Raw genomic sequence first — 56,347 nt, forward strand, 5'->3', positions numbered from 1 at the left:
GCAGGAGCCCAGCCGCAAGCGGCAGCACCGCGTGCCGCAGCACGCGCCCGATGTTCTTCTTCATACGCTCTCTCCCATTTGCAGGCAGCTTAGGAAGGTCGCAGGAGGTAGCAAGTCTCGAAACGGGATATGTCCACGACCGCAGGCACTCCGGCCGGATCGCTCGAAACCAGCGTTCATTCGGCACAGCCCGCGAGCCCAAGATCTTCCGCGCAGCAGCCTAGGCGGCTCGATCGGCGCTCAACTGCTGGAGAAGCGCCAGGGCTGCTTCCTCTTCCAACGGACGGGAAAGAAGGTGACCTTGCAGTTCCGCGCATCCAAGCGAGCGGAGGAACGCGCGTTGCGCTTCGGTTTCGACGCCTTCTGCAGTTACAGCCACCCCCAGCGAACGGCCCAGCCTCGCAACGGCTTTGATGATCGCCTTCGACTCCTGCAGGTTTGCGAGATCCTGCACAAAGGAGCGGTCGATCTTGACCTTGTCGATGTTCAGCTTCTGAAGATATGACAGGCTCGAATACCCCGTGCCGAAGTCTTTCAGCACGATCTTGATGCCGGTCGCTCGAAGCTGCTTGAGTTTCTCAACCGCTCGCAGGTCGAGAATCGTGTGCTCGGTCACTTCGAGCTGCAGCCTTTCCGCCTCGAACCCGGTTCGTTCCAGAATTGCCAGGACCCGCTCAACCACCCGGTCGCTGCCGAGCTGAGAGGGCGAGAGATGGATGGCAAGCGCGACCTGTGGCCAGTCGAACAACGTCTGGCAGGCACGGTCGAGCACCCATTCGCCAAGCGGCAAGATCAGACCCGACTCTTCAGCAACGTCGAAGAAATCAGCTGGCTGCAGCACTCCAAGGCGCGGGTGCTTCCATCGCACCAGTGCCTCGAACGCGACAAGGTGCTCACCCCGCGTCGCGAACAAAGGCTGATATTCCATTTCCAGCTCTTGCCCCGACGCGAGCGCTTGCCGCAGTTCGCTCTCAAGTAGCCGTCTCTTTTGCATATCGGCATTCAGCGCCTCACTGAAGATCCGGAAGCAGGCGCGCCCTTCCCGCTTTGCCTGGTAAAGCGCCATGTCGGCGCGTTGGTGCAGCTCAACCCGGCTGACCCGGTCGCTCGTCCATTCGACCATGCCGATGGATGCACTGACATGCGCCTGCCCATCTTCAAGTTCGAACGGAAGTGCTGCCTCAGCGAGGATGCGCTGGCACACATCGGCCGCTCGAAAGCTGTCGCTGGTGCCCTGAAGAAGAATGGCGAATTCGTCGCCCCCCAGCCGGGCCGCCGTGTCGGATGCGCGGACTATCGCGCCTAGTCGGGCTGCAAACTGGCGAACCAGTTCATCTCCGGCCTGATGGCCGTATGTATCGTTGACCTCCTTGAAACGGTCCAGATCCACATAGATCAGAGCAGATCCCGTCGTGTCCCGGGGCATCCGCAGCAAAACCTGGTCGATACGTTCATTGAGCAGTGCGCGATTTGGCAGTCCGGTCAGCACGTCATGGAAGGCAAGATAGCGGCTGTGCGCTTCTGCCTCTCTGTAGGCGGTTACATCGGTGATGGCTGCGACAATGAAGTCCTGCCCATCAAGCGTGATTCTCTGCTTGCGAGTGATGACGGTGCGTACATTGCGGGAAGCATCGGTTATCTGCTCCTCGACCTCGTCGATTTCACCGGAGTTAAAAACCCGGTCATCAGCCTCATGGAATACTTTAACCTGATCCTCAGGGAAGAGAGCGTGATCGCCAAGCTTTAGAAGTACATCCCTGGAGTACCCGAAGAAGGAGCAGGCACCTTTATTGATCAGAACGATGGAGTGATTCCGGTCTTTCACAAACACCGGGTTCGGAATCACGTCAATCAGATCCTGGATATCACCCAGGCTTCTAATCCCGATATCTCGTCCAACCATCAAACAGCACCCCAGAATCTGCCCTGGGCCGTATGCATGAACGGCGCGCTGGTGGCTTTCCGGGATTCTACGGATCGGTCGCTACCGTCGGGCAGCAGGCTGACGCCCCCCCCCCCAAATCGGATGGCGCACACCTTGCCCCGCAGTGTCTCACCGCTCCCAGCGGAATGGCTGCTTTCCGAACGCGCGCATGCAAGTGCAGACGTTCCGGATCGCCCGGCGTCACCTCACGGCAGCCGCACCGTGCGCTCCCTTCCCGAACGGGCCGATAAGCCGCCGGTACTCCCTTTCAGGTTCGCCGTAGCTCTCCCCAGCGATCTCTTCGAGGCGGGCCCGATCGGCGATGTGAATGAGGCCGCGCGAGGCCCGGATCGCCCCTGTACCCTCAAGCGTGTGCAGGGTAACGGTCACGCCTGAACGGCGGACCGCAAGCATGATGGACATGAACTGGTGGGTCAGCTCCATCTGGTCCCCATCGATGCGGTCGTGACACATGAGGAGCCAGCGCGCGAGCCGCTCAGGAAGGGCATAGTGCGCGTTGGATGCCGCGGTCGACCCGGCCTGAACGTTCATGGCCTGGACGTAGCGCAGCAGAACGGTGCGCAAGGTCACGCTGGAGTCGAAGGCGCGGAGCAACTGCTCGGAAGACAGCGTCCAGGCGATGCCCTTCCCGATCTGCAGGAATGACCTTTGCGGCGTTTCGCCGGCATGCAGGATCACGGGAATGCCAGTCATCCCGTCGCGCCCGAAAATTCCGGTCTCGATCTGATCCCCGTCCCCGTCAGAGACGATGGAGCCCACGCCGTTCTCGATAAAGTGAACCTGTTCGATCGGCCGATGCCGATCGAAAAAGATATCGCCCACCGCAAGCTCGGTTCGCACGAAATGCGGCTCGAGAAGGGCATAGTCGTCGCTGGAGAGCGAACGCAGGAGCAAATTGGACGTAGTCGCTTGAGAAGGAGACATGCAGCCGCTTCCAAGTTGGGGCGGGAGCATGGATTATCTCTCAGCCGCCTGAGCCCTGAAAATGGCAGGCGATTTCGGTCATATAGGTTGCCAGCCACAGAACGAAACCCCTGCTGCAAGGAACCTTTCAGGAACATCTCCGCCGCGCCGTGGACTGCCTCGAAGATGCGGCCCCGAAGTGCGAACCGGCGCGCGAGCAGAAGGTAAAGCGGAGTAAACGGCAGCGGACTACCTGAATGTACGCTGCCGCACATAGTCTTCTCCGCGTGATGAACCTGGCTTAGCTCATCCGCAGGTCGGCGCGCATCTCTCTGCAACAGCCTGCCCCCCCCCCCCGACTTACACGGCGCTCCCGATGGTGATCCTTGACTGCAGCTACCCCCCTTTCGCTCTTCGTTGACAAGCTGGAGCGGCACTCGCCTCTTTCCGCGGACGCTCGCGCCGCAATACTTGCTCTGCCGCACACGGTCAGCGAACTGCAAAAAGGCGAATACCTCTATCTGGAAGGCGAAGCCGCGCCGGACTGCTGCATCGTTCTTTCCGGCTATGTCGCGACGGCGAAGATCGCCGGGAACGGCAAGCGCCAGATCGTCGCGATTCACATGAGGGGGGACGGCGTCGGCCTCCAGAACGGCTTCGTCGCGCGCACGGATCACGATGCGCAGACGCTCTCTCCGGTGAAGGCGGCCTTCGTAGCAGGGGCTGCCATAGACGAACTTGTTGCAGGGCATCCCGATGCCGCCCGCGCCATCTGGCTGGAGACGCTGCTGGAGGCATCGATCCAGCGGGAGTGGACGGTGAACCTCGGCGCCCGTGACGCCCGCAGCCGTGTCGCGCACCTGCTGTGCGAACTTGCGGTGAAGCAGGAAAGGGCCGCCACGGGGATAAAGAGAGGCTATCAGATCGCCCTGACGCAGGAGCAGCTGGCCGAAGCGACCGGACTGACAGCCGTCCACATCAACCGGGTGCTTCGGGATCTCAGGAAGGACGGCGTGATCGGCGACGTTCGCAAGGGCGTGCCTTTGACCTGCGACTGGGACCGCATGACCGAAGTCGCCGATTTCAGGAGCGAATATCTGGAGATCGCAAGGGCGGGATCATGCGTCCCAGCCGCTACTTGAGCACGCCGCCGGGCGGCGCGCTGGTCCCCGGGAGTCCAGCAACCATCCGGAGCGGGCGCGGCAAGGACGTACGCGGAGGAGCGGGATGCACGCTCTCATAATCGAGCCCCAGCCCCTGATAGCGATGATGCTGGAGGAAGAGCTTCGCGATCTCGGGTTGACCTCGTTCGACACGGCAGCGACCTAGGACGGCGCCATAACCGCCTCAAGGCGGCAGTGGCCGGACCTCATCACCGCAAGCGTCCGCCTGATGCGCGGCACCGGCGTGGAGGCCGTGAAATGCATCTGCGCGGAGCGACCGGTTCCGACCGTCTACATCGTCAGCAACCCGGAGGAGGTTGAGACACCCGATTGCGGCAGTGCCATTATCCGCAAGCCGGTCGCGAGGGGCGAGCTGAGAAAGGCGGTTGCGACGCTCGGCCTCACGATACCCACAGGGTCGCGCCCCGCGCCGGTCGGGTGAGCGGCGCCTGCGCAGGCAGCTGAGGGGCGGACACGGAGGCATCGCTGACGTGTCGGCCAGCTCAGGGCCTGCACCTCTACGCGTTCAACCGTCGGTACGCTCCTCCCGAAACCGGCACGACCCTGTTGGGTCGCCACGATTTCATTCAGCCTTGGTGACCGCAGTCCTGAGCTTATTCCACGGTGACAGACTTCGCCAGATTACGCGGTTGATCGACATCCGTGCCCTTCACGCAAGCCGTATGATAGGCGAGCAGTTGCACCGGCACGGCGTAGACCAGGGGAGCGATCAGCGGGTGGACTCGCGGCATCTCGATCGTCGCCAGACATCCCTCGCCCGCTTCTTCCAGCCCCTCTCGGTCGGAAATCAGCACGATCTTGCCGCCTCGGGCCCGCACTTCCTGCATGTTGGAAACGGTTTTTTCGAACAGCGGGCCTGATGGTGCGAGTACGACGACCGGCACGGCTTCGTCGATCAGCGCGATCGGTCCATGCTTCATCTCGCCAGCGGCATAGCCTTCGGCATGGATGTAGCTGATTTCCTTCAGCTTCAGTGCGCCTTCCAGCGCCAGCGGATAATCCGCCCCGCGCCCGAGGTAGAGCACATCGCGCGCCGGGGCGATCAAGTGCGCCATCGCGGCGATTTCCGCATCGTGGTTGAGCGCCGCGTTCAGGCAAGCCGGCGCTTCAAGCAAGTGGCTGACGATCTCGGCTTCCTGCTCCCGATCCAGCCGTCCGCGCTTCACCGCGAAGTGTGCGGCCAGAGCGGCGAGCACCGCAAGCTGGCACGTGAACGCCTTGGTAGAGGCGACCCCGATCTCCGGCCCGGCGTGGGTCGGCAGCAGCAGATCGGCTTCCCGCGCCATCGTGCTGGTGGGCACGTTGACGACGACGGCAATGGTCTGCCCTTCCTCCTTGCAGTGACGGAGTGCGGCCAAGGTGTCGGCCGTTTCGCCGCTCTGGGAAATGAACAGCGCCAGCCCACCGGGTTCAAGCACCGGCTCGCGGTAGCGGAACTCGCTGGCGACATCGATGTCGACCGGGAGGCGGGCGAATTGCTCAAACCAGTACTTCGCCACCAGTCCGGCGTAGTAGCTGGTGCCGCACGCGACGATCGTCACCCGGCTGATTGCCGAGATATCGAAGTCCATCTGCGGCAAGGCGACCTGCTGCTCCAGCGGGCGGACGTAGGAATTGAGCGTCTGCGCCACCACGGTCGGCTGTTCGAAGATCTCCTTCTGCATGAAGTGGCGATAGTTGCCCTTCTCGATCGCCGCAGCCGAAGCGCCGGAGGTGGAGATTTCCCGCTCTACTCGGTTGTTGTCCTTGTCGTAGATGGTGGCGCTGTCGCGCGTGACGACGACCCAGTCGCCTTCGTCGAGATAGGCGATCTTCTGCGTCAGCGGGGCGAGCGCCAGTGCGTCGGAGCCAAGATAGATCTCTCCGTCGCCGAAGCCCACTACCAGTGGAGACCCGCGCCGCGAACCGATCAGCATGTCGGGATGGTCACGAAAGGCAATCGCCAGCGCAAAGGCGCCGCGCAGCTGCGGGAGGACCGCCTTCACCGCATCTTCAGGTGATTTTCCGGCTTCGACTTGTTCGGAGATCAAGTGAGCCACGACCTCGCTGTCCGTCTCGCTTTCGAACGTGCGGCCGCGCTTGGTCAGCCCATCGCGCAAGGAACGAAAGTTCTCGATGATGCCGTTGTGGACCAGCGCCACTTCATCGGTGGCATGCGGGTGCGCGTTGCATTCGGTCGGGGCGCCGTGGGTGGCCCAGCGGGTATGGGCGATGCCGACTTCGCCGGGGGTCGGACTGGTAGCCAGTTCCCGCGTCAGGTTGGACAGCTTGCCCTCTGCCCGGCAGCGGACCAGGTCTCCATCGTGGAGCGTACAGATCCCGGCGCTGTCATAGCCGCGGTACTCCATCCGCTTGAGCCCATCGAGCAGCCGCTCCGCAACTTCTTCCCTGCCGACGATGCCGATGATGCCGCACATGAACGTTCTTCCTCAAATCTGATGCAGGGAACTTCACGCAGCCGCAGCCACAGGAATTCCCGAATGGTAACAGGTATATGAGCCGCCGCTCGCCCTGCGCAAGGCGGCGGAGCAAATGGGGACCGTCCGCAGCGCCGCCGCCTTAGTCCTTGGCCGCCTTCTTCCGCTTCATCGCGTCGTGAAAACGGTCGGCCCAGCCAGGCTTCACCAGCTGTTCCGCCCGGACCATTCGCAGTTCTCCATCGGCGACGTCGCGGCTGACGGCGCTGCCTGCCGCAACGATCGAATCCGCGCCGATCTTGACCGGAGCGATCAGCGCGCTGTTCGATCCGATGAACGCCCGCGGGCCGATTTCCGTGCGGTGCTTGAAATAGCCATCGTAGTTGCAGGTGATCGTCCCGGCCCCGATGTTGGCGCCCGCCCCGACGCTCGCATCACCGATATAGCTGAGGTGACTGGCCTTGGCGCCCTTTCCGATGGTCGCCTTCTTGACCTCGACGAAGTTGCCGACCTTGGCGCCTTCCTCCAGCACCGCACCCGGCCGCAGCCGAGCATAGGGGCCGACTTCGACGCTTTCGCCGACGGTCGCCCCTTCAAGGTGGGAGAACGCACGGATCGTAGCGTTATCCGCCACCGTGACGCCCGGCCCGAACACGACGTTGGGCTCTATCGTCACGTCGCGGCCGATCTGCGTGTCCCAGGAAAAGAACACCGTGTCCGGAGCGACCAGGCTGGCGCCATCCACCATCGCCTGCTTGCGGCGGGCCTGCTGCCAGCGCGTTTCGGCATCGGCCAGTTCCATGCGGGAGTTGATCCCGGCGACCTCGTTCCCGTTGTCAGTGGTGACGACCGCCGACAGCGCTCCTTCGGCGTGGGCGACGTTGACGATGTCGACCAGGTAGTATTCGCCTTGCGCGTTATCGGTGCCCACCTTGCCCAGCAGGTCAAACAGCCGTTCCGCCTTTACCGCCATCAGCCCGGAATTGCACAGCCGGCAGGCACGTTCTTCTTCCGAGGCATCCTTGTATTCCACCATCCGCCGGATGCGTCCGTCATCCGCGATGATCCGTCCGTACTGCAGGGCGTCTTCCGGCTCGAAGCCGAGCACGACGACTGCTGGTGCGTCTTCGGCGTGCAGGCGGTCAATCATTGCGCGCATGGTTGAGGCCGTGACGAAGGGCACGTCGCCATAAAGGATCAGCACGTCGCCCGCGAAGCCGGCAAGCGCGCCTTCCGCTTGCTGGACCGCGTGGCCGGTGCCGAGCTGCGGTTCCTGCAGGACCAGCTCAGCGCGCTTTCCCAGCTGCGCCTCCAGCTGGTCGCGCCCGTCGCCGACGATCATGATCGTGCGTTCGGGCGCCAGTTCTCCGGCGCTCTGGAGCAGGTGCTCGACCATCGGGCGCCCCGCAATCGGGTGCAGGACCTTGTGGCGTGCGCTGCGCATGCGGGTGCCCTTGCCGGCAGCAAGAATCACGGCGGCGATCGGTCGGGCTGTGTCGTTCATGTCGGAGGCTTTGCCACCAATCGGTTGCGGTTTCCATACGGCTCGGGCATCGGGCATGGCCATGGATCGGTTTCCCTTCACCGCAATCGGCTTCGATCTCGACGGCACGCTGGTCGACAGCAACCGCGACCTCGCCCCGGCAATCAATCACGCGCTGGCGTTGGCAGGCCGAGCCACGATCTCGCAGGATGCCACGCGCCGGCTGATCGGCGGCGGGACCCGCAAGATGCTGCTGCGCGCAACGGAATTGACCGGCGGCCCGCTCGATGAAGAGACGTTCGAGCAGCTCTACGACACCATGCTGTTCTATTACGAAGCGCACATCGCCGATCACACGGTGCCCTACCCCGGCTGCCTTGAAGCTCTCGACGCGCTGGCCGCGCACGGCTGCCGCCTGGCAGTCGCAACCAACAAGATCGAGCATCTGGCCCGCAAGCTGCTGACCGGCCTCGATATGCTCGACCGCTTCGACGTCGTGCTTGGCGGCGATACGCTTGGCCCGGACAGGGCGAAGCCGAAAGGCGACATGATCGCCGAAGCGCAAGCGCGCTGCGGCGGCGGCACGTTCGCCTTTGTGGGCGATTCGACTTACGACGTGCTGGCGGCGAAGGCCGCGGGCATACCGGTGATCGCGCTCAGCTTCGGATACAACGACGTCCCGGCGCAGGATCTTGGCGCGGACGCAGTGGTCGACCGTTTCGACGATCTTCTGCCGGCGCTTCGTCGCCTCGGCTGACCCAGGAGAACCCTTGATGACGATTTCCTTCCGTGACCGCGTCGCCATCGTAACCGGGGCCGGAGCCGGGCTGGGCCGCGCCTATGCGCTGGAACTGGCGCGGCGCGGGGCGCGGGTGGTGGTGAACGATCTCGGCACCTCGCGCGACGGGACCGGTGCATCGGATACCGCTGCCGCCGTCGTTGAGGAAATCGCGCGCGCCGGCGGCCAAGCGATGGCGAGCGGCGCCTCCGTCACCGAGTTAGACCAGATGGAGGCGATGGTCGCCGCCGCGCGGGAGCGGTGGGGCGCGGTGCACGTGCTGGTCAATAACGCCGGGGTGCTGCGGGACAAGAGCTTTGCCAAGATGGACATGGCGGATTTCGAATTTGTCCTGCGCACCCACCTTGTCGGCTCCGCCAACGCCGCCCGCGCGGTCTGGCCGTTGATGCGGGAACAGGGATACGGGCGGGTGCTGGTGACGACCAGTTCCAGCGGTCTGTTCGGCAACTTCGGGCAGGCAAACTACGCGGCCGCCAAGCTCGGCCTCGTGGGATTGGCCAAGACGCTGCATCTCGAAGGCGCGAAGTACGACATCCGCGTCAACGCACTGGCCCCGCTCGCCGCCACGCGGATGACCGAAGACATCTTGCCGGACGAAGCCTTTGACCGGTTCACGCCGGAAAAGGTCGTGCCCGCCGCCTTGTTCCTGGTCAGCGAGGATGCGCCCAGCGGCGCAATCGTCGGCGCGGGTGCAGGCGCCTTCCATTCGGCCTGGATCACCATGAATCGGCCCGTGACTTTGGCTGACGAGGAAATGACGGTGGAGGGATTTGCCAGCCAGTGGCCGGCGATCGCGCGGCGGCAGGACACCGTCGTGCCGGAGACCGGCTTCGAACAAAGCGACATCATCCTTGGCGCCCTGCCGGGCGGCAAGGGCTAGCTGTCCACCACTTTCACCAGGCGCCGTTCGACCGGGGCGAGTACCCCGGCCAGTTCATGCCCCCGCTTCAGCACCTGCCCCTGTTCCCCGAACAAGGTCCACATGCCCTGTCGGTTGCGCAGCGCGGGGCGTTTCTCGACCCGCATCTGCGGCACTTCGGCCGTGCGGCGAAACGCGGCAAAGCTGGCGCAATCCCGCGTGAAATCCATCGCGTAGTCGCGCCATTCTCCGGCCGCGACCATTCGTCCGTAAAGATCGAGGATTCGCAGCAACTCGATGCGCTCGAACCCGACCTGCTGCGGTGCGGCCCGGGGGAATGCGACGACGTTGGGACCCGTCACTGATCCGTGCCGCACTTCTTGGGTGCGGCCACAAGTTCGGCTCGCAAGGCGTGGAGCTCGGCTCGCAAGGCTTCGACTTCGCGCTGGAGCGCTTCGACCTTTTCGCCGCTGCCGGGTTCGCACGGCTCGTCGCACGGGGTGCCGTAGGGGATGAACTCGCGCAGCCAGGTTTCCGCAGGAACCAGGGTGGATCGCGCCTTCAGGCCGATCATCGTCGCGCCTTCCGGTACGTCGTCCGTCACCACAGCGTTGGCACCGACCCGCGCCCGTTCCCCAACGACGATCGGTCCGATGATCTGCGCGCCCGATCCGATGATGACGTTGTCACGCAACGTCGGGTGCCGCTTTCCGGGCCGGCCGTTCGTCGGATTGCTGCCGCCCAGTGTGACGCATTGATAAATGGTCACGTTGTCGCCGATCTCGGCCGTTTCCCCGATCACCGTAAAGCCGTGATCGAGGAAGAAGTTCTTCCCGATCCGCGCACCCGGATGGATGTCGATCGCGGTCAACCAGCGCGACACGTGGTTCACCACCCGGGCAAGAAAATAGAGATGGCCGTTGAACAGCCAGTGCGCGATCCGGTGGAGGAACAGGGCCCAGACACCGGGGTACAGCAGGATTTCCCAGCGGGATCGCGGCGCGGGATCACGCGCACGAACTGAATCCAGATAGCTGATCAGCTGGTTCCACATGCCCTGTCAGTCTTTCACCAAAGCCGGATCAAAGCAAGGTTGGTGCCCGGGGGCCCTCGACGGCTTCAAGCGCAGCTCTCCAGATCGCAAGCGTGGGAGGCGCTTTTCGTTCCAGGCTGAGCCGGTCGACCGCATCGACCAGCTTTTCCAGTTGCGCGAAGGACCGTTCCGCGCGCGGCACGAGATAGGTCGCGGCTTCCTCTCCCAACGTCAACCCGCGCTGTTCCGCCATCGCCAGGACCAGGTCCTGCGCCATCGCATCGTCAGGCAAGCCGATCTCGAGGTGCAGCGCCGCCCCCAGCCGAGACCGGAGATCCGGCAGTGCAATCGCAGACGGCCCCTCGCTCGCGACGATCAGCAGCGGCGTCCCGCTTTCCTGCGCCCGATTCCAGCGATGGAACAAGTCGGCTTCCGCGACCTCGGCGCAAGGCAGGGCATCGTCCGCCGCCTCCCCCTTTCCGCTTAGCGCAAACCAGCGAGCGAGCAGCGATTTGCCGGAGCGCGCAGGACCAGTGAGGACCGCGGTGCGAAAAGGCCAGCGATCCGGCTGCGCCAAGGCTTCGGCGATGTGGGCGTTCGCGCTGCCGACCACGATCCGCGCCGGGTCCGCCTCCGGCCCGCGCGTGATCGGCAAGGCGATCTGAGACGACATCAGCGAGTGGCGTAGAGGCCGTTTCCGGTCTGGCCCACGCTCCACCCGCGAGAGCGCAGCGCCGCGATCAGGCCGGACAAGTCGCCACCAAAGGTCACCCGCATCGTCGACGTGCCGCCGACCGCAACATTGGTCGTGGCCACGCCTTGGACGCCCGGGGCCCCGCGGATCGAGGCCAGCGCCGCCTCAACCGACGCGGAATCTGGCGTGGCGAACTGAATGGTGAAGCCGGTGGCCTGCGGTTCGGGCGTGGACGGTGTCGGCTGGGGCGCCGGAGTTGACGCAGGAGCCGGTCGCGGAGCAGCGCGCACGGGCGCTTCCTCCGCCCTGCGGCCTTGTTCGATCAAGGCCTGGATTTCCGGATCAAGCTTCACCTGCTCGATAGTCGCCAGCGTCGGATCCGGTTCGAGACGGCCATCCTGGAACGCCCGCGCATAGATCGCATCGAGCCGCCGCACTGCCTGCTCCAGCATCGGGCCAACCTGCCGCTGGTTGGGAGCCTGAAGGGTGAACGACCCGAGGTACCGATGATCCGGGCCATAGCGGGCGGTAAATTCACCCGTGACGGGGCCGCCCGGCCATTCCCAGCGCAAGTGGGCGACCGGCATGATCACGTCAGCCGCGCCGAACTGGTCGAGGATTTCATTCCACCACAAGCGGCTGCGCCGGTCGGTCTGTCCCGCCGTCAGCAACAGCGATTCGCCACCAGCCCCGGTTGGGCGGACATAATCGATCGCGCTGCGCCCGGCCTGGAATTCCGCCCAGGCGCGCTGCCACGGGTTGCGTTCCTCGAACATGGTCTGCGTCCCGCCGGCGTACAGTTCCGGCAAGGTCAGCAATGGGGGAGAGCGGCGAATCTCGCCTTCCCCGCCCAGCAGTCCGCCGGCCCGGGTATGGTCAAAGATCACGCCCAGATCGGCAATGTAGCGGCGCGGACCGATCTGCTCCTGTTCAACCACGACGGCCGCCGCCATCGATTCGATTCGCTCATCAGGCAGGTCAGGTCCACCGGCCTTCTTCCACGCCAGGATCTGGGCTTCACGCCAGCCCTTTTCGCGCGCGTCCTGGGGGCTGTCCCCTTCGACGTTCACGTGAATACCGGTCACCTGGATGTCGGTGCTGCTGGCGATCGGCGGAATACCGCGGTCACCCGCCACCTGTGCCCAGACCACGCCCGCGATCAGCAGGAATGCCAGGACGATAAGGAGGGCGAGGCCCGAAAGCGGACTAGCCGGGCGGCGGAGAGGGATCATGGAGCTGTTCATCAGAGAAATCGCCGGCCTTTTGCCCAATGGCGAGTGGAAATCCAAGCACGAAAGACTAAAGGGCGTTCTTATGGCTTCTGAAAACCGCACTTCCGGCCCCTACACCTACGCTCAGGCGGGGGTCTCGATCGATGCCGGCAACGCGCTGGTCAAGGCAATCGGCCCTCTCGTCAAGGCGACTCGCCGTGCTGGCGCGGACGGCGAGATCGGCGGGTTCGGCGGGTTCTTCGACCCGAAGGCCGCCGGGTACGCCGATCCCCTGCTGGTCGCTGCCAACGACGGAGTCGGAACCAAGCTCAAGCTCGCCATAGAACATGACGGACACGACACCGTCGGCATCGATCTGGTGGCGATGTGCGTCAACGACCTGATCGTGCAAGGGGCGGAGCCGCTGTTTTTCCTCGATTACTTCGCCACCGGAAAGCTGGAAAATCGCGTGGCGGAGCGCGTGATCGCCGGGATCGCTCGAGGCTGCCAGATCGCCAACTGCGCGCTGATCGGCGGCGAAACGGCTGAAATGCCCGGGATGTACGCTGCGGGTGATTACGATCTGGCCGGCTTCTGCGTCGGCGCGGTGGAGCGCGGGCAGCAGTTGACCGGAGAGCGGGTTGCGCCCGGCCACGTGCTGCTGGGCATCGCCAGTTCCGGCGTGCACTCCAACGGCTATTCGCTGGTCCGCCGGCTGGCTTCGGACAAGAACTGGCAGCTGGAGGAAGCCGCACCGTTCGATTCCGGGCGCCGGCTGATCGATGCGCTGATGGAGCCGACCCGGATCTACGTCCGTTCGCTGCTGCCGACGATTCGGGCGGGGAAGATCGACGCGCTGGCTCATATCACCGGCGGCGGCCTGCTGGAAAACGTGCCCCGGGTTCTGCCTGCGGGCGCGCACGCCGTGATCGATGCCGACACCTGGAGCCAGCCCGGCCTCATGGCCTTCCTGCAGGAACAGGGAGACATCGCCCCGCAGGAAATGGCGCGGACATTCAACTGCGGGATCGGCATGGTCCTGGCCGTGATCCCCGATCTTGCCGAAGAGGTCTCCGCCGAACTGGCGCAAGCGGGCGAGACCGTATTCCGCATCGGTGAAATCGTTGCCGGGGAACGGGGCTGCACCGTGCGCGGAGCGGCGGGCAACTGGTCATCCCCCACGGCATGGGAAGCCGTTCACGGCGCCTGATCTTCGGTTTCCTTGCGCGGCACTCCCTCGATATCCTCGCCCAGGGTATCCCGCAGGTAAAGCTCCCGCACCCCGACGAACGCGACGACCAGCAGGGCGGCGGAAAAGAACAGGCCGTAGATGCCGAATACTGCCCCGACTCCCAGGATCACGAACAGCGTCAACGCCGGGGGAATGCTGATCACCTGACCGGTGACGTTCGGGGTGACAAGGTTCGTCTGCACCAGCCGGACGACCAGGTAGACCAGCAGCGTCTCCCACAGCAGGTTGCCGCCTTGCGTCGCCGCGATCGCCAAGGCGGGCAGCATCGCGATCGCGGGTCCGACATACGGCACGAATTCGGAAATCCCGGCCAACAAACCCAGCGCGGCCCAGCTGTCGAGTCCGACGAACCACAACCCCGCGGCGACCAGCAGGCCCATGCTGGCCATCTGGATCAACTGGGCCTGCAACCACAGCCGCAGGGCGAGCGAGATTTCGTTCAGAGCGCGCCGCATCGCTGCGCGGGCCTTGGGCGGCGTCAACAGGACGATCCCGGCAAGATAGGGTTCGGGATGGACCGCCAGGAAGATCGCCCCGATCAGGACGATCAGGAAGTTGAGCAGGATCTGCCCGGCGCCCGTTATCAGGTCGCCCAGCACGTCGGCGAACGTGGATCCCCCGGCCGCCGCTTCAAGGGCGCTGACCAGCGCGGCCCCGACTGGAGAACCCGCCAGCTGCGCTTGCAGCGACTGGATCACCTGGGGCAAGTCCGACAGCAGGCTGAACACCTGGTCTCCGAACTGAACCGTGATCAGCCAGGCAATCGCCCCGAACGCGGCCAGAACCAGCACGATGGAAAAGGCGAGGGCAATCGGTTCGTTGCGCAAGCCCGCGCGCCGCAGCAAGCCCGCCACGGTACGAAAGATCACCGCGCCGAGCACCGATCCGAAGGCCAGCAGCAGCAGATCGGTTGCGCGCCAGATTACCAGCAGCAGCGCCGCAACGGCGATCGTCCAGCCGAGCCGCCGAAGGTAGGGCTTGTCCTCGGGCGGAGGCTGAAGGACTGGCTGCATGCATTCCCATCCGAGTTGCGGGCATGAATAGAGCCCGTTAGACGCGGGGGACTCCCGCGCGAGACAGATGACGGCTCACCAGCCCGCGCGTTCCCGGCAAAGACGAGAAGGAAGACTTGGTAATGGCCAAAAAGGCGCGGCTCGCGGTCATGCTGTCCGGCCAGGGGACGACGATGGCGGCGCTGCTTTATGCCTCGCGCTTGCCAGGCTGCCCTTATGAGATCGTGCTGGCGGCCAGCAACCTGCCCGATGCGCGCGGGCTACGGATTGCCGAGGCCGAAGGGGTTCCGACGTTCGCTCGCAGCCACAGGGGCATGGCCCGGGAGGATCACGATGCGGTGATGGACGCCGCCTTGCGCGAAGCAGGCGCGGACCATGTCGCCTTGTGCGGATACATGCGCATCCTCTCCCCCGGCTTCGTGGCGAAGTGGGAGGGCCGGATGTTCAACACGCACCCTTCCCTGCTGCCCAAGTACAAGGGGCTGGACACCCACCAGCGGGCAATCGACGCAGGCGAAAGCCACGCCGGGTGCAGCGTGCATCTCGTCACCGCCGGGCTGGACGAAGGGCCGATCCTGGCCCAGTTCCCCGTTCCGATCATCGCGGGCGAAAGCGCCCAGATGCTGGGCGACCGGGTGCGGCTGGCCGAATATCAGCTCTACCCCCGCGCGGTGGCCGATTACATCACGCACCGGTCCAGCGCCGGCTGATCGTCCGGCCCATCAGAGGCAGACAAATGAATAGGGCCGCCCCGAAGGACGGCCCTTTGCCTACTACCGGGAAAGAGCGATCAGCCGACGATCTCTTCCGGCTTGAAGAAGTAGTCGATTTCGATCTTCGCGTTTTCTTCGCTGTCCGAACCGTGGACCGAGTTCGCCTCGATGCTTTCGGCATAGCTCTTGCGGATCGTGCCTTCGGCAGCATCGGCCGGGTTGGTGGCGCCCATCACGTCGCGATTGCGCTTCACCGCGTCCTCGCCTTCCAGGACCTGGACGACGACTGGGCCGCTGATCATGAACTCGACCAGTTCACCGAAGAAGGGGCGTTCCTTGTGGACGGCGTAGAAGCCTTCCGCTTGTTCGCGAGTCATTTGGATGCGCTTCGACGCGACGACACGCAGGCCGGCGTCTTCCAGCATCTTGGTGACGGCGCCGGTCAGGTTGCGACGCGTGGCGTCGGGCTTGATGATCGAGAAGGTGCGGGTAACCGCCATGGGGACGTTCCTTGCGAGATTGGCAACGGGCGCGCGCTAGCCGCACAGCCGGAAGCGCGCAAGGCTGAAGCCCCGGCAACGCGGCCAACGCGCCGGTTTCAGGCCTTGTGCACCCACTTGCCGTCCTGGAATTCATAGAATTCGCGGCGGATATCCTGCCGGTCGCTGAAACGGCGCCAGGTCTCCCTGGCTGCCTCGCGCCCCGCGTCCTCAAAGAACAGCAGCACCCGGTCGAACCCTTCGGCCTCGTCCCGCCATTCCCCATCGGCCAGCGCGATCAGCCGCGCACCGTTTTCCGCCTCGCACTTGTCGGACAGCAGCAGCGGCTGGCGCGCGGAGTGCGGCTGTCCCGCCCTGCCGTGCGCCAGGAAGTCCTCCGGGCACTGTTCCCACAGCGCCTTGTCCAGCGAATCGAGCCGTTCTTCCTGCCGGGCGACGACCAGCAGCCGTTCCCCTGCCCGCTTCGCCGCACGGGCGATCAGCGGAACGACCTGTTCGACAGGTTTTTCGCCCGACAGATAGAAGCCGACTCGTTCCAGCGCCTACGCCTCCAGGTTGTCGCGCACGAAGCGGTCGACCAGCCGCACGCCGAAACCGGTCGCGCCCTTGTCCCACGTCGCGCCCGGCTTGTCCGCCCAGACCATGCCCGCGATGTCGAGATGGGCCCACGGCGTGCCGTTCTCGACAAAGCGCTGGATATACTGCGCGGCCGTGATCGACCCGGCCCAGCGCGGACCGACGTTCTTCATGTCGGCGATCGGGCTGTCGATCAGCTTGTCGTAAGCCGGGCTGAGCGGGAAGCGCCACAGCTTGTCCCCGCTCGCCTTGCCGGCCGCGGTCAGCTTGTCGGCCAGACCGTCGTTGTTCGAGAACAGACCGCCGTGTTCATGGCCGAGCGCGATGATCATCGCGCCGGTCAGGGTGGCGAGATCGACGATCGCTGCGGGCGTGAATTCCTGCTGCACCCAGGTGATCGCATCGCACAGCACCAGCCGCCCTTCGGCATCGGTGTTGATCACTTCCACCGTCTGGCCCGACATCGTGGTGACGACGTCGCCGGGACGCTGGGCGTTGCCGTCCGGCATGTTCTCCACCAGTCCGCACACGCCGATGACGTTGGCCTTCGCCTTGCGGGTAGCCAGGGTGAGCATTGCGCCGGCAACGGCACCAGCCCCGCCCATGTCCCACTTCATGTCTTCCATCCCGCCAGCTGGCTTGATGGATATGCCGCCAGTGTCGAACGTCACGCCCTTGCCGACGAATACGGTCGGCTTGTTATCCTGGGCCCCGCCCATCCACTTGATCGCAAGCAGCCGCGCCTCGCGCACCGAACCCTGGCTGACGCCCAGCAGCGCGCCCATGCCCAGTTCCCGCATTTCATCCTCACCCAGCACGACCAGCTGCGCGCCGGTGCCTTCGAACTGCTGCTGGCAGCGTTCGACGAAGCTTTCCGGATAGATGATGTTGGCCGGTTCGGCGACGAGCGTGCGGGTGAACTCCACCCCGGCGGCGACCGCTTGTTCGGTTGCCCAGACTTGTTCGCTGCCTTCAGGCGCGCCGATCACGGTGATCTGCTTCAGGCTGATCTTCTGTTCGTCCGTCAGCCGGGTGCGATAGGCGTCATGCCGCCAGCCGCGCAGCCGAAGCCCTAGAAGCAGCGAGGCGACGTCTTCCGGCTGCAGGTTAGCACCCGTCAGGTCGAGTGCGAGCGCGTCCTCACCCGAGGTCAGGTACTTTGCGGTCAGCGCCGCACCCGCTTTCTCAAGGGAGGCGGAGCGGTCCTCTCCCGGCTTGCCGACGCCGACCAGCGCCAGCCGCACGACCGTTCCGTCCCGCTCAACGAAAGTTTCGAACACCTGCCCGGCCTTGCCGGTAAAGCGAGCGGCGCTGGCGCCCTGCGCGGCGGCCGGTTCAAGGCCGCCGGGCAGCTGGTCCTGCTCGGCAATCCGGGCAACAAGCCGGAAGGATGCGGTATCGGGGGCGGAACGAAAGCTGATCTGCATGGTGTCTCCGGTGAAAAGGACAGGCGCCGCGACGGGCGCCCTTTCGCGCGGGAATTGCTGCCGTTGCAGTTAGGCGCGGGCAGTGCGATAGGCAAGCCATGCTCCCCACCCGGCAGTCCCCGCTGCAAGCTTCGAATCCCTGCTTGCGCCGCATCCGTCTGGGCGCAGCCCTGGCCGCGCTGGCGATCGGCTGCTGGCCCGTCGCAAGCTATGCCCAGCAGGGCGCACCACCGGGCGTGGAGCCGGCCGATCCTCCCGTTCGCCTGCCCGCGCCGCGCGATCCGGTATTCACCGGGGACGAGCAGCCGGGCTTTCCCAATGCCATCGTGGCGCCGCCCGGAACCGAAGCGATCACCGACGCCGACGGGACGCGGGACATCGCCTTCGAGGCGAACCAGCTCGACTTCGATAGCGACAGCGACGTGGTGACTGCATCCGGCGATGTCGTGCTGCGATCGGGGGATCAGTCGGTTCGCGCCGATGCCGTGACCTGGGATCGCCAGACCGGCCAGATCGTCGCCACCGGCACCGTGCGTTTCGTGGACGAGGACGGCAACCAGTTGTTCACGGACCGGCTGGAACTGACCGACGAGCTAAGGGCCGGCACGATGAGCAACCTGCTGCTCGCCATGCGTGCAGGCGGGCGGCTCGCGGCGGAGGAAGGCCGGCGCAACGATGCCGGGCAAGTCGTGCTGGAAACCGCAGTCTATTCGGCGTGCGCGGTCGAAACCGCCGCAGGGTGCCCGAAGGACCCGAGCTGGCGGATCACCGCCGACCGGGTGATCTACGATCCGGTTGCGGAACGCGTGCGCTTCAGGGGCGCGTTCCTTGAAGTGTTCGGCCAGCGCATCCTGCCGCTGCCCGGGTTTGCGGCGGCATTGGGCGGACAAGCCAATTCGGGCCTGCTGATCCCCAGCATCGGGCTTACCGCTTCGAACGGGCTGGAAATAAACGGCAGCTATTACTGGCGGCTCGACCCCGACCGCGACCTGACCGTGTCCGGTTTCGTTTATACCGAGGCGCAGCCGATGGTGTCGGCTCAGTACCGGGAGCTTACCGAGCTCGGCGCCTATCAGATCACCGGGTACCTCACCCGCGGGAGCCGGATTCCCGTCAACAGCGAACTCAGCCTGCCGGAAGAAGGATGGCGCGGCTATTTGTTCGCCAACGGGAAGTTCATCCTCGACCCCAACTGGACCGTGACCGCGTCCGCCCGTCTGGCGAGCGACCGGACCTTCCTCCGCCGTTACGACATCAGCCGCGATGACCGGATTCGCTCCACCTTCAACATCGAGCGGATCGACGAGGATTCCTACCTCTCGGTCGCCGGGTGGGCGACCCAGGTGCTGCTGACGGACGATGAGCAGGGGATGGTGCCGATCGCCCTCCCGGTGATCGATTACCGCCGCCGGATTGAGGACCCGCTGCTCGGCGGGCGCGCGGAACTGCAGCTGAACACACTGGCGCTGACTCGGGTGGACGGCATGGACACCCAGCGCGCCTTCGCCCGGATGCAGTGGGATCGGCGGCGGATCACTCGCTGGGGGCAAGAACTCACCTTTACCGCTCTGCTGCGCGGCGATGTCTATCATTCGGATGAAAACGCGACGCTCGCCACGCCGCAGTACCGCGGACTGCCGGGCTGGCAGGCGCGCGGCATCGCGATCGGGGCAGTAGACGTGGAATGGCCGCTGGTCGGCAGCCTGCTGGGCGGAACGCAGGTGCTGACGCCCCGCATCCAGCTGGTGGCCAGTCCGCCGATCCGCAACCTGGCGATCCCCAACGAGGATTCACGAGCCATCGAGCTGGAGGACAGTAACCTGTTCGCGCTCAACCGCTTCCCCGGCTACGACCGGGTAGAGGGCGGGACGCGCGCCACCTACGGCGTCGACTGGCTGTTCCAGCGGCCCGGATGGCAAGTCAAAAGCACTGTCGGCCAATCCTATCGCCTGACCGACAAGCCAAGCCTGTTCTTTGACGGAACCGGGCTTAGCGAGCAATTTTCCGACTGGGTCGGACGGACGCAGGTCCGCTATCGCGATTTCGTGCGGTTCACCCACCGTTTCCGGCTCGACAAGGACACGTTCGCGGTTCGCCGCAACGAGGTCGACGCGGCGGTCGGCACGGACCGCACCTACGTGGAAGTAGGCTACCTGAGGCTAAACCGCGATATCGATACCAGCTTCGAGGACCTGCAGGACCGGGAGGAACTGCGTGCCGCCGGACGCGTGGCCTTCGCCCAGTACTGGTCAGTTTTTGGTTCTGCGGTCATCAACCTTACCGACCGGGAGGAAGACCCGACCTTCACGTCCTCCGGGTTCGAACCGCTGAGGACGCGGCTGGGAATCGGCTATGCCGACGATTGCCTGGAATTCGGGGCGACCTGGCGGCGCGACTACATCAGCGTCGCCGACGCGCAGCAGGGCAACAGCTTCCAGCTTTATTTCGCGCTGCGCAACCTGGGGTTCCGCTAGACAGGCAGCGCCTCTTCCCGCCGCCACCGAGCCCCTGCCGACGCGAACATTGGCAGAAAGACGCAAAGGCGCTATCGGCCGCGCAGCCATGCGCTCAGCTTCGGTTCAGCCGTTTCTGGCGAAGCCGCAGCGAATGAATGGGCGCCGACGCGCCGTGTACGGGACCAATTGCGTGATCACCAGCTCCAAACGAATGAAGGTTTTCGGTCGTTCCGTCCTGCTGGCGGGCAGCCTTGCCGGCCTGCTGGCCGGGGGAGTCCATGCACAGGACACCCAGCAAACATCCCTCGATGACCCCTTCAACATCCCGAACGACGTGCAGATTCTGGGGCAGAATCCCAATCTTCGGCGCGCCACGGCCCGCGTGAACGGCGATGTCATCACCGGGACCGACGTGGAACAGCGTGTCGCGCTGGTGCTTGCGGCCAATCAGGCGGCGCCTTCGGAAGAGGAACTGCAGCGGCTCCGGCTGCAAGTCCTGCGCAACCTGATCGACGAGACGCTGCAGATCCAGGAAGCCGGGGCGCAGGACCTGGCCGTCAGCGATGAAGAAGTGGAGCAGACTTACCGGAACGTCGCTTCGCAGCGGTTCAAGCAAGATACCTCGGAGATGAACGCCTATCTCCGCTCCATCGGTTCTTCCCCTGCCTCGCTCCAGCGGCAGATCCGGGGCGAGCTCTCCTGGAACCGGCTGCTGCAGCGGAACATCCAGCCGTTCGTCAATGTCTCGGCAAGCGAGGTGAACGAACTGCAGGACCGGCTGAAGGCGTCCCGCGGAACCGATGAATACCGTCTGGGCGAAATCTACCTTTCCGCCACCCCTGCCACGCGCGATACCGTGTTCCAGAACGCACAGCAGATCGTGGAGCAACTGAAGCAGGGCGGCAGCTTCGTTGCCTATGCGCGGCAATATTCCCAAGCCTCCACGGCTGCGGTCGGTGGCGATCTCGGCTGGATCCGGCTGGAACAGCTGCAGAATCCGCAGCTGGAAAACTCCGCGCGGACACTGGAACCCGGCCAGCTCGTCGGTCCGGTGGAGATCCCTGGCGGGTTCTCGATCCTCTACCTGATCGACAAGCGGCAGGTCGGCGTGGCCGATCCGCGCGACGCGATACTTAGCCTGAAGCAGATCTCGATCGAATTGCCCAAGGGAATGGCCGAAGACCAGGCGCGCCAGCGGATTGCAAGCTTCTCCGATGCCGTCGGGAAGATCCGCGGGTGCGGCGATGCCGATCAGGCCGCAGCGGCGATGGGCGCAAGCGTCGTCTCCAGCGACCAGCTGCCGGTCCGCAACCTGCCCGAAGCGCTGCAGCAGACCCTGCTGCAGCTCAATGTCGGGCAGAGCACTCCGCCGTTCGGCTCGATCGAAGAAGGCGTCCGCGTCCTGCTGCTGTGCGGACGCGACGATCCCCAGTCGGGTAGCGCCACGCCAAACTTCGACGCGCTGATGGCCCAGCTGGAGGACGACCGGATCAACAGGCGGGCCCAGCGCTACCTGCGCGACCTGCGCCGCGATGCGGTGATCGAATATAACTGAGGACCTGCCCCTCGCGCTCTCGCTTGGCGATCCGGCAGGCGTCGGGCCGGAGCTGATCTGCGAGGCATGGGTGCGCCGGGTCCGGTCCGGTCTGCCGCCGTTCTTCGTGGCAGGAGGGGTTTCCCTGCTGCGCGCAGCGGCTGAGCAGCGCGGGCTGGACGTTCCGGTTCACCCGGTATCCGATGCGGCGGAAGCGGCGGCGCTGTTCGACAAGGCCCTCCCGGTTCTGGGGGAGCTTGATGGCCCCTACCGCCCCGGGAAACCGGATGCCGGCGGCGCAAAGCTCGCCCTTGCCTCCCTTCGGCAAGCGACAGCTCTGGTAACCGGAAAGGCCGCAGGCGCACTCGTCACCGGTCCCATTGCGAAGTCCCGTCTGGCGGAGGTCGGGTTCGATTTTCCCGGACAGACCGAATTCGTCGCCCACGCCTGCGGAGTTCCGGCCACGGATGCCGTGATGCTGCTGGCAGGGCCGCAGCTGCGGACCGTTCCGCTCACCGTTCATGTCGCGCTGGCGGAAGTTCCGACTTTGTTGAGCGTTGAGCTGATCTGTCGACGGACGCGAATTGTCGCGCGAGGCATTCAGCGCGATTTCGGGATCGCACATCCCCGGATCGCCATTGCGGCGCTCAATCCCCACGCCGGGGAACACGGCCGCATGGGCGATGAAGAGCAGCGGATCATCGGCCCCGCGATCGAGACTCTGCGCGCGGAGGGCATCGAGGTGAGCGGACCTTGGCCAGCCGATACGCTGTTCGCCCCTCGCGCCCGGGAAACCTACGATGTGGCGATTGCGATGTACCACGATCAGGCGCTCGTGCCGCTGAAGGCGCTCGATTTCGATGAAGGCGTCAACATGACGCTTGGTCTGCCGATCGTTCGCACGTCGCCCGATCACGGCACCGCTTTCGGCATTGCCGGAACCGGCACGGCCCATCCCGGCGCGACGGTCGCCGCGATCCGGCTGGCCGGGCAAGCCGCGGCACGGCGCGCGCGATGACCCTCCCTCCGCTGCGTGAGGTAATTGCCGCGCATGGTCTCAAGGCGACAAAGGCTCTGGGGCAGAACTTCCTGCTGGACGAGCAATTGCTTGACCGGATCGCCGCGATCCCCGGCAGCTTGGCTGACACGGCGGTGCTGGAAGTCGGACCGGGTCCCGGAGGGCTGACACGGGCGCTACTGCGCGCGGGAGCGCGAGTGATGGCGATCGAGATGGACCGGCGCTGCCTGCCCGCGCTGGCCGAACTGGAACAGGCTTTCCCCGGCAAGCTGCGCGTGGTTGAAGGCGATGCCCTGACGATCGATCACGATGAATTGATGGGAGAACCTTACGCGGTTGTCGCCAACTTGCCCTACAACGTCGGGACAGTGCTGCTGACGCGCTGGCTCGGCGGGCAGGAATGGCCCCCGCGCTGGCGCTCGCTCACCCTGATGTTCCAGCAGGAAGTGGCCGAGCGGATCGTCGCCAAGCCGGCAAGCGATGCCTACGGCCGTCTCGCGGTGCTGGCGCAATGGCGCTCAACCGCCAAGCTGGCGATGAAGGTGCACCGCAGCGCCTTCACTCCTCCGCCCAAGGTCATGAGCGCGATTGTCCACATCGAGCCGACCGCCATGCCGGAAGGGGTTTCGGCCAGGGTGCTGGAACGGCTGACGCAAGCCGCGTTCGGCCAGCGGCGCAAGATGCTGCGCCAGAGCCTGAAGGGAACGCCCGGCGCGGCCGAGGCAATGGACGAAGTAGGAATCGATCCCACCCGGCGCGCGGAAACCGTCACGATCGAGGAATTCGTCGCACTCGCGCGGGTGTTGTCGGGCACGACTTGATGCGCCTGTCACCGCGCGTGGTGTGAAGCGGTTCTGTTGTCCGGTTCGCGCATCAACTCAGGGGGCCAGGCACGTTCGTGATCGGAAAGGTCGCGCCTGTCACTGCAGGCAGGGTGGGGCCGCTCTGGTGCCAGGCTCGCGCGCTTGTTCTGGGGGCGAAGACCGCTGTGGGTGGAGGAAGATCGCGCCTGCCCTCGCAGGTCCGGTGGGGCGATTCTGTTGCCAGGCTCGCGCGCCCTTGTTTTGGGGGCGAAGACCGCTGTGGGTGGAGGAAGATCGCGCCTGCCCTCGCAGGTCCGGTGGGGCGATTCTGTTGCCAGGCTCGCCCCGGGCCCCTGGTATCCCTTCTGTTGCCCGGTGGGTCCAACCGCGCTTTAGCTTTGTAATGTCAGGCCGTTAGGCCCTCAATTACGCTGCAATAGCGAGTGCTTCGTTATCGTTGGCACTTGTGTGTTTTGAGCCTTGAACGGGTTACTCAGCCCGGGCGAAAGCGATGCCTTTCAACACACGTCGATCCTGGTTCGGCCCCGTCATTTCCCCCCATGATATCCCGCAAAGGACACCGAGGAGAGAAGTGGTGGAGCCGCCGGGTACTGCCCCCGGGTCCGCTGTGCCTATTGCACACCACACTTTATCGCCATAGCCGGTCGAAACCGGCAGGGACTGATATAGGCGGTTCTTGCTGAATGTGAAGTGACCAAGGCGCCCTATTTCGCCCCGCCCGTGTCCTTCCTCAATTCCAGCAGGATCTGCTTCAGCACGTCGAGCTGCGGATCGGTCGGGACGCTGCTGTTGGCAGAAGTGTCCTCCAGCGACTTTTTCTTCTCGTCGATCTCGTCCATCACCCGGTTGACGGACTTGACCAGCAGGAACAGCGCGAAGGCGACGATCAGGAAGTTGACCACCTGCGTCAGGAAATCGCCATAGCCCAGCATCGGCACGCCCGCCTGCTTCAGCTGCGCGTAGTTTTCCGGGTCTCCCGTGTAGGATACCGGGACCGGTCCCAAACGGATGAAATAGTTCGAGAAGTCCACCACACCAACGATGGCGGCGATCAGCGGCATGATGATGCTTTCGGTCAGCGCCGTGACGATCCGTCCGAAAGCGGCACCGATGACCACGCCGACCGCGAGATCCAGCACGTTGCCGCGGGCGACGAATTTCTTGAATTCTCCGATGAAGCCCATCCGTTCCTCTCCTGCCCCGGCACCGGCTCGGCGCCCCCTGCCATCCCCCTCCCCGGCCGACAAGACTCGGGCCGGGCGGGCCGGGACGTTTGCAAGCCTTCGCACCCATGCTAACTGGATGCGAACTGTGCCTTGGGAGGTTTTCGACAATGCCGACTGTTTCCGTCACTCGCCTGGGACGCCTGGCGGTGCTCGTGATCGCCGCGCTCGGCCTCGCTTCCTGCGGGATCAACGAAGTGCCGACCAAGGAAGAGGAAGCAAAAGCGCGCTGGGCCGACGTGCAGAGCGCCTATCAGCGGCGGGCCGACCTTGTCCCCAACCTCGTCGCGACCGCGAGGGCGGCGGCCGGATCGGAAAACCAGATCCTGTCCAACGTCACCAACGCGCGGGCGCGGGCCACCTCGATCAACGTCACGACCGACGACTTGTCCGACCCGGCGGAGTTCCAGCAATTTCAGCAGGCGCAGAACCAGCTGACCCAGGCGCTGGGCCAGCTGCGCACCGTGGTGGAAAGCTATCCCGACCTCCAGAGCCAAGCCCGCTTTGCCGACCTGATGACCCAGCTGGAAGGGACCGAGAACCGGATCGATGTCGCGCGCACCCGCTACAACGAGGCGGTGCAGGACTACAACACGACCATCCGCACCTTCCCTTCGGCCATTGGTGCGAAGGTGATCCACGGTGCGGAGCCGCTGCAGCCCTTCACCGCCGAACCGGAAACGCAGGCCGCTCCGCAAGTCGACTTCGGCGATATCGGCGCGCCCGCTCCGGCGGCGAACGACAACGTCGGCGCAGGCCAGCCCGCGGCGGCGGCTCGCTGACCCGCCGGTGAAACGGCTTTTCCTCTGGCTGGCCGTCATCCTGGCCCTGGCGGCGGCTCCGGGTACCGCCGCCGAGTATCCGGCACGCCCCAGCGGCCCCATCCTGGACGCCGCAAACCTGTTGCCGCCCGCCGAGGAAGCCGCGATCGGCCAGCAACTGGCCCAGTACAACGCGCAGACCGGCCGCGCGGTGGTGGTTGCCACCGTAAACGACCTGCAGGGGCTGCCGATAGCGACCTATACGCAGCAACTGGCGGAAACATGGGACATCGGCGGGGCCGAGACGGAAGAAGGCGTCCTGTTCCTGATCGCTCCGCAGGAACGCGATCTCTGGATCACCACCGCACGCGGCGTTCAGGGCAACCTGACCGACGCAATGGTCGGACGGATCATCCGGAACGACATCGTCCCGCGGTTCAGGCAGGGTGACTACGCCGGCGGGATCGCTGTCGGCGTCAATCAGATTATCGAAGTCCTCAACATGGACCCGGCCAGCGCAGAGGCGGTTGCCGAAGCAGCGGCCGCGGCCGAACGGCAGCAGGGGCAAGCGACAGGTTCGACCAGCATCGCGAGCGTCTTCTTCTGGATCTTCCTGATCGTGATGTTCATGCTCATCTTCGGGCGCGGTGGCGGCGGAAGGCGCGGCCGGCGCTATCGCCGCGGCGGGATCAGCCCGCTGGTCATGTTGTGGGGTGCAAGTGCACTGTCGAGCCATGTCGGACGGCGCGGCGGGTTCGGGGGCGGATTTGGCGGCGGCGGTTTCGGCGGTGGCGGCTTCGGTGGAGGTGGGGGCTTCGGCGGCTTTGGCGGCGGAGGCGGCGGCTTCAACGGCGGCGGCGCAGGCGGCAGCTGGTAATGGCAGGTCTCTACCTCGATCCCGCCCAGCACCGGTTGGTGAGCGATGCGGTCGCCCGGGCAGAGCAGCTCAGTTCCGGCGAAATCGTGACCGTCGTGGCGGATCGTTCCGACGGGTACAGCGACATCGCGCTGGCCTGGTCGGCCCTCATCGCGCTGACGGCGCTGGTGGTGCTGGCGTGGTTTCCCGGATTTTACCTCGATCTGGTCGACTCGATGCTGGGCGACTGGAACCACGTCTGGACGCCGTCGGCGATCTTCGGCCTGGCGGCGAGCGTCGCGATCCTGAAATTCGTCGCCGTCTGGGCCATCCAGTTGTGGCAGCCGCTGAAATTCGCCGTCATTCCCGGTCCGATCAAGACTGCCCGCGTGCGAGACCGCGCCATCAGCTTGTTCCGCATCGGAGCCGAGCGGAAGACTACCGGGCGCACCGGGATCGTGATCTATCTTTCCATGCGGGAACACCGGGCCGAAATCGTTGCGGATGAGGCGATCGCATCCAGGGTCGATCCGGAAGTCTGGGGCGATGCAATGGCCGCGATGGTTGAGCACCTGCGCCAGGGCCGCATCGCGGAAGGCATGATCGCGGCGGTCGAACACGTCGGCGCCGTCCTGGCCGAGCATTTCCCGCGCGCCGAGGGCGACCGGAACGAGCTACCCGACCGGCTGGTCGAATTGTAACCCCAAGACACAGGAGAAGGCGTGACCGACCGCCCCCCAACGAGCGATTCCGAACGCGACCTTCCCCCCGACGCCGAGGCGCCCGAAAAGATCGAGTGGGGCGGCGAGTTCGTCCTCGCGAAAAGCCGGGGCCGCTGGGAATACGCGGGACGGGCCCGCAACATCCGCGCCGCGGCCATCCTGGCGATCGACGCGGGCGAGGTGATCCTTGTCGATCAGTACCGCGTGCCGATGGGCCGGTTCAGCCTTGAATTGCCCGCCGGCCTGATCGGAGACGAGGATGGTGCCGAGGGCGAAGGCGCACTTGCGACCGCCGCGCGAGAGCTGGAAGAGGAAACCGGATACCGGGCCGCGAACCTGGAAGACCTGGGAGAATTCTTCTCCTCCCCCGGAATGCTGACCGAAAGCTTCACGCTGGTGAAGGCGACGGGGCTGACACAGGTGGGGGATGGCGGCGGGACGGATACCGAGGACATCATTGTCCTTCGCGTGCCGATCGATCGCATTGCCGAAACCGTCAGGGAATACCGCGCCCGGGGCCACGGCATCGACGTGAAGCTGCTGGCCTTGCTCGGCAGCGGATTCCTGGAGGATTCCGCCCAGTGAAGGTGTTCATCGTCGGCGCGGGCGCCATGGGATGTCTTTACGCGGGGGCGTTCCACCGCGCCGGTTGCGCGGTGACGCTGGTCGACGTGAACCGCGAACATCTCGAAGCGATCAGCGCGAACGGACTGGAACTGGAAACCCGCGCCGGGACAGAGCATCTGCCGCTGGCTGCCGTGCATCCGGCTGAGGTCAGCGGCACGGCCGACCTGATCCTCCTGTTCACCAAGACCTTCCAGACCGATGCCGCACTGGCGGGGGTGAAGACGATCATTGGCCCGGAAACCCGGGTGCTGACCCTGCAGAACGGGCTCGGCAACGATGAGCGGGTGGCGCGCCATGTGGCGCGGGAGAACGTGCTGACGGGCGTCAGCACCCTGCCCTCCGACCTCGTAGGGCCCGGGCGCGTGCGATCCCACGGCGAAGGCGGGACGAAGCTGTACCCGGCGTTCTCCACCGACGAAGGTTTCGCCCGCACAGTGGCGGAGCGGCTCACCGCCGGCGGCCTGCCGTCGGGACTCGATCCCGCGATCGGAAGCGCGATCTGGTCCAAGGCGATCTTCAACGCGGCAATGAACCCGCTTTGCGCCCTCACGCGCCGCACTCCCGGATTCCTGGGCGCTAACCCGGAAAGCCGCGCGATGATCCGGCAAGCGGTGGCCGAAGGCGCCGCCACGGCAGAGGCGAGCGGCGTGGCGGTGGATGCGCAGGCGATCCTTGACCTGACGGAAGTCTCCATGAGCGATCACGCGAACCATGAACCCTCGATGCTGCAGGATCTCAACGCCGGGCGGCGAACCGAGGTGGACGCGATCAATGGCGCGATCGTGGAAGCGGCGGAGCAAGCGGGCGTGGCCACGCCGCTGCTCCAGACGCTGTGGCAGCTGGTCAGGCTGGAAGAAGCCAAGCTGGCTTAAGGCGCTTTTCTTTTCCCCGCCGGAGCCATAGCAATCCAGATCAAAGGAGAGAGCCGATGGCCCGGAACAACACAATCACCCTTTACGACCTGCAGCTTTCCACCGGCGCGACCATCAGCCCGTTCGTCTGGGCGACCAAGTACGCGCTGAAGCACAAGGGGTTCGACATCGACGTTGTCCCCGGCGGGTTCACCGGCGTCCTTGAGCGGACCGGCGGCCAGACGGAGCGGCTGCCCGCGATTGTCGACGACGGCGAATGGGTGCTCGATAGCTGGACGATCGTCGAATATCTCGACCAGAAGTACCCCGACCGCCCCGCCCTGATCCCGCACCCGAGCGTCGCTGCTCAGCTGCGGGTGCTCGATGCCTGGTTCTGGCGCGTCGCGACTTCCCCGTGGATGCGGTGCTACTGCGCCGATTACCGTGACTTGTCCCTGCCGCAAGACCACGAATACGTCACCCGCACGCGCGAAGCGATCATCGGGATGAAGCTGGAGGATCGGCAGGCCGGGCGTGAGGATCGCCTTCCGGGGATCTCCGCCGAACTGGAACCGTTGCGCCTGGCCTTGCGTGAATTCCCGTGGCTCGGCGGCGAAACGCCGAACTATGCCGATTACCGCATCCTTGGCTCCGTGCTGTTTACCGCCTCCGTCTGCCGCATCCCCGCGCTGGCAGAGGACGATCCCCTGCGCGACTGGATCGAGCGGTGCCGTGACTTGTATGACGGGCTCGGCCGTCATCCGGGACTGAACCAGCTTTACGGGCTCCAGCCGCGGGAGGACCAGCCCGAACCGTTCCAGAAGGTTCAGGGCGCGGGCGGCATCCACAAGCGCAACAGCGGTCCGCAGTCGACCCGCAGCGAGTCCGAAACCATCGGCAAGGGACTGACCAAGTCGTGACCGGCCGCCCGCGCGTCCTTCTCACCCGGCGCTGGCCGGAGGAAGTCGAGCGAACCATGGCGGAGCGGTTCGACCTTGTGGTGGATCAGGCGGATGTCCCGCTCGATCAGCGGACTCTCGCGTCGGCAATGGCGGAATTCGACGTGCTCTGCCCGACGGTGTCCGACCGGATCGACAGCGAGGTGATTGCAGGCGGAAACCGGGTCAAGCTGATCGCCAACTACGGCGTCGGCTTCGATCACATCGATCTGGCGGCCGCGAAAGCAAAAGGGATCGCGGTCACCAACACGCCCGGCGTGCTGACCGATGCGACCGCCGACCTCGCGCTGACCCTGATGCTGATGGCGGCCCGGCGGGCCGGCGAAGGGGAGCGGGAAGTGCGCGCCGGGCAGTGGACCGGCTGGCGGCCGACCCACCTGCTCGGCTCCTCCCTTGGCGGCAAGGTTCTGGGCCTGATCGGCTTCGGGCGAATTGCGCAAGCGACGGCGCGGCGGGCGCGCGGCTTCGGAATGCGGATCGCCTATTTCGGGCGGCGCGAAGCGGACCCGGCAATCGCTCGGGAACTGGAGGCGGAGTTCCATCCCGATCTCGCAAGTCTTCTGTCGGTGGCCGACTTCGTGTCCCTGCACGTGCCGGGCGGACCGGAAACCGAAAACCTGATCGATGCGGCCGCGCTGGCGGCGATGAAGCCAGGAGCCTACCTGATCAACACCGCGCGCGGATCGGTGGTCGATCACGCGGCGCTGGCGTATGCCTTGCGCGAAGGCCGCCTCGCCGGAGCGGGGCTGGACGTCTATCCGCACGAGCCGAAGGTTCCGGACGAGCTGGCGGGACTGGAGAACGTCGTCCTCCTGCCCCATCTCGGCAGCGCAACGCAGGAAACACGCACCGCGATGGGCCTGCGCGCCATTGCCAACATCGAAGCCTGGATCGAGGGTCAGCCGCTGCCCGACCGGGTGGCATGAAGGACCCGATCGCTGCGCTGATCGAAGCCGAAGCGCTGCCGGAAAGCTACCGCACGGTGGTGGAGCAGTGCTGGCGTCCGCTGGCGGCGTCGATTGCCCGACGCGCGGCGGACAAGCGCCCGCTGCTGATCGGCGTCAACGGCGCGCAGGGAAGCGGGAAATCGACCGCCTGCCGGTTTCTGGAAGCACTGCTGGCGGAACAGGACCTGCGCGCGGTGACTCTCTCGCTCGACGATCTGTACTGCACCCGGGCGGAGCGGGAGCGGCTGGCCCGCGGTGTCCATCCGCTGTTCGTCACGAGGGGGGTACCCGGAACGCACGATGTGGCGCTGGGGATGGAGGTGCTGGACCGGCTCCTGTCCGGGCGCGGCGCGGCACTGCCCCGCTTCGACAAGGCGCGGGATGACCGCTCCCCTTCTCCTGAGCAAGTGAAGGGTGCTGTCGATGTCGTGCTGTTCGAAGGCTGGTGCGTCGGGGCGGCGCCGCAGCCGGAAGACGCCCTCGCCCGGCCGATCAACCGTCTGGAGGCTGAGGAAGACCCGGCCGGCAATTGGCGGCGCCACGTCAATCACAGGCTTTCCACCGACTACGCCCGTCTGTTCGCACGGACCGACCTGCTGGTGATGCTGAAGGTGACCGGCTTCGAGGTGGTTCGTGCAAACCGACTGCGGCAGGAAGAAAAACTCGCCCGGCCCCGCCCCGAAGGCCCGGCGCTGATGGACGCAGCGGCGATCGAGCGCTTCATCGCCCACTACGAACGGCTGACGCGCTGGACGCTGGCGGAAATGCCGGGCCGGGCCGACGTCCTGTTCGAAGTCGACGCCGGCCAGCGCCCGCACGCCAGCCGCGGGTTGACGGGCGCGAACTATTCCACCGGGTAGGCCATCGTCGAAAGCAAGGCGATTTCCGCCGCGCGGCTGTCCAGCCGGGTGTGCTGGACCACGATGGGCACGTCGCTTTCGATCACGCTGGCATAGGGAATGCCCAGCGGCATTTGTTCGGGATCGCTCAGGTTGTTGAACCGCACGTGCTTCGTCCGGCGCGCGCCGACTGTCTCGCGGTAAGGGCCGGCGGGTTCCCTGTCGGTGAAGAAGATCGTGATCGTGACGCTCGCGTCCTGATCGCCCGTGTTGAGGATGCAGGCCGCTTCGTGGCTCAGCAGTTCCTCGTTCGCGTTGACCATGCTTTCTGCAGGAATGTATCCTTCAGGAATTACCCAGCGCGTGCGTCCGATCGCTTCCATCGATGCCTCCAGTAATTTGCCGTTGCAGTCCGCCAACGCCCGGGGGCGAGGCTCCGTTTCCGGAGACGCCGAATTTCGGCACCCGGCACCGGCTTCGCGGAACCGGCTTCTTCCGGAAAGCTTTGTAGACGGTATGCGCAACACCACTCTGTCCGATCCGCCCGTCGTCGTCGTTACCGGAGCATCCGCGGGGGTCGGCAGAGCCGTCGTCCGGCGGTTTGCGCAGGACAAGGCGAAGATTGCCCTGATCGCCCGGGGTATCGAGGGACTGGAAGGCACTAAACGCGAAGTGGAGGAAGCCGGGGGCGAGGCGCTGATCTGTCAATGCGACGTCGCCGATGCCGACGCGGTGGAACAAGCGGCGCACAGGATAGAGGAGCGGTTCGGTCCGATCGACATCTGGATCAACGCCGCGTTCGCCGGGATTCTGTCGCGCTTCCTCGACATGTCGATGGAGGATTATGAGCGGGTAACGAAGGTCACTTACCTTGGTCAGGTCCACGGCACCTATGCGGCGCTGAAACGCATGGTCCCGCGCGACCGGGGATCGATCGTGCTGGTGGGAAGCGCGCTCGCCTATCGCGGCATCCCGCTCCAGTCCGCCTACTGCGGGGCGAAGCACGCGATCCAGGGATTCCAGGACTCGATCCGCACGGAGTTGATCCACGCGAAATCGAACGTTCAGGTCAGCATGGTTCAGCTGCCGGGGGTCAACACCCCGCAATTCGACTGGATCAAGACCAACCTGCCGAACAAGCCAAAGCCCGCCAGCCCTCCCTACCAACCGGAGATTCCGGCCGAGGCGATCCACTATGCCGCTCATCACAAGCGCAAGGAGATGCTGCTCGGCTGGCCGACCATCCAGGCCGTGTGGGGTGATCGCATCGCCTCTCCGCTGGTGGACCGGTATCTCGCCGCCACGGGCGTTTCGGGGCAGCAGGCCAAGGAGCCGGTCTCGCCCGACCGCCGCAACAACCTGTACGAACCTGTGCCCGGCGATTTCGGGGCTCATGGGCGGTTCGACTCCACCGCCCGCACCCGCAGTTCCCAGTTGTGGCTGACGACCCACCCGGTTGAGGTAATCGCCGGAACAGCCCTGGCGCTGGCAGTCGGGGGTCTGGCCTGGCTCGGAACTCGTTCACGCCGATGAGCCGAAAGGACATCGCGGACTATGCCTTGATCGGCGATTGCGAGACGGCCGCGCTGATCAACCGGCAAGGGACGCTGGAGTGGCTCTGCTTTCCCCGCTTCGATTCCGAAGCCTGTTGCACGGCGCTGCTGGGGGACGAGGAGAACGGCTGCTGGAAGATCGATGTTGCCGGAGCCACGGGCGAGACCAGTCGTCGGTACCGCGGCGATACCCTGATCCTTGAAACCGAGATTGCCTGCGAGACCGGCCGGGTTCGCCTGATCGATTTCATGCCGATCCGGGGTGAGGCGCCCGATGTGGTGCGGATCGTCGAATGCCTTGAAGGTGAAGCCGAGGTAACCAGTCAGCTGCTGCTGCGGTTCGACTACGGCCGGATCAATCCGCTCGTGTACGAGAAGGGAGAGAAACGCGCCGTCGCCATCAGCGGCCCGGATGGAGTCAGCCTCAACTTCGATGTCGGGATCGAATTCGCCGATCGCCGCTTCACCAGCCAGTTCACGATCACGGAAGGAGAGCGCCGCTCTCTTGTCCTGACATGGTTTCCCAGTCACGAGAAAGTGCCCGATCGGGTCGATCCGATCCGCGCGTTGCGCGACACGGAGGACTTCTGGGCCGACTGGCTGGAGGAAGTCGAATACCACGGCGAGTATCGCGACACCGTCGTCCGATCGCTGATCACGCTGAAGGCCCTGATCCACCGGCCGACCGGCGGCATCATCGCCGCGCCCACTTCGTCCCTGCCGGAAAATCCCGGCGGGGTCCGCAATTGGGATTATCGTTACTGCTGGCTGCGCGATGCCACCTTCACCCTGCTGGCGCTGACCAGCATGGGCATGAAACAGGAAGCCAAGGCGTGGATCGACTGGCTGCGCCGCGCCACCGGTGGTGATCCCATTCACCTGCAGCCGTTCTACACCGTCACCGGCGATCACCGCGCGCTGGAGTGGACGGCCGACTGGCTAAGTGGGTTCAACGGCGCGCAGCCCGTTCGTTTCGGCAATGGTGCGGAAATACAGCTCCAGCTCGATGTTTATGGCGAAGTGGTCGACGCGCTGTACCAGGCTATCGAGCAAGGGATCTCGGACAGTCCCGAGACGCTGGCCCTGATCGGGATGCTGGCCGATTGTCTGGAAAAGGAATGGCAGAAACCGGATGCCGGCATCTGGGAAATCCGGTCAAATCCGCTTCACCACACGTATTCCAAGGTCATGTGCTGGGCCGCGTTCGACCGGGCCGCCGCCGCGTTCCGCGACCACGACGAGGAACGGTGCCGCCGCTATCGCGATCTTGCCCGCGAAGTGGCGGAGGAGGTGCTGGAAAAAGGCTTCGACAAGGAGCTTAACGCCTTCGTCTATGCCTTCGGCAGCAAGAAGATGGATGCGGCGGCCTTGCGGATTCCGCTGGTCGGCTTTCTTCCGCCGGACGATCCGCGTGTGGTCGGAACCGTTGAGGCAATCGAGCGCGAGTTGAAGCACGGCCCGCTGGTACGCCGCTACGCCGGCGACATAGAAGACGGGCTGGAAGGCGATGAGGGCGCATTCGTCGCCGCAAGCTTCTGGCTCGCCGACGTCTATTGCATGCAAGGCCGCAAGGACGATGCCCGCGCGATCTTCGAAGGCTTGCTGGACCGTGCCAACGACCTCGGCCTCCTGAGCGAGGAACTGGCGCTGGACAGCACTCGGCAGCTCGGCAACTTCCCGCAGGGACTATCGCACTTGTCGCTCGTGGGGACCGCTTATCGGCTGATGAACGGTCATGGAGAGGATCGGCCTGCCCAGTCGGAGTAACGCCGTGGCCGCCTGTTCCAGCCGGGCGCCGCCTACGTCACACCCTAAGGCGAACAAGGCGAGGCGCGCACAACCTTTCGGCGTTATCTCACAAGCATCCGTTCCGTAGGTCTTTCAGGCACTTCGCCCGAGAGCACCGCTTCGCGAAGATCGCTCTCCAGTTGCGCAGCTCGGCAGGCCGCGCTGTGTCCAGCCAGCACGCGATCCCGCGCCGCCTGCCCAAGGGCTCCGGCGTCGCGTTCGAGCGCAGAGAGAACATCCGCGCTGTTGTCAGCGAGGATGATTTCCCGGCCGGGCTCGAACAGTTCGTCCAGCCCTTCCCAGCGATCGGAAATGATGGGGGTGCCGCAGGCGCCTGCCTCGAACAGGCGCACGGAGGGAGACCAGCCCGCCTCGATCATGTCGGCGCGGGTAACATTGAGCGTGAAGCGCGATGCCGCGTAGAATTCCGGGTGGTCGGCGGGCGGCAGATGCTCGATCCGTTCGACGTTCGCCGGCCAGTCGATATCTGCCGGATACTGCGGCCCCGCAACGATGAAGCGCCTGTCCGGCCGCTGCCGAGCGGGTTCAAGCAGCAACCGCTCCAGAGTGGGCTGCCGGTCCGGGCTGTACGTCCCGAGGTAGGACAAGTCCCAGCGCGCCGGCACATCGAGCGGCCGATAGCGCTCCGTATCGACCGAACAGTACAGCGCTCTTGCCCCCGGAGATCCGAACTCCCGCTCCAGCCGATCGAGCGTCGGCCCGCCCGTGAACGAGAAGTAGAGATCGTAGCCGGGGATCAGGTCGGGTGAGAGATATTCGTGGTCGTCCCGCGCCAGCTTGGCCAGCGTGACGGGGGTGTCGATATCGTAAAAGCTGGTGATCCCCCGCGCGTGTTGCTGGACGTACCGGCCCACGGCCACGCCGTCCGGAACGTAGGACCCGACCATGACTGCGTCGGCCCGCGCGATCTCCTCCCGCCAACGGTCGAGCGCGGAAACGCTGTCGTAGTATTCCAGGCGACAGAAGTCCGGCGACGGCATGTCGCGGTGCTCCGCATACCACGGCACGTCTCTTTCCAGGAACAGCACCTCGTGCCCCCGCGCGGCGAATGCGGACAGCAGCGCCCGGAACGTGGTCGCATGCCCGTTCCCCCACGATGAGGACAAGCTGAGGCCGAGGACGACCAGCTTCACGCGGCGATCTCCCGGCTGCGCGCGCGCGCCGTGCGCAGGATCGTGTCGACCTCGGCGGCCCGCAGGTCATAGGTGTGTTCGGCCAGCACCCGCTTCAGCGCCGCCTGCCCGATTTCGCGAGCGCGCTCGTCGGTCAGCGCCGCGAGATGATCGGCGACATCCTGCCCGTCGCGGGCGACCAGCACTTCGCGGTCCGGTTCAAGGAACATCTCGATCCCTTCCCACGCGTCGGTGATCAGGCACGCCCCCGCACCGGCCGCTTCGAACACTCGGGTCGCAGGTGAAAAACCGATTTCCGCCATCGAATCTCGCGCTACGTTCAGCACCGCGCGCGGGGTGCAGTTGAACGCGTTGTGCGAAGCCGTGCCAACGTGGCCAATCGCGCGCACGTTCTCCGGCATCGGCTTGTCGTGCCAGCCATTGCCCCCGATCATGAAGCTCTTGTCCGGCTGCAGCGCGGCGGGGCGCAGGAAGAATTCCTCCACCCGCCGCTCCCGATCCGGCAAGCGGTTGGCCAGAAACCCGAGGTCGCAGGCGAACGCCGGATCGGCCGGGACCGGGTGGTGGGTTTCGGGATCGAGCGCGTTGTAGACCGGCACGCACTGCCGGGCGCCGAAGCCGGTATAAGCCTCCACGACCGGGGGGCCGCCCCCGTAGGTCAGCACCATGTCCAGATCGTCCAGCGCAGTGCGCAAGGGATGATCGGGGTCGGCGCGCATTTCATCGAGCGTGGCGGCGGCATCGACGTCCCAGTGCAGCACCAGTGCATCCTCGCGGCTTTCGCGCAGGACGCCTTCCAGCAACTCGCGATCGAACACGCCGACCCCGCTGGCCTTCACCACCACGTCGGCTGCGCCCGCTTCAGCCAGCACCCGGCGCAGGGCCTCGGGTGTCGCGCCATAGACGACCGAACGCGCCCATTCCGGCGGATCAATGTCGCGGTGCTGCTGGCGGTCGAACGCGTCCGGTTCGTAAAACGTGATCTCATACCCGCGCGCGGCGAGTGCCCGCAGGATGCCGCGGTAATACGTCGCCGCTCCGTTCCAGTAGGAGGACAGCAGGCTCGATCCGTAGAAAGCAATCTTCACGCGGTTTTCCTCATGTCCTTGTCTGTTCGTCCTGCCACCTGCGCCGCGATGCCGAGCAGTTCATCCACACGGTGGGCGCAGGTGTGGCGGGCGCGGATCGTTTCCAGTCCGCTGGCCGCCAGCGACACGCGCAAGGCGGGATCGGCGGCAAGGGCCTTCAGGTGCCGTTCCATCTCCTCTCTGTCCCGAGCCACCAGATAGTCCGTGCCGGGCCGGAAGAGATGCTCGGCATCCTCCCATGGGGCGGCGACCAGCGGAATGCCGCAGGCCAGCGCCTCGAACACACGGATCGTCGGGATTCCGGGAAGGATCGTCGTGTAATAGCGGCGGGGCACGTGGACGGTCGCCAAGGCCTGGGCGAAAATCTCCGGCGCGCGGGCGTTGGGGGCCCAACCGTGGTACGTGGCGCCGTAGCGGGCCAGCGTGTCCTTCGCCTCTTGCGGGTAGCGGACACCATAGATGTCCAGCGGCAGGCCTGCGGCTCGCGCGGGAGCGAACAGGAAACGCTCCAGTTCCTCGGTCCGCTCCCCATCGCCCCAGTTGCCGATCCAGACGAGGCCCTGACGGTCTGCATCCGTTTCCGGGGGATGAAACCGGCGAATGTCGGCCGCTTCATGCCAAGTCCATACCCGGCCTTCCCAGCCCCAGCCCCGATAGACTTCGGACAAGGTCTCGCCGAAGGCCAGCACCCCGTCATAGGCAGACAAGTCGAAGCGCTGCATTTCCTCCGGCGCGCTGACTGCGCGGTGGTGGGTGTCGTGGAACAGCAAGTGAAACGGTGCACCGCTCTTGCGCAAGGCACCCACAGCCGCGACCAGTTCCGGCTCGTTCCATTCGTGGACGATGACAAGATCGGCTCCGTCGACCATCTCCGCCGGGTCCGCACCGGCGGCGTACACGGTCGAGGACAAGCGCGGGTACTTCTCGCGATAGGCGGCAAGACCTTCGGGGCCGTGATCGGCCAGCAGGTTGGACAGGCTCCAGGCGTTCTCCGGCTCGAACGCGCGCACATCGTGGCCCCGCTCTGCCAGTTCATCAAGCACGCCCCGCAGGAAATGGGCGTTGCCGTGGTTCCAGCAGGATGCGAGCGAGTGCGTAAAGTAGACGATCCTCAAGCCGCCACCTCCTGCGGCCCCAGAAGTTGCTGGTAGATCGGCACCATGTCGCCAACCATGCGATCGGGGGTGAAACGCCGCGCCCGCTCGGACGCCGCCTCTCCCAGGTCGCGCCTTAGATCGGGGTCGTTCAGCAAGCGCCCGATTGCCGCGGCAAAGGCATCGGCATCCTCTGGATCGGCGAACAGCGCAGCCCCGTCCCACAATTCACGGAAGGTCGGGATGTCCGACAGTACCAGCGGACAGCCGGCGCTCGCCGCTTCCAGCACGGCGAGGCCGAACGGCTCAAAAGTCGCGGCCGAAACGAACACCGGCCGCAATCCCAGCAGCGTGTTCAGCGCCGTGGTGTCGAGGCGGCCGAGCGGCTGGAGATGGCTGAACGCGACTTCCTGTCCGTTCGGACCCTGCAGCGGCCCGGCAGCAAGGAACGGGACTTCGAGCAAGGCCGCCACTTCATCGAGCAGGGCCGCGTTCTTCACCTTGTCCCACTGCCGCCCGATGGTGAAGGCAGCCTTCAGCGGCTTGCGTTCCCGGCACCCGGACGTGATCGGCGCCCGGCCGTTGTGCACCGCCAGCGGCAGCGACGGCAATTCGTAAACGCGCTGGATCATGGCAGCGTAGCTGGCGCTGGGAGAGACCACCGCATCGGCAGACAGCAGGCCCTGGCGCATCATTTCCCGATGCCAGAGGTATTCGGGGGCAAGAGGCTCCTCCTTTGCCGCTTCCCACCAGGTGGCGATGCAGCCGTGCGTGACCGCCACGACCGGAACGGTGAATTCCGCCAGCCCAGCGAGCGCGGGAGTGTTGCAGTGAACGATGTCGACGGCTTCCCGCGCCGCGAGATCCGCCAGCTCGCGCGCCGCGTAGCGCACCGGTTCGGGCGCCGAGGAAAGCCAGTCCAGCGGCATTCCCGTCAGGACCAGCCGCAGCCCGGGAATCTGCTGTGCTTCCTTGCGCTGCTCGGGCGTGGGATCGGGCCCGAACACCGCGAGGATCACCTCGTGCCCCAGTTCGGCCAGCGCGCCGGACAGCTCGGTGGCGTACTGCCACACTCCGCCAACCGCATCGGCGGTCATCAGGATGCGCAGGCGCTCGCGCGTTGTCATGCCGTCACCGCGCGGACCGCCTGTACCGGCGCGAAATCGTCCTGAAGTCCGCGCGCTTCCCGCAGCCAGCCAGCAAGGTCGCGAACGCCCTTCCGCCAAGGCTTGCGCGTATCAAGCCCGAGCGCTTCGTCCGCCGCCCGCGTGTCGGCAACGAACCAGCGCTGGTCCCCCGGTCGCCAGTCGGAGAACTCCACCTTGGGCGCATGACCGATGATGGTCCCGATTTCCTCCAGCAACGTCAGCAAACTGACGGCGTTATCCGGCCCCCCGCCCCAGTTGAACGCGCGCCCGGATACCCGGTCGATGTTCCGCAACAGGGAACGGTAAGCCTCGCAGGTATCGGCAACGTCGCAGATGTCGCGGACTTGCTGGCCGTCGCCGTAGAGCGTGATCGTCTCGCCCTGCAGCGCGCGGATCAGGAAATGGGCGACCCAACCCTGGTCTTCCGTGCCCATCTGCCGCTCACCATAGATGCAGCTCATCCGCATCACGGCCGCCCGCATCGAATAACTGCGCGCGTAATCGAGCACGTACTGGTCGGCCGCACCCTTGGAGCAGCCGTACGGCGTGTGGAAATCGAGCGGCTGATGCTCCGACACCCCGCGCCGGGCCAGCTCCGGCTCATCCGGGGCGTAGCCGCAATCGGCCAGCTTCATGTCGATTCCCGACAAGTCGCCGTAGACCTTGTTGGTCGAGGCGAAGATCACCGGCGCCTGGGGCGCACGGGCCCGCACGGCTTCCAGCAGGTTGAAGGTGCCGCCTATGTTGATCTCCAGATCACTGCGCGGATCGGCCATGCTGGTAGTCACCGCCACTTGCGCGGCAAAGTGGAACACCGCACTCGCCCCGCGCACCGCATCGGCCAGCCGATCGGCGTCACGCACGTCGGCAATCACCGGCTCGATCAGATCGCCGTGGCAGCGGCTTAGCCAGTCGAGGTTGGCTTCCACTCCGGGACGGTTCAGCGCGTCGAACACGCGTACGCGGTGCCCCTCGCTTGCCAGCCGGAAAGCGAGATTGGAACCGATGAACCCTGCACCGCCGGTGACGAGGATCGTCTCTGGACCAGACCCGCTCATGCGACCAGCCCGCGCGCCTCGAGTTCGCTCCGCGCCGTGCTGACGCGGTCCTCGGCGGTCTGGCGGGATACCCATTCAGCCAGGTCCGCCAGACCCTCGGCGAAGTCTTCGCGCGCTTCGAACCCCAACGCTTCGCGCGATAGGGTCGTGTCGCAGAAGCAGTGGCGAATATCGCCCGTGCGGGCCTTGCCGACGATTTCCGGTTCGATGGCGCCCCTTCCCATCGCCTTGGCCAGTTCGTGCGCCACCTGCTTGACCGAGCGATCATGGCCCGAACCGACGTTGAACGTGCCGCCGACCGCTTCCGGCAGGATCAGTGCATCGGCAAAGGCGCGGGCGACATCATGCACGTGAACGAAATCGCGCCGCTGCTCGCCATCCTCGAAAATCATCGGCGGCTGCCCGTTCAGCAGCCGCGACGCGAAGATCGCCAGCACCCCGGTGTAGGGGTTGGACAGCGCCTGGCCCGGGCCATAGACGTTGAACAGGCGCAGGCACGCGCTCTCGATCCCGTAGGGCGGCCCCATGATGTGGGTCGTGCGCTCCTGCACGTACTTGTTGAGGGCGTAGATCGAAGACAGGTTCGGCCGCTTCCATTCCGGCGTCGCAACCGGGGTCAGCGGGCGCCCCTTGGCATCCACCGGCTCCCAGTTCGCCTGCCCGTCGCGCAAGCCGCCGCGCGCGGCGTCCTCCACCAGGTTGCCGTCCGCATCGCGGTACAGCCCTTCGCCATAGATGCTCATCGAAGACGCGGTGACGACCCGGCGCACCGGGTGGTCGATCAGCCGTTCGAACAGGACGGCCGTGCCGACGTCATTGGTCGAGGTGTAGCGTTCCACCTCATACATCGACTGGCCCACCCCGACTTCGGCAGCAAGGTGGATCATGCTGTCCACTCCGCGCAATGCGCTGGCCACCGCATCACCGGAACGGACGTCCGCATGGATGAACTCCACGTCGTCCGGAAGCGTATCGGGCCGCTTTCCGCCCGTGTCGCCGTGAACTTGCTCCAGAAGACTGTCGAGCACGCGAACGCGGTTGCCGCGCTGCAGGAGCTCCCTGCACACCGATTTGCCGATGAATCCTGCGCCGCCCGTTACGAGAACCGTTTCCGTCATTGAACCCCCACTGTGTTCCGGCCGTCTGAGAAGACCGATAAAATCACGCCCGCCACTGCTCTTTGCACAACTTCTGTTATGGCTATCTTGCAGGCAGCCATGCTCTCCTTTGGGAGAGGGAATGCTTCTTCTTGATCTAAGTTCCCGGAGCCGCCCGGGCCAGATCAATGGCCGGGAACCAACACCGTTCCCGAGGTTTGTAGAAGCTGCCGGATGGCGTGCCGGCGGATCGGCTGCAGGCCGCAACCATACGGACGTTACGGTAGAACGACAAAGGGGAAGCGATCATCGCGACGGCCACGATTCTGTTGATCCGTCACGCCGCTCACGGCCATCTCGGGAATACGCTTTCAGGGCGCACCGAAGGCATCGCCCTCAGCGCGGAAGGAGCCGGGCAGGCTCGCTCGCTTGCCGAAAGATTGGCGGAAAACCCACCCGATGCCCTCCAATCCAGCCCCGTCCAGCGCGCCCGTGAGACAGCTGATGCGATCGCCGGCGCGTGCGGTCTGCGGACCGAAGTGACGGATGCCCTCAATGAGGTCGACTTCGGCGCATGGACCGGCCGCAGCTTTGCCTCCCTGGAAGGTGATGCGGCGTGGGGCCGGTGGAACACTCGCCGGTCCGAAGCTTCGCCGCCGGGCGGAGAAACGATGGTTGCAGCGCAAGAACGCGCGGTTGCGCATCTTTACGAAACCGCCGCCCGTTTCCCCGGCGGAACCGTGGCGATGGTAACGCATTGCGACATAATCCGCGCCATCGCCGCGGCCGTGCTCGGCCTGTCGCTCGACCAGATTTTGAATTTCGACATAGATCCGGCAAGGATAAGCCGCATCGCGGCGGGCGACTGGGGCGCCCGGGTATTGAGTTTGAATGAGGGGGTTGCATGACAATGACAAGCGCGACGGCGCGCGACCATCGGGGTATCGAGGCAGAAGACCTGCGCGCGCGAGTTGAAGCGCTGGCCCCGTGGTTCCAGAACTTCCATCTCGGACACGGCATCCAGACCGCGCCGGATCATTTCCTCGGCGATTATCCGGCCTTCAAGTTCCGCGGCTTCGCCGATGCACTGCCGGATGATCTCACGGGCAAGTCGGTGCTCGACATCGGGTGCAATGCCGGGTTCTACTCGATCGAGATGAAGCGGCGCGGCGCAGGCCGTGTGCTCGGGATCGACAGCGACGATCGCTACCTCGATCAGGCGCGGCTTGCGTCCGAGGCCTTCGGCTTTCCGGATATCGAGTACCGCAACCTCTCGGTCTACGACATCGGATCTCTGGGGGAGAAGTTCGACTGGGTGATCTTCATGGGGGTGCTGTACCATCTGCGCCACCCGCTGCTCGCGCTCGACCTGATCCGGGAACACGTGGCGGGTGAGATGATGCTGTTCCAGACGATGCAGCAAGGCACGGACGCCGTGCTGCAAGTGCCGAGCGATCATCCCTTCCACGTCCCGGGAACGCACCGGCCGCCCGATTACTTCGACAATCCGGCCTACCCCAAGATGCATTTCATTGAGCGGTCCTTTGCCGACGACTGGACCAACTGGTGGGCGCCGAACGCCGCCTGCAGCCAGGCAATGCTGCGGGCAGCGGGCTTTGCGATCGAGGCTAATCCGGAACCGGAGGTCTACGTTTGCCGCGTGACCCCTGTCCCTTACGAAGAATTCGGTCCGGCGGCGGTCTATCCGGCCAAAGGCAACGAAGGGGGGGAAAGCGCGTGATCGAAGCCGCGATGATCTGGAACGAACCGAACAACAAGTCGCACTGGAACCCCGAGCTCGATCCCGACTGGTCGCGCTATTCCGATATGGTGATCCGCACGGGCAACGCGATTGCGGCCATCAATCCCGCCGTTACCCGCGTTCTGGGCGGCATGAGCCCGATCGACCCGCACTGGGTTGAACGTGTTCGCGGGCACGGGGCGCTGGATGCAGTCGATGTCGTCGCGGTCCACGGCTTCCCGCTGGACTGGAATCTTTGGCCGATCCATGCCTGGCCGGACAAGATCGCGGAGATCGAGGCGGTCGTGCCCGACAAGCCGGTGTGGGTGACCGAAGTCGGCGTCGGGTCTTTCGGCGCGGAAGAAGTGCAGGTCTTCGGCGTCAACAAGACGGCCGAACTGCTGATCGGTCGCGTTCCGCAGGTCTTCTGGTATTCCCTGTTCGACTTGCCGCAGGAATGGGGCGCGACCACACGCCACCGCGAGGCGGAAGGATCGAGCTACTACCGCCATTTCTACATGGGGTTGATCCGGGCCGATGGCACCCCGAAGCCCGCGCTTGACGAATACGCCAAGGTGGCGGACCGGATGGGCCTGATGCAGTGGTTCCACTTCGAGGACCCGCGGCTGGACGATGCGGTCGCCTGGATGAAGCGGCTGGGCACCAAGAAGCTGCGCACCGGCCTCAGCTGGGCGGACAGCTTCCGTCCCAACGCCGTCGACTGGTTCGACCGGATGATGGAGGCGGTGGCCGATTTTGACACCACGATCACGTTCTGCTTCACGCCCGAACATCTTGGGGTCGAGGCGCATCATACCAGCTGCGCCAAAGACCCGCAGCAATTCGCGGATTTCTGCGCCTGGATGATCGATCGCTACGCACCGGCGCAAACCAGCCGGACCGATGCCAACAAGATCGAGGTCCGCGCGTGAGCTTTCCCGAGGAAGGAGCCTGACATGCTGTCTCCAAAGACACGCGGGATCAACGTAGCCCTGGTCGGGGTCGGCAACTGCTCCAGTTCCCTTGTCCAAGGCGTGGCGCACTACCGCAGCGGCGCGAACGACACGACCGGCCTGATGCATTACGAGCTCGGCGGGTACGAGCCGGGGGACATCCGGTTCGTCGCCGCCTGGGACGTGGACCGGCGCAAGGTCGGCCGCGACGTTGCCGAGGCGATCTTCGCCAAGCCCAATTGCACGACCGTGTTCTGCGATACGATCGAGCCAAGCGGCGCCGAAGTGCGGATGGGCCGCATCCTTGACGGCGTGGCCGATCACATGGCGGAGTTTCCGGACGATCGGACGTTTTGCGTTGCCGACGCGCCTGAGCCGAACAAGGATGAAGTCGTCGCGATCCTGCGCGAAACCGAAACCGACGTGCTGATGAACTACCTCCCTGTCGGATCGCAGAAGGCGACCGAATTCTACGCGGAATGCGCGCTGGAAGCCGGGGTTTCCTTCGTCAACAACATCCCCGTGTTCATTGCCAGCGATCCTGACTGGGCCGAGCGGTTCCGCGCAGCCGGGGTGCCGATCATCGGGGACGACATCAAGGCCCAGCTTGGCGCGACGATCGTCCACCGCGTACTGACCGACTTGTTCAAGAAGCGCGGTGTGAAGCTGGAGCGGACGTATCAGCTCAACACCGGCGGCAACACCGACTTCCTCAACATGCTGGAACGCAAGCGCCTTGCGTCCAAGAAGGAATCCAAGACCGAGGCCGTCCAGTCGGTTGCGGCGTCGCGACTGGGTGATGAAAACATCCACATCGGCCCGTCTGACTATGTCGCGTGGCAGAACGACAACAAGGTCTGTTTCCTGCGCATGGAAGGCCAGATGTTCGGCGGCGTGCCGATGAACCTGGAACTGCGTCTTTCGGTGGAGGACAGCCCCAATTCGGCTGGCGTGGCGATCGACATGATCCGCTGCGCGAAGCTGGCGCGGGACCGGGGCATTGCCGGCCCGATCGATCCCGCGTCGTCCTTCTTCTGCAAGCATCCCCCTGAGCAAGTGCCCGACGACCATGCCTGGGCCATGCTTGAAAAGTTCATCGCAGCGGACTGAGTTTTTCATGACACCAACGATGAAAGCGGCCGTGCTCACCGGCCCGCGCGCCTTTGCCGTGCAAGAGGTTGAGCGTCCCGAGCCAGGAACAGGCGAAGTGCGCGTGCGGCTGGAAGGCTGCGGCGTCTGCGCATCGAACCTGACCCCGTGGGAAGGACCCGAGTGGATGCAGTTTCCCACGCCGCCGGGCGATCTGGGCCATGAAGGCTGGGGCAGGATCGAAGCCGTCGGTCCGGACGTGGACGGGCTTGCAGTCGGGGACCGGGTCGCGGCCCTCAGCTACAAGTCCTATGCCGAAGCGGATGTCGCCAAGGCCGACATGGTGGTGAAGCTGCCGCCCGAACTCGATGGCAAGCCTTTCCCCGGAGAACCGCTGGGCTGCGCGTTCAACATCTTCCGCCGCAGCGACATCAAACCCGGCCAGACGGTCGCAATCGTGGGGATCGGCTTTCTTGGCGCGGTGCTGTGCCAGCTGGCCAGCGATGCGGGTGCGAAGGTGATTGCGATCTCCCGCCGCCCGGAATCGCTCGACCTCGCTCGCCGGTTCGGCGCGGCCGAAACCGTGCCGATGGACGATCACTGGAAGATCATCGAACGCGTGAAGGAGATCGCCGGCGAGGGTTTGTGCGAGCGGGTGATCGAGTGCGTCGGCAAGCAGTGGCCGCTCGACCTATCTACGGAACTTGTCGGCTTCGGCGGCAAGCTGATCGTTGCCGGGTACCACCAGGACGGCCCGCGTCAGGTCAACATGCAGACGTGGAACTGGAAGGGGATCGACGTGATCAACGCACACGAACGCGACCCCGAAGTGCAGCTTCAGGGCGTGCGCGAAGCGGTGGAGGCCGTTGCCAGCGGCCGGCTTGACCCCGAACCGCTCTATACCCGCGGGTATCGGCTGGACGATCTCGGCAAGGCGCTCGACGACACGCGCGACAAGCCGGGCGCTTTCGTGAAAGCGCTGGTAGAACTGGCATGACGAAACCGCGCGTCGGATTTCTCGGCACCGGCTGGATCGGCCGCCACCGGATGCAGGCGATGATCGAGAGCGGCGCAATTCTGCCCGTCGCCGTCTCCGACCTTTCCGAAGAATGCGTGCAGGAAGCGGCCAGGCTTGCGCCTGACGCCGCGGTCCTGCCTTCGCTCGATGCGATGCTGGACGCAAGGCTGGACGGGCTGGTGATCGCCACGCCCAGCGCGCTCCACGCCGAACAATCGATCGCGGCGCTGAACCGCGGCATCGCCGTGTTCTGCCAGAAACCATTGGGCCGCAACGCAGCCGAAGCGCAGGCGGTGGTCGATGCGGCAAAGAACGCGGACCGGCTGCTGTCGGTCGATTTCTCCTACCGCCTGACGTCCGCGATCCAGGCGATCGAGCCGCTGATCCGCAATGGCGAACTCGGGGACCTGTTCGCGATCGATCTCACGTTTCACAACGCCTACGGACCGGACAAGCCGTGGTTCTACGACCGCGCGCAGTCGGGCGGCGGCTGCGTCATGGATCTTGGCGTCCACTTGGTGGACCTTGCGCTGTGGCTGCAGGACTTTCCGCAAGTGGAGCACGTGAGTTCCCGGTTGTTCGCCGGCGGGCAGCCGCTTTCCCCCTCCTCCGACGAAGTCGAGGATTATGCCGTCGCCCGGCTGGACCTTACCAACGGCGTTTCCGTGCGGCTCGCGTGCTCCTGGCGGTTGCAGGCCGGGCAGGAAGCGGTGATCGAAGCGAGCTTCTACGGCACGAACGGCGGCGCCGCGCTGAAGAACATTGGCGGCAGCTTCTACGATTTCGAGGCCCTGCGCTTTTCCGGTACGTCGACCGACCGGCTGGTCCAACCGCCCGATGAATGGGGCGGACGCGCGGCAGCCGCCTGGGCTGGGAGACTGGCCGATAATCCTTGTTTCGATCCTGCGGCCGAGCGGCTGGGCGATGTCGCCGACGTGCTAGACCGGATCTACCAGCCGGCGGGCTAGCCCTCCCCCCGGAACGCCGTTTCGACTTCATCGATCATGCGCTGTTCCTCGCCTTCATAGCGCGGGGAGAAATGGAACGGCTCCACTCGGCGGACGCCCACCATCCGCGCGATCTCGCCCGCTGCCCGCGTGGTCAGGTGCGCGCGGTAGTCTGCCTTGTCGCGGTCAGCCGCGGCGAAGGACGCCTCGATGAACAGGGTGTCCGCCGCGGCGCAAAGCGTTGCGATCCTGCGCCGGTTGTCCGGCGTGTCGCGCACGTCGGTGACGTAGCCGAGCATCTGCCCGCGTTCGACGCTGACCAGCCCGCGCAGGTCGCCCAAGGGGGCAGACGTGCCGCCGGGCAGCGGCACGGTGAAGTCATCCTCCCTTCCCTCCCTTACCGCTTGTTTCAGCCCCTGCAGCCACTGACCTAGCGGGAGTCCCTGCTCCTCCACCCGGTTGCGCCAGACGTTGACGTGGATTGGCTCGGCCACGGCGTAGGCAAGGCTCGGACCGTGATGTTCCAGCAAGGCAGCGCGCACGGTGAAGGAGGGCGTCTCCAGGATCGTCCCCTCCCTGGCGCTCCGTTCATCCAGCTCACGGCAGACGAAGGCCTGTTTCAGCGCGAACTCAGCCTCGCGCAGGCGTTCTCCGTCAAATTCGATCACATGGAACACGAGGTCCGTCTCGTACCGATCCACAAGATCCCAGGTGTAGCCTGCCAGCTTGTGCCCTACGCAGGCGATCACGCCAGGCGGGCCTGTGACCACGATCCGCTTGTCTCGCCCGACATTGACCCGCAGCAAGGCATCGAAGCCGATAAAGTGATCCATATGCATGTGAGAGACGAACACGTGCTCCACCCGCAGCAGGTGCCGCGCGCTGAGACGCGAAAGGTCGCCCAAGTCGAACAGGAACGCGGCCCGGGCATGCAGCCGTTCGACCAGAATCGCCGCATCGCCGAACCGGCCGTTAACGAGATTTGCGTGCAACGTCGGGCGCATCGGCCAAAGAACGAACCCGCGCAACGCCCTGTTCCGAAAGGACCCTAAGCGAATATTCTTCCCCGATTGGCGGCAGCAGGGTAAGGACGGACTTTGTCATCGTTGCGGCGCCATTCCGGCCGGGGTCCGGAAAAGCCGTAGTCTGCCGGACTTCGTGACACCTGCCGGCTCTTTTTGGAGGATCGTGATGGCCCACAAGGTCAAAATCAACGGCGAAACGCGTGAGCTTGACGTGCCCGAGGACATGCCGCTGCTTTGGGCCCTGCGGGGCGAACTGGGCATGGTCGGCACCAAGTTCGGCTGCGGCAAGGGCCTGTGCGGCGCCTGCACCGTGCACGTCGATGGCGTGGCGACCCGGTCCTGCTCTCTCCCGGTCGGCTCGGTCGGCGACAAGGAAGTGACCACCATCGAAGCGCTGGCGGAAACTCCGGTTGGGCGCGCGCTGCAGCAGGCGTGGCTGGACGAAGACGTGATGCAGTGCGGATATTGCCAGGCCGGGCAGCTGATGAACGCGACCGCTCTCCTGAACCGCAATCCCAAGCCCGATACCCGCCAGATCGATGCCGCGATGAGCGGCAATATCTGCCGCTGCGCCTGCTACGGGCGCATCCGCGAAGCCATCGCGCAAGTCGCGGAAAAGGGGACGGCCAATGTCTGAGACAGCCACATCCGTGAAGCTGAACCGTCGCACCCTGCTGAAGGCGGGAGCCGTCGCCGGAGGCGGGTTGTTCCTCAGCGCGACGATGCCGTTCGCCGCGCGCGCGGCGGCCGGTGCCGCTCCCGAGGCCGGAACGCTCAGCGCCTTTGTCACGATCGCGCCGGACAACACGATCACCATCGTCGGTAAGAACCCCGAAATTGGCCAGGGCATCAAGACGATGCTGCCGATGCTGATCGCGGATGAACTCGACGCCGATTGGGACCTCGTCCGGATCGAGCAAGCCGATTTCAATCCCGAGAAGTACGGATTCCAGTTCGCCGGTGGCAGCTTTGCCACCCCGATGAACTGGATCCCGATGCGGCAGGTCGGCGCTTCGGCGCGCCAGATGCTGCTGGAAGCCGCCGCCCATCACTGGGGCACCGCGCCGTCCAGCCTGCGGACCGAAAAGAGCCGGGTGATCGAGCCGGAAACCGGCCGAAGCATCACCTACGGTGAACTCGCGGCTCAGGCCGCGAAATCGTCCGTGCCGGACCCGGAAAAGGTCAGGCTGAAGGACCCGAAGGACTTCACCATCATCGGGCGTGCGATCGGCGGGATCGATTCCCCTCGCATCGTCAAGGGAGAGCCGATCTTCGGCGTCGACACCCAGCTGCCGGGGATGAAGTACGCCGCCTTCGAACGCGCGCCGGTGTTCGGTGCCCGGCTCGTTTCGGCCGATCTTGCTGCCGCCCAGGCCGTGCCGGGGGTGGAGGACGTGTTCGTCCTGAAAGGGGAGGACAATCCCGAAGGCCTGATCGACGGGGTCGCGATCGTCGCGAACAGCTGGTGGACCGCCAACAAGGCGCGTGAGCAGCTGAAGATCGAGTGGGACAACGGCCAATGGGCATCCCATTCCAGCGAGAAGTACGACGCGAAAGCGCGTGAACTGATGCAGGGCTCCCCCGCCAAGACGCTCGCCAGCGACGGCGACGTCGATGCTGCGTTCTCGGGTGCGGCCAAGGTGCTGGAAGCGGAGTATGCTTATCCCTTCCTCGCCCACGTGGCGATGGAGCCGATGAACTGCACCGCGCTGTGCCACGATGACGGCAAAATGGAATTGTGGGCGCCGACTCAGATCCCTCAGAGCGGGCACGGCGGCGTTGCCAAGATGCTGAACCTGCCGCCGGAAAAGGTCATCGTCCACCTCACCCGCATGGGCGGCGGTTTCGGCCGGCGGCTGAGCAACGACTTCATGCACCAGGCAGCCGCGATCGCGGCGAAGAAGCCGGGTACTCCGATCCAGCTTATCTGGAGCCGCGAGGACGACGTGCGGAGCGATTTCTACCGCCCTGCCGGATGGCATCGCCTGCGCGCCGCGCTGGACGATTCCGGAAAGCTCGCCGGGATCGACGGCCACTTCGTCACGTTCGAAACCGGCGGCGAGGTGCCGATGCCGGCATCGATGGACGGCAGCGAGTTTCCGGCGAAGTTCGTGCCGAACATGCGGTACGGCCAGTCCAGCATCGACACGCGGGTGCCGATGGGATCGCTGCGCGCACCGCGTTCCAACGCGATCGCCTTTGTGCTGCAGTCCTTCCTTGACGAAATCGCGCATGAACAGGGCCGCGACTTGCCCGCCCTGATGCTGGAACTGCTTGCAGGCCGCGAAAAGCTGCCCGACGCGAAAACCCCGTTCGGCGTCCAGCCCGGCTTCGATCCGGCCCGGGCCACTGCGGTGATCAACAAGGCTTTGGCAATGTCCGACTGGAAAGCCGGTGCGCCGTCGGGCCGCGGCAAAGGCTTCGGCTTCTACTTCAGCCATCTTGGCTATTTTGCCGAAGTGGTGGAAGCGAGCGTGTCCGCTAAGGGACAAGTCCAGCCGCACCATGTGTGGGCGGCGGGCGACGTCGGCAGCCACATCATCAATCCCCACGGGGCGATGAACCAGGCGCAGGGCGCGATTATCGACGGGCTGGGCCAAGCCATGGCGCTGGCGGTGAACATCGAAGGCGGCGCGGTTTCCCAGTCGAACTTCCACGATTACCAGCTGCCCCGGATCACGATGGTGCCCCGGATCGAGGTGGAGTTCGTGAAGTCCGACAATCCGCCGACCGGGCTGGGCGAACCTGCCCTGCCCCCGGTGATCCCGGCGCTGACCAACGCGATTTTCGCGGCAACCGGCAAGCGGGTCCGCAGCTTGCCAATCGACCGGAGCTTGCTCGGCTAGAAGCGCCTGCGGAACTCGCCGCGTCGTTCGCTAGTAGATTGAGGTAATACACAGATGCGCCCGAATGCCCGTCCGGGCGCATCTCCATACCCGGGAGACAGCGAACAATGCGCGGATTTGTCGATAATATCGAGCGGCTGACAGAGGAGAACGGCGACTTCCGCCGCGTGCTCTACACCGGCCACAATCTTCAGCTGGTTCTGATGGCGATCGATCCGGGTCAGGAAATCGGCGAGGAAGTGCACGACGACCGTGACCAGTTCTTCCGCATCGAAGGCGGCAAGGGTCAGGTCTGGATCGACGATGTCTGTCACGAAGTGAGCGCGGATGACGGCATCATCGTGCCGCAGGGGGCAAAGCACAACGTGGTCTGCACCGGATCGGAGCCGCTGCGGCTCTATACCATCTACGGCCCGCCGGAACACCTCGAAGGAACCGTGCACGCGACCGCCAATGACGCCTCCGCCGATCACGAGCATTTCGACGGGCAAACCACAGAATAACCGACCCGCAAGAATGCGGACAAACAGGCACGGCGGGCGCTCCCCCGCCGCGGGAGCAGGCCATTGACCCTGATAGAGGATTACGCCCTGATCGGCGATTGCGAGACCGCCGCGCTGGTCGGGCGCGACGGCTCGATCGATTGGCTGTGCTGGCCCCGGTTCGACTCCGGCGCGTGCTTTGCCGCCTTGCTCGGCTCTCCCGCCAACGGGCGGTGGCTGATCGCGCCTACGGATGCGAGCCCGCGCGTGACACGCCGGTACCGCGAAGGAACGCTGATCCTTGAGACGGAATTCACTACTGCCACCGGGCGCGTCACCCTGATCGACTTCATGCCGCCGCGCCATTCAGCTTCCGACCTTGTCCGCATCATCGTGGGAGAAGAAGGCCGAGTGGACCTGCGAACCGAGCTGATCCTCCGCTTCGACTACGGATCCGTGGTCCCGTGGGTTACCCGGCTGGGCCCCAACCGGATCCAGGCGACTGCCGGGCCGGATTCGGTGACGCTGGACAGCGATGTCCCGCTGCATGGCGAAGACATGAGGACGGTGGGCGAATTCACAATCGAAGCGGGCCAGACCGTCTCCTTCGTGCTCGCGCATTCCCCTTCCCACCTGCCGGTTCCCGACCGGGTGGACCCGGCCCGCGCCTTGTCCCAGACGGATTACTTCTGGCGCGACTGGTCCAGCCGCTGCACCTACGAGGGCAAGTGGGCCGACGCGGTGCTGCGGTCCCACATCGTGCTGAAGGCGCTGACCTACGCCCCCACCGGCGGGATTGTCGCCGCGCCCACGACTTCGCTTCCCGAATGGATTGGCGGCCCGCGGAACTGGGATTACCGCTATTGCTGGCTTCGGGACGCGACGCTGACGCTGCTGTCACTGATGAATGCGGGCTATTTCGAAGAGGCGCAGCACTGGCGCAAGTGGCTGATGCGCGCGCTGGCTGGCAATCCGGCCGACGCGCAGATCATGTACGGGATCGCCGGGGAACGGCGCTTGCCGGAAATGACGCTGGACTGGCTGCCGGGATATGAGAACTCCCGCCCCGTTCGGATCGGGAACGCCGCTGCCGGGCAGCTCCAGCTCGATGTCTTCGGGGAAGTAATGGATGCGCTCCACCAGGCCCGACAGGCGGACCTGGAAGGCAGCACGGAGAGTTGGGCGCTGGAGCGGTCGCTGATCGACCGGCTCGAAGAGATCTGGTCCCTGCCTGACGAAGGCATTTGGGAAGTGCGAGGTGAACAGCGCCACTTCACCCATTCCAAGGTCATGGCCTGGGTCGCGTTCGACCGGATGATCCGTTCAGCCGAGGAGTTCGGGTTCGAAGGGCCCGTCGGCCGCTGGCGCATGCTGCGGGAAAGAATCCACCAGGACGTATGCGAGAAGGCCTGGAACGAGCAGGTTGGCGCGTTCACCCAGTCCTATGGATCGGACACGCTGGACGCGAGCGTGCTGGTAATGCCGCTGGTCGGGTTCATTTCGCCCGACGATCCCCGGATGCGGGCCACCGTCAGCGCAATCGAGCAGCGGTTGATGAGGGACGGGTTCGTGCTGCGCTACGACAGCGGCAAGACCGATGACGGCCTGCCCGAGGGTGAGGGAGCGTTCCTGGCCTGCAGTTTCTGGCTGGCCGACAACCTGTTCCTGCAAAAGCGGTACGCCGAAGCGGAAGAGCTGTTCGAACGGCTGCTGGCCATCCGCAACGATGTCGGCCTGCTGGCTGAGGAATACGACCCGGCCGCGAAACGGCAGCTGGGCAACTTCCCGCAGGCGTTTTCCCACCTCGCCCTTGCCGAGACTGCGATGAACATGGGATCGCGGCACAAGCCGGTGGAACAGCGCGGGGGTGCCAAACCGCGCTGAGCGGCCGCATCACGGGCAGCGAGTGTGGGACTCCAGCGCGCAGATCGCGCTGTCCTGCTCGATCTGCAGGGTCGTGTGCCCGATGCCGAACCGGTCGCGGATCATTTCGGCGGCGTCGTGCAGGAAACCGTCCCCGGGATTGCCGCCGGGCATCACGAGATGGGCGGTCATTGCGGATTCGGTCGTGCTCATCGCCCACACGTGCAGGTCGTGCACGGCCGCCACTCCCGGCATTTCGGACAAGCGGCGTTCCACTTCGCGCGTGTCGACGTTCGACGGCGCGGCGTTGAGCGACATGGCCACCGCTTCGCTGAGCAGGCCCCAGGTGCTCCACACGATCACCGCCACGATCAGCAGGCTGACGGCGGGATCGATCCACTGCCAGCCGGTATAGCCGATCACCAGCGCGGCAATGACGACTCCGGCCGAAACCGCCGCGTCGGCGGCCATGTGCAGGAAGGCGCCGCGAATGTTGATATCGCCCTTGCGTCCGCGCGCGAACAGCAGCGCCGTTCCGGTGTTGATGGCAATGCCGATGGCGGCAACGACCATCACCGTGCCGCTGGCGATTGGCTGGGGGTCGCTGAAGCGCACGAACGCCTGCCAGGCGATTCCCGCGGCTGCCAGCATCAGGAACAAGCCGTTGAACAGCGCCGCCAGAATCGAGCTGCCGAGCAGTCCGTAGGTGTAGCGGGAGTTCGGGGCCTTCTTGCCCAGCAGGACCGCCGCCCAGGCGACCACCAGCCCGATGACGTCGCTCAGGTTGTGTCCGGCATCGGCCAGCAGGGCGAGCGAGTTGGCGAGGAAACCATAGCTCGCCTCGATCGCGACGAACGCGACGTTGAGCCCGATGCCGACGGCAAACGCCCTGCCGTACGAATCCGGCGCATGGGAATGCGCATGACCGTGGCCATGCCCATGGTGCGCGTGATGATGACCGTGACCCACGAATCCCCCTTCAGGGCCATGTTGCACAATCGGCCTCTCCTGCGCCAGCGCGCAGCTTCGGCTCAAGCCTTCAGAGAAATCGCGCAGGCTATTCGGGGCTGCGTGTCGTTTGCGGCTCCCCGGCACGAGCCACCCGGATTTCGGAGATCAGCCCATCGCGGAGGGTGTAGAACACGAACACCCGCACTTCGACCGATTCCCCAGCCGCCAGCGGCGCGACCACGAAATCGGGGGCGTCCGCCACGGCCGTGAAGCGGCTGGTGGTGTCGACGAAGATCGCATCGTCATCCGCCAGCAGCGTGTGAATCGTCAGGTGCTCCCGCACTTGCTCAAACATCGGGCGGTAGAAACCGACGATTCCCTGCTTGCCTTCGATCAGCGGCAGGTTGGGAAGCTTCAGGATAACGTCGTCGGTGTAGAACGCGGAAAATCGTTCCGCATCCGCGTTGCTGAACGCGGCGGCGTAAGCGAGATAGGCTGCCTTCTGGCTGGCATGGCCGCCGAGCCGGGGCGCCTTGGTCACGCCGTATTCCGGCGGCCATGTCATGGAGTTGAGCGCGGCGACCTTTTCGTCCTTGAGAGTGTAGGTGACGTGGAACTTCACCGTCACCGTATCGCCGGGGTAAAGATGTCCGAACGGGAAATCCGGCCGCTCCTTCACCGCATGGAAATCCATGTCCACGTCGGCGAACAGCACGTCGCCATTCCGGGCGAAGTGCTGCAGCCGCATGACCTCGCGCACCCCGTCGTGCGCCCAGGCCAGGAAGTCCTTCAGTCCCTGCTTGCCGTGATGACGCCGGGTGCCGCCGGTAAAGGTCAGGTCCTCGTGATAGAACCGTTCGACCAGCGTCTCGTCGTCGCCGGAGTTGAAGACCGCAATGTAATCGGCATAGTCGAACGGTTTCGTCATCAGAGCGCCACCGTCACCGCTTTCAGCTCGGTATAGGCTTCAACGCCTGCCCGGCCGTTCTCGCGGCCCCAGCCTGATGCCTTGTACCCGCCCAGCGGCAGCGATGGATCGACGCCCGCGCCGCCATTGATCCGCACGGTGCCGGCCTGCAGCCGCTTCGTCAGCTTGAGCGCGTTGGAGATGTCCCGCGTCCAGATGGCGGAGGACAAGCCGTATTCGCTGGCATTGGCTTGTTCCGCAATCGCGTCGATCTCGCCATCGCCGAAGCGCATCGCACACAGCACGGGACCGAAGATTTCTTCCTCCACAACCTTCATGCCTGAAGCCGTGCCGGTGAGGACCGTCGGCTGGACGAAGTAGCCCTCGCCGTCGATCCGCTGCCCGCCTGCCGCCACGGTGGCGCCTTCGCCGGCGCCGCTTTCAATGTAGCCGAGCACGCGCTCCAGCTGCTTCTCGCTGACGAGCGGCCCCATCTCGGTTCCGGGGGCGAGCCCGGCGCCGACCTTCAGCGACCGGGCGCGTTCGGCAATGCCTTCGATCACGCGGTCGGCGATTGCCTCATGCACGAACAGGCGCGATCCGGCGGCGCAGACTTGCCCCGAATTCCCGAAAATCCCCATCGCCGCGGCTGGGATTGCCTTGTCGAGATCGGCGTCGGCGAAGATCACCACCGGCGACTTGCCGCCCAGTTCCAGCGACACGCGCTTGAGGTTGCCGGTCGACGCATGGACGATCGACTTGCCGACCGACGTGGAGCCGGTGAACGAGATCTTGTCCACGTCCTTGTGTTCGGCCAGCGCCGCTCCGGCCGTTGCGCCGAAGCCGGTGACGATGTTGACCACGCCCGCCGGAAAGCCCGCTTCCTGCACCAGTTCCGCCAGGATCACCGCGGTCAGCG

At 65.3% G+C, this 56,347-nt stretch carries 52 protein-coding genes, 1 other RNA gene and 1 pseudogene (1 of these 54 cut by a window edge); 29 read left to right on the top strand and 25 right to left on the bottom strand.

Annotation, left to right across the window (positions count from 1 at the left end; genetic code table 11):
* Positions 1 to 220: 220 nt before the first annotated feature.
* Together ELY13_RS09310 and ELY13_RS09315 are read right to left on the bottom strand one after the other, a co-directional pair.
* Positions 221 to 1,903, bottom strand: coding sequence for a sensor domain-containing protein (locus tag ELY13_RS09310; RefSeq protein ID WP_126173646.1), 1,683 nt, complete (start codon positions 1,901 to 1,903; stop codon positions 221 to 223).
* A gap of 222 nt (positions 1,904 to 2,125) precedes the next feature.
* Positions 2,126 to 2,869, bottom strand: coding sequence for a Crp/Fnr family transcriptional regulator (locus ELY13_RS09315; protein ID WP_164549758.1), 744 nt, complete (start codon positions 2,867 to 2,869; stop codon positions 2,126 to 2,128).
* Positions 2,870 to 3,234: 365 nt separating this feature from the next.
* Between ELY13_RS09315 and ELY13_RS09320 the strand changes: the two genes are divergently transcribed.
* Complete coding sequence (locus ELY13_RS09320) at positions 3,235 to 3,990, top strand: Crp/Fnr family transcriptional regulator (protein ID WP_126173648.1); 756 nt, start codon at positions 3,235 to 3,237, stop codon at positions 3,988 to 3,990.
* Positions 3,991 to 4,625: 635 nt separating this feature from the next.
* On the opposite strand, the gene glmS is transcribed toward ELY13_RS09320, so the two are convergent.
* Both glmS and glmU read right to left on the bottom strand, forming a co-directional pair.
* A complete protein-coding gene (gene glmS / locus ELY13_RS09325) occupies positions 4,626 to 6,449 on the bottom strand; it encodes a glutamine--fructose-6-phosphate transaminase (isomerizing) (protein WP_126173649.1) in 1,824 nt (607 codons plus the stop codon).
* Between the two features lie 142 nt (positions 6,450 to 6,591).
* Positions 6,592 to 7,953, bottom strand: a complete 1,362-nt coding sequence (gene glmU / locus ELY13_RS09330) for a bifunctional UDP-N-acetylglucosamine diphosphorylase/glucosamine-1-phosphate N-acetyltransferase GlmU (protein ID WP_126173650.1) — start codon at positions 7,951 to 7,953, stop codon at positions 6,592 to 6,594.
* Between the two features lie 61 nt (positions 7,954 to 8,014).
* On the opposite strand from glmU, the gene ELY13_RS09335 reads away from it, so the two are divergent.
* The gene (locus ELY13_RS09335) at positions 8,015 to 8,689 is read left to right on the top strand and encodes an HAD-IA family hydrolase (RefSeq protein WP_126173651.1); all 675 of its coding nucleotides are present in this window, start codon (positions 8,015 to 8,017) and stop codon (positions 8,687 to 8,689) included.
* A 16-nt stretch (positions 8,690 to 8,705) separates the two neighbouring features.
* Positions 8,706 to 9,611 carry an SDR family NAD(P)-dependent oxidoreductase gene (locus tag ELY13_RS09340; protein ID WP_126173652.1) on the top strand — a complete coding sequence of 302 codons (906 nt, stop codon included), beginning with the start codon at positions 8,706 to 8,708 and terminating at the stop codon, positions 9,609 to 9,611.
* Here the strand turns inward: ELY13_RS09340 and ELY13_RS09345 are convergent.
* The 4 genes from ELY13_RS09345 to ELY13_RS09360 are packed head-to-tail and all read right to left on the bottom strand — an operon-like array spanning position 9,608 to position 12,549.
* Positions 9,608 to 9,952 (bottom strand): DUF2794 domain-containing protein, encoded by a 345-nt coding sequence (locus ELY13_RS09345; RefSeq protein WP_241233620.1) that lies wholly within the window; start codon positions 9,950 to 9,952, stop codon positions 9,608 to 9,610. The genes ELY13_RS09340 and ELY13_RS09345 overlap by 4 nt on opposite strands.
* Positions 9,949 to 10,644 (bottom strand): serine O-acetyltransferase EpsC, encoded by a 696-nt coding sequence (gene epsC, locus ELY13_RS09350; protein WP_126173654.1) that lies wholly within the window; start codon positions 10,642 to 10,644, stop codon positions 9,949 to 9,951. The genes ELY13_RS09345 and epsC overlap by 4 nt, the downstream gene beginning before the upstream one ends.
* A 28-nt stretch (positions 10,645 to 10,672) precedes the next feature.
* Complete coding sequence (locus ELY13_RS09355) at positions 10,673 to 11,296, bottom strand: HdaA/DnaA family protein (protein ID WP_126173655.1); 624 nt, start codon at positions 11,294 to 11,296, stop codon at positions 10,673 to 10,675.
* A complete protein-coding gene (locus ELY13_RS09360; RefSeq protein WP_126173656.1) occupies positions 11,296 to 12,549 on the bottom strand; it encodes an SPOR domain-containing protein in 1,254 nt (417 codons plus the stop codon). The genes ELY13_RS09355 and ELY13_RS09360 overlap by 1 nt, the downstream gene beginning before the upstream one ends.
* Positions 12,550 to 12,631: 82 nt before the next feature.
* On the opposite strand from ELY13_RS09360, the gene purM reads away from it, so the two are divergent.
* A complete protein-coding gene (gene purM, locus ELY13_RS09365) occupies positions 12,632 to 13,738 on the top strand; it encodes a phosphoribosylformylglycinamidine cyclo-ligase (RefSeq protein WP_126173657.1) in 1,107 nt (368 codons plus the stop codon).
* Here the strand turns inward: purM and ELY13_RS09370 are convergent.
* The gene (locus ELY13_RS09370; RefSeq protein WP_126173658.1) at positions 13,726 to 14,793 is read right to left on the bottom strand and encodes an AI-2E family transporter; all 1,068 of its coding nucleotides are present in this window, start codon (positions 14,791 to 14,793) and stop codon (positions 13,726 to 13,728) included. The two genes, purM and ELY13_RS09370, sit on opposite strands and share 13 nt — an antisense overlap.
* Before the next feature lie 122 nt (positions 14,794 to 14,915).
* Between ELY13_RS09370 and purN the strand changes: the two are divergent.
* Positions 14,916 to 15,482, top strand: a pseudogene (purN, locus tag ELY13_RS09375) (phosphoribosylglycinamide formyltransferase); the annotation flags it as partial.
* A 101-nt stretch (positions 15,483 to 15,583) separates the two neighbouring features.
* On the opposite strand, the gene ndk reads toward purN, so the two are convergent.
* The 3 genes from ndk to ELY13_RS09390 form a co-directional block, all read right to left on the bottom strand.
* The gene (gene ndk / locus ELY13_RS09380; RefSeq protein ID WP_126173660.1) at positions 15,584 to 16,006 is read right to left on the bottom strand and encodes a nucleoside-diphosphate kinase; all 423 of its coding nucleotides are present in this window, start codon (positions 16,004 to 16,006) and stop codon (positions 15,584 to 15,586) included.
* A gap of 98 nt (positions 16,007 to 16,104) precedes the next feature.
* On the bottom strand, positions 16,105 to 16,545 hold the full coding sequence (locus ELY13_RS09385) for a DNA polymerase III subunit chi (RefSeq protein ID WP_126173661.1): 441 nt from the start codon (positions 16,543 to 16,545) through the stop codon (positions 16,105 to 16,107).
* A gap of 3 nt (positions 16,546 to 16,548) precedes the next feature.
* On the bottom strand, positions 16,549 to 18,009 hold the full coding sequence (locus tag ELY13_RS09390; RefSeq protein ID WP_126173662.1) for a leucyl aminopeptidase: 1,461 nt from the start codon (positions 18,007 to 18,009) through the stop codon (positions 16,549 to 16,551).
* A 98-nt stretch (positions 18,010 to 18,107) separates the two neighbouring features.
* Between ELY13_RS09390 and ELY13_RS09395 the strand changes: the two genes are divergently transcribed.
* The 4 genes from ELY13_RS09395 to rsmA all read left to right on the top strand — a co-directional run bounded on the left by ELY13_RS09395 (position 18,108) and on the right by rsmA (position 23,838).
* Positions 18,108 to 20,483, top strand: a complete 2,376-nt coding sequence (locus ELY13_RS09395; protein ID WP_126173663.1) for an LPS-assembly protein LptD — start codon at positions 18,108 to 18,110, stop codon at positions 20,481 to 20,483.
* A gap of 193 nt (positions 20,484 to 20,676) precedes the next feature.
* The gene (locus tag ELY13_RS09400) at positions 20,677 to 22,020 is read left to right on the top strand and encodes a peptidylprolyl isomerase (protein ID WP_126173664.1); all 1,344 of its coding nucleotides are present in this window, start codon (positions 20,677 to 20,679) and stop codon (positions 22,018 to 22,020) included.
* Positions 22,013 to 23,017, top strand: coding sequence for a 4-hydroxythreonine-4-phosphate dehydrogenase PdxA (pdxA, locus tag ELY13_RS09405; protein WP_126173665.1), 1,005 nt, complete (start codon positions 22,013 to 22,015; stop codon positions 23,015 to 23,017). The genes ELY13_RS09400 and pdxA overlap by 8 nt, the downstream gene beginning before the upstream one ends.
* Entirely contained in the window at positions 23,014 to 23,838 is an 825-nt protein-coding gene (rsmA, locus tag ELY13_RS09410) for a 16S rRNA (adenine(1518)-N(6)/adenine(1519)-N(6))-dimethyltransferase RsmA (protein ID WP_126173666.1), read from the top strand. Before pdxA ends, rsmA begins: the two co-directional genes overlap by 4 nt.
* Positions 23,839 to 24,174: 336 nt before the next feature.
* Here the strand turns inward: rsmA and ssrA are convergent.
* Positions 24,175 to 24,535, bottom strand: a transfer-messenger RNA (tmRNA) gene (gene ssrA, locus ELY13_RS09415).
* Between the two features lie 10 nt (positions 24,536 to 24,545).
* A complete protein-coding gene (gene mscL / locus ELY13_RS09420; protein WP_126173667.1) occupies positions 24,546 to 25,025 on the bottom strand; it encodes a large conductance mechanosensitive channel protein MscL in 480 nt (159 codons plus the stop codon).
* 149 nt (positions 25,026 to 25,174) lie between these two features.
* On the opposite strand from mscL, the gene ELY13_RS09425 reads away from it, so the two are divergent.
* Genes ELY13_RS09425 through ELY13_RS09460 form a run of 8 tightly spaced genes read left to right on the top strand, consistent with a single transcriptional unit; the run spans position 25,175 to position 31,647 of the window.
* Positions 25,175 to 25,846, top strand: a complete 672-nt coding sequence (locus ELY13_RS09425) for a LemA family protein (protein ID WP_126173668.1) — start codon at positions 25,175 to 25,177, stop codon at positions 25,844 to 25,846.
* A gap of 7 nt (positions 25,847 to 25,853) precedes the next feature.
* Positions 25,854 to 26,702 carry a TPM domain-containing protein gene (locus ELY13_RS09430; RefSeq protein ID WP_126173669.1) on the top strand — a complete coding sequence of 283 codons (849 nt, stop codon included), beginning with the start codon at positions 25,854 to 25,856 and terminating at the stop codon, positions 26,700 to 26,702.
* Positions 26,702 to 27,382 (top strand): TPM domain-containing protein, encoded by a 681-nt coding sequence (locus tag ELY13_RS09435; RefSeq protein ID WP_126173670.1) that lies wholly within the window; start codon positions 26,702 to 26,704, stop codon positions 27,380 to 27,382. Before ELY13_RS09430 ends, ELY13_RS09435 begins: the two co-directional genes overlap by 1 nt.
* A gap of 21 nt (positions 27,383 to 27,403) precedes the next feature.
* Entirely contained in the window at positions 27,404 to 27,988 is a 585-nt protein-coding gene (locus tag ELY13_RS09440) for an NUDIX hydrolase (protein ID WP_126173671.1), read from the top strand.
* Entirely contained in the window at positions 27,985 to 28,902 is a 918-nt protein-coding gene (locus tag ELY13_RS09445; RefSeq protein WP_126173672.1) for a ketopantoate reductase family protein, read from the top strand. The genes ELY13_RS09440 and ELY13_RS09445 overlap by 4 nt, the downstream gene beginning before the upstream one ends.
* A gap of 56 nt (positions 28,903 to 28,958) precedes the next feature.
* The gene (locus tag ELY13_RS09450; protein ID WP_126173673.1) at positions 28,959 to 29,801 is read left to right on the top strand and encodes a beta-etherase; all 843 of its coding nucleotides are present in this window, start codon (positions 28,959 to 28,961) and stop codon (positions 29,799 to 29,801) included.
* Positions 29,798 to 30,766, top strand: coding sequence for a 2-hydroxyacid dehydrogenase (locus ELY13_RS09455; RefSeq protein WP_126173674.1), 969 nt, complete (start codon positions 29,798 to 29,800; stop codon positions 30,764 to 30,766). Before ELY13_RS09450 ends, ELY13_RS09455 begins: the two co-directional genes overlap by 4 nt.
* Positions 30,763 to 31,647: a kinase gene (locus tag ELY13_RS09460; protein ID WP_126173675.1), complete on the top strand. Its 885-nt coding sequence runs from the start codon at positions 30,763 to 30,765 to the stop codon at positions 31,645 to 31,647. Before ELY13_RS09455 ends, ELY13_RS09460 begins: the two co-directional genes overlap by 4 nt.
* Here the strand turns inward: ELY13_RS09460 and ELY13_RS09465 are convergent.
* Positions 31,632 to 32,009: a sensory rhodopsin transducer gene (locus ELY13_RS09465; RefSeq protein ID WP_126173676.1), complete on the bottom strand. Its 378-nt coding sequence runs from the start codon at positions 32,007 to 32,009 to the stop codon at positions 31,632 to 31,634. The genes ELY13_RS09460 and ELY13_RS09465 overlap by 16 nt on opposite strands.
* 133 nt (positions 32,010 to 32,142) lie before the next feature.
* Here ELY13_RS09465 and ELY13_RS09470 point away from each other — a divergent pair, with 133 nt between their 5' ends.
* Positions 32,143 to 33,159 (top strand): SDR family oxidoreductase, encoded by a 1,017-nt coding sequence (locus ELY13_RS09470; RefSeq protein WP_126173677.1) that lies wholly within the window; start codon positions 32,143 to 32,145, stop codon positions 33,157 to 33,159.
* Positions 33,156 to 34,946 (top strand): glycoside hydrolase family 15 protein, encoded by a 1,791-nt coding sequence (locus ELY13_RS09475; protein WP_126173678.1) that lies wholly within the window; start codon positions 33,156 to 33,158, stop codon positions 34,944 to 34,946. The genes ELY13_RS09470 and ELY13_RS09475 overlap by 4 nt, the downstream gene beginning before the upstream one ends.
* Positions 34,947 to 35,029: 83 nt before the next feature.
* Here ELY13_RS09475 and ELY13_RS09480 read toward each other — a convergent pair whose 3' ends face one another.
* The 6 genes from ELY13_RS09480 to ELY13_RS09505 are packed head-to-tail and all read right to left on the bottom strand — an operon-like array spanning position 35,030 to position 41,627.
* On the bottom strand, positions 35,030 to 36,121 hold the full coding sequence (locus ELY13_RS09480; protein ID WP_126173679.1) for a CgeB family protein: 1,092 nt from the start codon (positions 36,119 to 36,121) through the stop codon (positions 35,030 to 35,032).
* Positions 36,118 to 37,209: a CgeB family protein gene (locus tag ELY13_RS09485; protein ID WP_126173680.1), complete on the bottom strand. Its 1,092-nt coding sequence runs from the start codon at positions 37,207 to 37,209 to the stop codon at positions 36,118 to 36,120. Before ELY13_RS09485 ends, ELY13_RS09480 begins: the two co-directional genes overlap by 4 nt.
* Positions 37,206 to 38,324, bottom strand: coding sequence for a CgeB family protein (locus tag ELY13_RS09490; RefSeq protein WP_126173681.1), 1,119 nt, complete (start codon positions 38,322 to 38,324; stop codon positions 37,206 to 37,208). The genes ELY13_RS09485 and ELY13_RS09490 overlap by 4 nt, the downstream gene beginning before the upstream one ends.
* A complete protein-coding gene (locus ELY13_RS09495; protein ID WP_126173682.1) occupies positions 38,321 to 39,430 on the bottom strand; it encodes a glycosyltransferase family 4 protein in 1,110 nt (369 codons plus the stop codon). Before ELY13_RS09495 ends, ELY13_RS09490 begins: the two co-directional genes overlap by 4 nt.
* Positions 39,427 to 40,509 (bottom strand): NAD-dependent epimerase/dehydratase family protein, encoded by a 1,083-nt coding sequence (locus ELY13_RS09500; protein WP_126173683.1) that lies wholly within the window; start codon positions 40,507 to 40,509, stop codon positions 39,427 to 39,429. Before ELY13_RS09500 ends, ELY13_RS09495 begins: the two co-directional genes overlap by 4 nt.
* Positions 40,506 to 41,627 carry an NAD-dependent epimerase/dehydratase family protein gene (locus tag ELY13_RS09505; RefSeq protein WP_126173684.1) on the bottom strand — a complete coding sequence of 374 codons (1,122 nt, stop codon included), beginning with the start codon at positions 41,625 to 41,627 and terminating at the stop codon, positions 40,506 to 40,508. Before ELY13_RS09505 ends, ELY13_RS09500 begins: the two co-directional genes overlap by 4 nt.
* Positions 41,628 to 41,935: 308 nt before the next feature.
* Between ELY13_RS09505 and ELY13_RS09510 the strand changes: the two genes are divergently transcribed.
* From ELY13_RS09510 to ELY13_RS09535, 6 genes are read left to right on the top strand one after another with little or no spacing between them, the layout of a single operon-like run.
* Positions 41,936 to 42,514, top strand: coding sequence for a histidine phosphatase family protein (locus ELY13_RS09510; protein ID WP_164549759.1), 579 nt, complete (start codon positions 41,936 to 41,938; stop codon positions 42,512 to 42,514).
* Positions 42,511 to 43,347, top strand: coding sequence for a TIGR04290 family methyltransferase (locus ELY13_RS09515; protein WP_241233622.1), 837 nt, complete (start codon positions 42,511 to 42,513; stop codon positions 43,345 to 43,347). The genes ELY13_RS09510 and ELY13_RS09515 overlap by 4 nt, the downstream gene beginning before the upstream one ends.
* A complete protein-coding gene (locus tag ELY13_RS09520) occupies positions 43,344 to 44,279 on the top strand; it encodes a glycoside hydrolase 5 family protein (RefSeq protein WP_126173686.1) in 936 nt (311 codons plus the stop codon). Before ELY13_RS09515 ends, ELY13_RS09520 begins: the two co-directional genes overlap by 4 nt.
* Positions 44,280 to 44,303: 24 nt before the next feature.
* On the top strand, positions 44,304 to 45,410 hold the full coding sequence (locus tag ELY13_RS09525; RefSeq protein WP_126173687.1) for an inositol-3-phosphate synthase: 1,107 nt from the start codon (positions 44,304 to 44,306) through the stop codon (positions 45,408 to 45,410).
* Between the two features lie 7 nt (positions 45,411 to 45,417).
* Positions 45,418 to 46,386, top strand: coding sequence for an MDR/zinc-dependent alcohol dehydrogenase-like family protein (locus ELY13_RS09530; protein ID WP_206436026.1), 969 nt, complete (start codon positions 45,418 to 45,420; stop codon positions 46,384 to 46,386).
* Positions 46,383 to 47,375 carry a Gfo/Idh/MocA family protein gene (locus ELY13_RS09535; RefSeq protein ID WP_126173688.1) on the top strand — a complete coding sequence of 331 codons (993 nt, stop codon included), beginning with the start codon at positions 46,383 to 46,385 and terminating at the stop codon, positions 47,373 to 47,375. Before ELY13_RS09530 ends, ELY13_RS09535 begins: the two co-directional genes overlap by 4 nt.
* On the opposite strand, the gene ELY13_RS09540 is transcribed toward ELY13_RS09535, so the two are convergent.
* Entirely contained in the window at positions 47,372 to 48,346 is a 975-nt protein-coding gene (locus tag ELY13_RS09540; RefSeq protein WP_164549760.1) for a ribonuclease Z, read from the bottom strand. The genes ELY13_RS09535 and ELY13_RS09540 overlap by 4 nt on opposite strands.
* A 199-nt stretch (positions 48,347 to 48,545) precedes the next feature.
* Here ELY13_RS09540 and ELY13_RS09545 point away from each other — a divergent pair, with 199 nt between their 5' ends.
* The 4 genes from ELY13_RS09545 to ELY13_RS09560 all read left to right on the top strand — a co-directional run bounded on the left by ELY13_RS09545 (position 48,546) and on the right by ELY13_RS09560 (position 53,591).
* On the top strand, positions 48,546 to 49,016 hold the full coding sequence (locus ELY13_RS09545) for a (2Fe-2S)-binding protein (RefSeq protein WP_126173690.1): 471 nt from the start codon (positions 48,546 to 48,548) through the stop codon (positions 49,014 to 49,016).
* Positions 49,009 to 51,225 (top strand): xanthine dehydrogenase family protein molybdopterin-binding subunit, encoded by a 2,217-nt coding sequence (locus tag ELY13_RS09550; protein ID WP_126173691.1) that lies wholly within the window; start codon positions 49,009 to 49,011, stop codon positions 51,223 to 51,225. The genes ELY13_RS09545 and ELY13_RS09550 overlap by 8 nt, the downstream gene beginning before the upstream one ends.
* Positions 51,226 to 51,332: 107 nt before the next feature.
* On the top strand, positions 51,333 to 51,728 hold the full coding sequence (locus ELY13_RS09555) for a cupin domain-containing protein (RefSeq protein ID WP_126173692.1): 396 nt from the start codon (positions 51,333 to 51,335) through the stop codon (positions 51,726 to 51,728).
* A 63-nt stretch (positions 51,729 to 51,791) separates the two neighbouring features.
* Positions 51,792 to 53,591 (top strand): glycoside hydrolase family 15 protein, encoded by a 1,800-nt coding sequence (locus ELY13_RS09560; protein WP_126173693.1) that lies wholly within the window; start codon positions 51,792 to 51,794, stop codon positions 53,589 to 53,591.
* Between the two features lie 9 nt (positions 53,592 to 53,600).
* On the opposite strand, the gene ELY13_RS09565 is transcribed toward ELY13_RS09560, so the two are convergent.
* The 3 genes from ELY13_RS09565 to ELY13_RS09575 all read right to left on the bottom strand — a co-directional run.
* A complete protein-coding gene (locus ELY13_RS09565; protein ID WP_241233623.1) occupies positions 53,601 to 54,566 on the bottom strand; it encodes a cation diffusion facilitator family transporter in 966 nt (321 codons plus the stop codon).
* Between the two features lie 61 nt (positions 54,567 to 54,627).
* Positions 54,628 to 55,449 carry a nuclear transport factor 2 family protein gene (locus tag ELY13_RS09570; RefSeq protein ID WP_126173695.1) on the bottom strand — a complete coding sequence of 274 codons (822 nt, stop codon included), beginning with the start codon at positions 55,447 to 55,449 and terminating at the stop codon, positions 54,628 to 54,630.
* Positions 55,449 to 56,347 carry the 3' portion of an aldehyde dehydrogenase family protein gene (locus ELY13_RS09575; protein WP_126173696.1) on the bottom strand. 595 nt of this gene lie beyond the right edge of the window, so 899 of the gene's 1,494 nt are visible here — the last part of the coding sequence; the start codon falls outside the window, past its right edge; the stop codon is at positions 55,449 to 55,451. The genes ELY13_RS09570 and ELY13_RS09575 overlap by 1 nt, the downstream gene beginning before the upstream one ends.

It is taken from the genome of Altericroceibacterium xinjiangense (genome assembly GCF_003958635.1).
Lineage (GTDB): Bacteria > Pseudomonadota > Alphaproteobacteria > Sphingomonadales > Sphingomonadaceae > Altericroceibacterium_A > Altericroceibacterium_A xinjiangense.

Excerpts from the sequence above, each read along its gene's own strand:
- ELY13_RS09400 (WP_126173664.1), top strand. The coding sequence starts at position 20,677 with ATGAAGGTTTTCGGTCGTTCCGTCCTGCTGGCGGGCAGCCTTGCCGGC.
- ELY13_RS09460 (WP_126173675.1), top strand. The coding sequence starts at position 30,763 with ATGAAGGACCCGATCGCTGCGCTGATCGAAGCCGAAGCGCTGCCGGAA.
- ELY13_RS09360 (WP_126173656.1), bottom strand. The coding sequence starts at position 12,549 with ATGATCCCTCTCCGCCGCCCGGCTAGTCCGCTTTCGGGCCTCGCCCTC.
- ELY13_RS09535 (WP_126173688.1), top strand. The coding sequence starts at position 46,383 with ATGACGAAACCGCGCGTCGGATTTCTCGGCACCGGCTGGATCGGCCGC.
- ELY13_RS09515 (WP_241233622.1), top strand. The coding sequence starts at position 42,511 with ATGACAATGACAAGCGCGACGGCGCGCGACCATCGGGGTATCGAGGCA.
- mscL (WP_126173667.1), bottom strand. The coding sequence starts at position 25,025 with ATGGGCTTCATCGGAGAATTCAAGAAATTCGTCGCCCGCGGCAACGTG.
- purM (WP_126173657.1), top strand. The coding sequence starts at position 12,632 with ATGGCTTCTGAAAACCGCACTTCCGGCCCCTACACCTACGCTCAGGCG.
- ELY13_RS09335 (WP_126173651.1), top strand. The coding sequence starts at position 8,015 with ATGGATCGGTTTCCCTTCACCGCAATCGGCTTCGATCTCGACGGCACG.
- ELY13_RS09475 (WP_126173678.1), top strand. The coding sequence starts at position 33,156 with ATGAGCCGAAAGGACATCGCGGACTATGCCTTGATCGGCGATTGCGAG.
- ELY13_RS09530 (WP_206436026.1), top strand. The coding sequence starts at position 45,418 with ATGACACCAACGATGAAAGCGGCCGTGCTCACCGGCCCGCGCGCCTTT.
- ELY13_RS09555 (WP_126173692.1), top strand. The coding sequence starts at position 51,333 with ATGCGCGGATTTGTCGATAATATCGAGCGGCTGACAGAGGAGAACGGC.
- ELY13_RS09340 (WP_126173652.1), top strand. The coding sequence starts at position 8,706 with ATGACGATTTCCTTCCGTGACCGCGTCGCCATCGTAACCGGGGCCGGA.
- ELY13_RS09390 (WP_126173662.1), bottom strand. The coding sequence starts at position 18,009 with ATGCAGATCAGCTTTCGTTCCGCCCCCGATACCGCATCCTTCCGGCTT.
- ELY13_RS09310 (WP_126173646.1), bottom strand. The coding sequence starts at position 1,903 with ATGGTTGGACGAGATATCGGGATTAGAAGCCTGGGTGATATCCAGGAT.
- ELY13_RS09355 (WP_126173655.1), bottom strand. The coding sequence starts at position 11,296 with ATGTCGTCTCAGATCGCCTTGCCGATCACGCGCGGGCCGGAGGCGGAC.
- ELY13_RS09550 (WP_126173691.1), top strand. The coding sequence starts at position 49,009 with ATGTCTGAGACAGCCACATCCGTGAAGCTGAACCGTCGCACCCTGCTG.
- rsmA (WP_126173666.1), top strand. The coding sequence starts at position 23,014 with ATGACCCTCCCTCCGCTGCGTGAGGTAATTGCCGCGCATGGTCTCAAG.
- ndk (WP_126173660.1), bottom strand. The coding sequence starts at position 16,006 with ATGGCGGTTACCCGCACCTTCTCGATCATCAAGCCCGACGCCACGCGT.
- ELY13_RS09435 (WP_126173670.1), top strand. The coding sequence starts at position 26,702 with ATGGCAGGTCTCTACCTCGATCCCGCCCAGCACCGGTTGGTGAGCGAT.
- ELY13_RS09315 (WP_164549758.1), bottom strand. The coding sequence starts at position 2,869 with ATGTCTCCTTCTCAAGCGACTACGTCCAATTTGCTCCTGCGTTCGCTC.
- ELY13_RS09470 (WP_126173677.1), top strand. The coding sequence starts at position 32,143 with ATGCGCAACACCACTCTGTCCGATCCGCCCGTCGTCGTCGTTACCGGA.
- ELY13_RS09495 (WP_126173682.1), bottom strand. The coding sequence starts at position 39,430 with ATGACAACGCGCGAGCGCCTGCGCATCCTGATGACCGCCGATGCGGTT.
- ELY13_RS09370 (WP_126173658.1), bottom strand. The coding sequence starts at position 14,793 with ATGCAGCCAGTCCTTCAGCCTCCGCCCGAGGACAAGCCCTACCTTCGG.
- ELY13_RS09395 (WP_126173663.1), top strand. The coding sequence starts at position 18,108 with ATGCTCCCCACCCGGCAGTCCCCGCTGCAAGCTTCGAATCCCTGCTTG.
- ELY13_RS09425 (WP_126173668.1), top strand. The coding sequence starts at position 25,175 with ATGCCGACTGTTTCCGTCACTCGCCTGGGACGCCTGGCGGTGCTCGTG.
- ELY13_RS09525 (WP_126173687.1), top strand. The coding sequence starts at position 44,304 with ATGCTGTCTCCAAAGACACGCGGGATCAACGTAGCCCTGGTCGGGGTC.
- ELY13_RS09505 (WP_126173684.1), bottom strand. The coding sequence starts at position 41,627 with ATGACGGAAACGGTTCTCGTAACGGGCGGCGCAGGATTCATCGGCAAA.
- glmU (WP_126173650.1), bottom strand. The coding sequence starts at position 7,953 with ATGAACGACACAGCCCGACCGATCGCCGCCGTGATTCTTGCTGCCGGC.
- ELY13_RS09450 (WP_126173673.1), top strand. The coding sequence starts at position 28,959 with ATGGCCCGGAACAACACAATCACCCTTTACGACCTGCAGCTTTCCACC.
- ELY13_RS09545 (WP_126173690.1), top strand. The coding sequence starts at position 48,546 with ATGGCCCACAAGGTCAAAATCAACGGCGAAACGCGTGAGCTTGACGTG.
- ELY13_RS09465 (WP_126173676.1), bottom strand. The coding sequence starts at position 32,009 with ATGGAAGCGATCGGACGCACGCGCTGGGTAATTCCTGAAGGATACATT.
- epsC (WP_126173654.1), bottom strand. The coding sequence starts at position 10,644 with ATGTGGAACCAGCTGATCAGCTATCTGGATTCAGTTCGTGCGCGTGAT.
- ELY13_RS09500 (WP_126173683.1), bottom strand. The coding sequence starts at position 40,509 with ATGAGCGGGTCTGGTCCAGAGACGATCCTCGTCACCGGCGGTGCAGGG.
- glmS (WP_126173649.1), bottom strand. The coding sequence starts at position 6,449 with ATGTGCGGCATCATCGGCATCGTCGGCAGGGAAGAAGTTGCGGAGCGG.
- ELY13_RS09570 (WP_126173695.1), bottom strand. The coding sequence starts at position 55,449 with ATGACGAAACCGTTCGACTATGCCGATTACATTGCGGTCTTCAACTCC.